At 57.8% G+C, this 55,397-nt stretch carries 54 protein-coding genes and 1 tRNA gene (2 of these 55 cut by a window edge); 34 read left to right on the top strand and 21 right to left on the bottom strand.

What is annotated here, in order from left to right:
• Both ACLD9W_RS01345 and ACLD9W_RS01340 read left to right on the top strand, forming a co-directional pair.
• Positions 1 to 625, top strand: partial view of a TatD family hydrolase gene (locus ACLD9W_RS01345; protein WP_410840341.1) — the 3' portion only. 152 nt of this gene lie to the left of the window's left edge; only the last 625 of its 777 coding nucleotides appear in the window; its start codon lies off the left edge, out of view; it ends in the stop codon at positions 623 to 625.
• A 70-nt stretch (positions 626 to 695) separates the two neighbouring features.
• Complete coding sequence (locus ACLD9W_RS01340; RefSeq protein WP_410840340.1) at positions 696 to 1,496, top strand: hypothetical protein; 801 nt, start codon at positions 696 to 698, stop codon at positions 1,494 to 1,496.
• Positions 1,497 to 1,735: 239 nt separating this feature from the next.
• Here ACLD9W_RS01340 and ACLD9W_RS01335 read toward each other — a convergent pair whose 3' ends face one another.
• From ACLD9W_RS01335 to miaA, 4 genes are all read right to left on the bottom strand, one after another.
• Positions 1,736 to 2,188: a DUF4149 domain-containing protein gene (locus tag ACLD9W_RS01335; protein ID WP_410840339.1), complete on the bottom strand. Its 453-nt coding sequence runs from the start codon at positions 2,186 to 2,188 to the stop codon at positions 1,736 to 1,738.
• A 148-nt stretch (positions 2,189 to 2,336) separates the two neighbouring features.
• Entirely contained in the window at positions 2,337 to 3,743 is a 1,407-nt protein-coding gene (locus ACLD9W_RS01330; RefSeq protein ID WP_410840338.1) for an MFS transporter, read from the bottom strand.
• A gap of 57 nt (positions 3,744 to 3,800) precedes the next feature.
• Entirely contained in the window at positions 3,801 to 4,319 is a 519-nt protein-coding gene (locus ACLD9W_RS01325) for an RDD family protein (protein ID WP_410840337.1), read from the bottom strand.
• A 160-nt stretch (positions 4,320 to 4,479) separates the two neighbouring features.
• On the bottom strand, positions 4,480 to 5,421 hold the full coding sequence (gene miaA, locus ACLD9W_RS01320; RefSeq protein ID WP_410840336.1) for a tRNA (adenosine(37)-N6)-dimethylallyltransferase MiaA: 942 nt from the start codon (positions 5,419 to 5,421) through the stop codon (positions 4,480 to 4,482).
• Between the two features lie 168 nt (positions 5,422 to 5,589).
• On the opposite strand from miaA, the gene ACLD9W_RS01315 reads away from it, so the two are divergent.
• The 5 genes from ACLD9W_RS01315 (at position 5,590) to sbcB (ending at position 15,436) form a co-directional block, all read left to right on the top strand.
• A complete protein-coding gene (locus ACLD9W_RS01315) occupies positions 5,590 to 8,208 on the top strand; it encodes a type I restriction-modification system subunit M (protein ID WP_410840335.1) in 2,619 nt (872 codons plus the stop codon).
• Positions 8,205 to 9,401: a restriction endonuclease subunit S gene (locus ACLD9W_RS01310; RefSeq protein ID WP_410840334.1), complete on the top strand. Its 1,197-nt coding sequence runs from the start codon at positions 8,205 to 8,207 to the stop codon at positions 9,399 to 9,401. The genes ACLD9W_RS01315 and ACLD9W_RS01310 overlap by 4 nt, the downstream gene beginning before the upstream one ends.
• A 277-nt stretch (positions 9,402 to 9,678) precedes the next feature.
• On the top strand, positions 9,679 to 10,830 hold the full coding sequence (locus ACLD9W_RS01305) for a Fic family protein (protein WP_410840333.1): 1,152 nt from the start codon (positions 9,679 to 9,681) through the stop codon (positions 10,828 to 10,830).
• Positions 10,831 to 10,882: 52 nt separating this feature from the next.
• Positions 10,883 to 13,921, top strand: a complete 3,039-nt coding sequence (locus ACLD9W_RS01300) for a type I restriction endonuclease subunit R (RefSeq protein ID WP_410840332.1) — start codon at positions 10,883 to 10,885, stop codon at positions 13,919 to 13,921.
• A gap of 90 nt (positions 13,922 to 14,011) precedes the next feature.
• On the top strand, positions 14,012 to 15,436 hold the full coding sequence (gene sbcB / locus ACLD9W_RS01295; protein ID WP_410840331.1) for an exodeoxyribonuclease I: 1,425 nt from the start codon (positions 14,012 to 14,014) through the stop codon (positions 15,434 to 15,436).
• A 257-nt stretch (positions 15,437 to 15,693) separates the two neighbouring features.
• On the opposite strand, the gene ACLD9W_RS01290 is transcribed toward sbcB, so the two are convergent.
• Together ACLD9W_RS01290 and ACLD9W_RS01285 are read right to left on the bottom strand one after the other, a co-directional pair.
• Complete coding sequence (locus ACLD9W_RS01290; protein WP_410840330.1) at positions 15,694 to 17,037, bottom strand: NCS2 family permease; 1,344 nt, start codon at positions 17,035 to 17,037, stop codon at positions 15,694 to 15,696.
• Between the two features lie 110 nt (positions 17,038 to 17,147).
• The gene (locus ACLD9W_RS01285; RefSeq protein ID WP_410840329.1) at positions 17,148 to 18,134 is read right to left on the bottom strand and encodes an RluA family pseudouridine synthase; all 987 of its coding nucleotides are present in this window, start codon (positions 18,132 to 18,134) and stop codon (positions 17,148 to 17,150) included.
• 461 nt (positions 18,135 to 18,595) lie between these two features.
• Between ACLD9W_RS01285 and ACLD9W_RS01280 the strand changes: the two genes are divergently transcribed.
• From ACLD9W_RS01280 to ACLD9W_RS01250, 7 genes are all read left to right on the top strand, one after another.
• A complete protein-coding gene (locus ACLD9W_RS01280) occupies positions 18,596 to 21,376 on the top strand; it encodes an Rne/Rng family ribonuclease (protein WP_410840328.1) in 2,781 nt (926 codons plus the stop codon).
• A gap of 211 nt (positions 21,377 to 21,587) precedes the next feature.
• The gene (locus ACLD9W_RS01275; protein WP_410840327.1) at positions 21,588 to 22,226 is read left to right on the top strand and encodes a hypothetical protein; all 639 of its coding nucleotides are present in this window, start codon (positions 21,588 to 21,590) and stop codon (positions 22,224 to 22,226) included.
• A gap of 77 nt (positions 22,227 to 22,303) precedes the next feature.
• Entirely contained in the window at positions 22,304 to 22,768 is a 465-nt protein-coding gene (locus ACLD9W_RS01270; protein ID WP_410840326.1) for a hypothetical protein, read from the top strand.
• 55 nt (positions 22,769 to 22,823) lie between these two features.
• Complete coding sequence (locus ACLD9W_RS01265) at positions 22,824 to 24,995, top strand: primosomal protein N' (protein ID WP_410840360.1); 2,172 nt, start codon at positions 22,824 to 22,826, stop codon at positions 24,993 to 24,995.
• 73 nt (positions 24,996 to 25,068) lie between these two features.
• Positions 25,069 to 25,893, top strand: a complete 825-nt coding sequence (locus ACLD9W_RS01260) for a VanW family protein (RefSeq protein ID WP_410840325.1) — start codon at positions 25,069 to 25,071, stop codon at positions 25,891 to 25,893.
• A gap of 218 nt (positions 25,894 to 26,111) precedes the next feature.
• On the top strand, positions 26,112 to 26,843 hold the full coding sequence (locus ACLD9W_RS01255) for a LemA family protein (protein WP_410840324.1): 732 nt from the start codon (positions 26,112 to 26,114) through the stop codon (positions 26,841 to 26,843).
• A gap of 196 nt (positions 26,844 to 27,039) precedes the next feature.
• Positions 27,040 to 27,168 carry a hypothetical protein gene (locus tag ACLD9W_RS01250; RefSeq protein WP_410840323.1) on the top strand — a complete coding sequence of 43 codons (129 nt, stop codon included), beginning with the start codon at positions 27,040 to 27,042 and terminating at the stop codon, positions 27,166 to 27,168.
• 75 nt (positions 27,169 to 27,243) lie between these two features.
• On the opposite strand, the gene hisD is transcribed toward ACLD9W_RS01250, so the two are convergent.
• The 6 genes from hisD to ACLD9W_RS01220 form a co-directional block, all read right to left on the bottom strand.
• Positions 27,244 to 28,536 carry a histidinol dehydrogenase gene (gene hisD, locus ACLD9W_RS01245; protein ID WP_410840322.1) on the bottom strand — a complete coding sequence of 431 codons (1,293 nt, stop codon included), beginning with the start codon at positions 28,534 to 28,536 and terminating at the stop codon, positions 27,244 to 27,246.
• Between the two features lie 198 nt (positions 28,537 to 28,734).
• Entirely contained in the window at positions 28,735 to 29,181 is a 447-nt protein-coding gene (locus ACLD9W_RS01240) for an ExbD/TolR family protein (protein WP_009426005.1), read from the bottom strand.
• Positions 29,182 to 29,184: 3 nt separating this feature from the next.
• Positions 29,185 to 29,850, bottom strand: a complete 666-nt coding sequence (locus ACLD9W_RS01235; RefSeq protein WP_410840321.1) for a MotA/TolQ/ExbB proton channel family protein — start codon at positions 29,848 to 29,850, stop codon at positions 29,185 to 29,187.
• Between the two features lie 89 nt (positions 29,851 to 29,939).
• Positions 29,940 to 30,875: an energy transducer TonB gene (locus tag ACLD9W_RS01230; RefSeq protein WP_410840320.1), complete on the bottom strand. Its 936-nt coding sequence runs from the start codon at positions 30,873 to 30,875 to the stop codon at positions 29,940 to 29,942.
• A gap of 261 nt (positions 30,876 to 31,136) precedes the next feature.
• Positions 31,137 to 31,212, bottom strand: a tRNA-Lys gene (locus tag ACLD9W_RS01225).
• Positions 31,213 to 31,342: 130 nt separating this feature from the next.
• A complete protein-coding gene (locus ACLD9W_RS01220; protein ID WP_410840319.1) occupies positions 31,343 to 32,167 on the bottom strand; it encodes a glycosyltransferase family 2 protein in 825 nt (274 codons plus the stop codon).
• A gap of 226 nt (positions 32,168 to 32,393) precedes the next feature.
• Here ACLD9W_RS01220 and ACLD9W_RS01215 point away from each other — a divergent pair, with 226 nt between their 5' ends.
• Positions 32,394 to 32,696 (top strand): DUF6968 family protein, encoded by a 303-nt coding sequence (locus ACLD9W_RS01215; RefSeq protein WP_410840318.1) that lies wholly within the window; start codon positions 32,394 to 32,396, stop codon positions 32,694 to 32,696.
• Here ACLD9W_RS01215 and ACLD9W_RS01210 read toward each other — a convergent pair.
• Positions 32,677 to 33,255, bottom strand: coding sequence for a tyrosine-protein phosphatase (locus tag ACLD9W_RS01210; RefSeq protein ID WP_410840317.1), 579 nt, complete (start codon positions 33,253 to 33,255; stop codon positions 32,677 to 32,679). The genes ACLD9W_RS01215 and ACLD9W_RS01210 overlap by 20 nt on opposite strands.
• Positions 33,256 to 33,576: 321 nt before the next feature.
• Here ACLD9W_RS01210 and ACLD9W_RS01205 point away from each other — a divergent pair, with 321 nt between their 5' ends.
• The 5 genes from ACLD9W_RS01205 to metG all read left to right on the top strand — a co-directional run bounded on the left by ACLD9W_RS01205 (position 33,577) and on the right by metG (position 38,437).
• Positions 33,577 to 33,918 carry a hypothetical protein gene (locus tag ACLD9W_RS01205; protein WP_410840316.1) on the top strand — a complete coding sequence of 114 codons (342 nt, stop codon included), beginning with the start codon at positions 33,577 to 33,579 and terminating at the stop codon, positions 33,916 to 33,918.
• A 40-nt stretch (positions 33,919 to 33,958) separates the two neighbouring features.
• Entirely contained in the window at positions 33,959 to 34,579 is a 621-nt protein-coding gene (locus tag ACLD9W_RS01200; RefSeq protein WP_410840315.1) for an L-threonylcarbamoyladenylate synthase, read from the top strand.
• Between the two features lie 33 nt (positions 34,580 to 34,612).
• Positions 34,613 to 35,320, top strand: coding sequence for a CPBP family intramembrane glutamic endopeptidase (locus ACLD9W_RS01195; protein ID WP_410840314.1), 708 nt, complete (start codon positions 34,613 to 34,615; stop codon positions 35,318 to 35,320).
• 74 nt (positions 35,321 to 35,394) lie between these two features.
• Entirely contained in the window at positions 35,395 to 36,066 is a 672-nt protein-coding gene (locus ACLD9W_RS01190; protein WP_410840313.1) for a site-2 protease family protein, read from the top strand.
• A 301-nt stretch (positions 36,067 to 36,367) separates the two neighbouring features.
• Positions 36,368 to 38,437 (top strand): methionine--tRNA ligase, encoded by a 2,070-nt coding sequence (gene metG, locus ACLD9W_RS01185; RefSeq protein WP_410840312.1) that lies wholly within the window; start codon positions 36,368 to 36,370, stop codon positions 38,435 to 38,437.
• Between the two features lie 109 nt (positions 38,438 to 38,546).
• Here the strand turns inward: metG and ACLD9W_RS01180 are convergent, their stop codons facing one another.
• Both ACLD9W_RS01180 and hisI read right to left on the bottom strand, forming a co-directional pair.
• Entirely contained in the window at positions 38,547 to 38,867 is a 321-nt protein-coding gene (locus ACLD9W_RS01180; protein ID WP_410840311.1) for a phosphoribosyl-ATP diphosphatase, read from the bottom strand.
• Between the two features lie 102 nt (positions 38,868 to 38,969).
• On the bottom strand, positions 38,970 to 39,425 hold the full coding sequence (gene hisI, locus ACLD9W_RS01175; RefSeq protein WP_410840359.1) for a phosphoribosyl-AMP cyclohydrolase: 456 nt from the start codon (positions 39,423 to 39,425) through the stop codon (positions 38,970 to 38,972).
• A 183-nt stretch (positions 39,426 to 39,608) separates the two neighbouring features.
• Here hisI and waaF point away from each other — a divergent pair, with 183 nt between their 5' ends.
• The 12 genes from waaF (at position 39,609) to ACLD9W_RS01115 (ending at position 48,794) form a co-directional block, all read left to right on the top strand.
• Positions 39,609 to 40,637, top strand: coding sequence for a lipopolysaccharide heptosyltransferase II (gene waaF / locus ACLD9W_RS01170; protein ID WP_410840310.1), 1,029 nt, complete (start codon positions 39,609 to 39,611; stop codon positions 40,635 to 40,637).
• Between the two features lie 439 nt (positions 40,638 to 41,076).
• A complete protein-coding gene (gene hisC, locus ACLD9W_RS01165) occupies positions 41,077 to 42,144 on the top strand; it encodes a histidinol-phosphate transaminase (RefSeq protein WP_410840309.1) in 1,068 nt (355 codons plus the stop codon).
• Positions 42,145 to 42,160: 16 nt separating this feature from the next.
• Entirely contained in the window at positions 42,161 to 43,081 is a 921-nt protein-coding gene (hisB, locus tag ACLD9W_RS01160; RefSeq protein ID WP_410840308.1) for an imidazoleglycerol-phosphate dehydratase HisB, read from the top strand.
• 86 nt (positions 43,082 to 43,167) lie between these two features.
• Entirely contained in the window at positions 43,168 to 43,848 is a 681-nt protein-coding gene (locus ACLD9W_RS01155) for a hypothetical protein (RefSeq protein ID WP_410840307.1), read from the top strand.
• 62 nt (positions 43,849 to 43,910) lie between these two features.
• Positions 43,911 to 44,555 (top strand): imidazole glycerol phosphate synthase subunit HisH, encoded by a 645-nt coding sequence (hisH, locus tag ACLD9W_RS01150; RefSeq protein ID WP_410840306.1) that lies wholly within the window; start codon positions 43,911 to 43,913, stop codon positions 44,553 to 44,555.
• Positions 44,556 to 44,694: 139 nt separating this feature from the next.
• The gene (gene hisA, locus ACLD9W_RS01145) at positions 44,695 to 45,495 is read left to right on the top strand and encodes a 1-(5-phosphoribosyl)-5-[(5-phosphoribosylamino)methylideneamino]imidazole-4-carboxamide isomerase (RefSeq protein ID WP_410840305.1); all 801 of its coding nucleotides are present in this window, start codon (positions 44,695 to 44,697) and stop codon (positions 45,493 to 45,495) included.
• A 2-nt stretch (positions 45,496 to 45,497) separates the two neighbouring features.
• Entirely contained in the window at positions 45,498 to 45,821 is a 324-nt protein-coding gene (locus ACLD9W_RS01140) for a diguanylate cyclase (protein ID WP_410840304.1), read from the top strand.
• A 52-nt stretch (positions 45,822 to 45,873) separates the two neighbouring features.
• Positions 45,874 to 46,641: an imidazole glycerol phosphate synthase subunit HisF gene (gene hisF, locus ACLD9W_RS01135; RefSeq protein WP_410840303.1), complete on the top strand. Its 768-nt coding sequence runs from the start codon at positions 45,874 to 45,876 to the stop codon at positions 46,639 to 46,641.
• Between the two features lie 147 nt (positions 46,642 to 46,788).
• Entirely contained in the window at positions 46,789 to 47,328 is a 540-nt protein-coding gene (locus ACLD9W_RS01130; protein WP_410840302.1) for a CreA family protein, read from the top strand.
• A 211-nt stretch (positions 47,329 to 47,539) separates the two neighbouring features.
• Positions 47,540 to 47,872: a barstar family protein gene (locus tag ACLD9W_RS01125; protein WP_410840301.1), complete on the top strand. Its 333-nt coding sequence runs from the start codon at positions 47,540 to 47,542 to the stop codon at positions 47,870 to 47,872.
• 18 nt (positions 47,873 to 47,890) lie between these two features.
• Positions 47,891 to 48,226: a hypothetical protein gene (locus tag ACLD9W_RS01120; protein WP_410840300.1), complete on the top strand. Its 336-nt coding sequence runs from the start codon at positions 47,891 to 47,893 to the stop codon at positions 48,224 to 48,226.
• A 118-nt stretch (positions 48,227 to 48,344) separates the two neighbouring features.
• A complete protein-coding gene (locus tag ACLD9W_RS01115) occupies positions 48,345 to 48,794 on the top strand; it encodes a DUF4304 domain-containing protein (RefSeq protein WP_410840299.1) in 450 nt (149 codons plus the stop codon).
• Positions 48,795 to 48,915: 121 nt separating this feature from the next.
• Here ACLD9W_RS01115 and ACLD9W_RS01110 read toward each other — a convergent pair whose 3' ends face one another.
• From ACLD9W_RS01110 to gdhA, 6 genes are all read right to left on the bottom strand, one after another.
• Complete coding sequence (locus ACLD9W_RS01110; RefSeq protein WP_410840298.1) at positions 48,916 to 49,509, bottom strand: hypothetical protein; 594 nt, start codon at positions 49,507 to 49,509, stop codon at positions 48,916 to 48,918.
• A 210-nt stretch (positions 49,510 to 49,719) separates the two neighbouring features.
• Positions 49,720 to 50,214, bottom strand: a complete 495-nt coding sequence (locus ACLD9W_RS01105) for a hypothetical protein (RefSeq protein WP_410840297.1) — start codon at positions 50,212 to 50,214, stop codon at positions 49,720 to 49,722.
• 312 nt (positions 50,215 to 50,526) lie between these two features.
• A complete protein-coding gene (locus ACLD9W_RS01100) occupies positions 50,527 to 51,744 on the bottom strand; it encodes an endoribonuclease L-PSP (RefSeq protein WP_410840296.1) in 1,218 nt (405 codons plus the stop codon).
• A 27-nt stretch (positions 51,745 to 51,771) separates the two neighbouring features.
• Entirely contained in the window at positions 51,772 to 52,263 is a 492-nt protein-coding gene (locus ACLD9W_RS01095) for a CoA biosynthesis protein CoaBC (protein ID WP_410840295.1), read from the bottom strand.
• Between the two features lie 275 nt (positions 52,264 to 52,538).
• A complete protein-coding gene (locus ACLD9W_RS01090) occupies positions 52,539 to 52,904 on the bottom strand; it encodes an MliC family protein (protein WP_410840294.1) in 366 nt (121 codons plus the stop codon).
• Between the two features lie 267 nt (positions 52,905 to 53,171).
• Entirely contained in the window at positions 53,172 to 54,515 is a 1,344-nt protein-coding gene (gene gdhA, locus ACLD9W_RS01085; protein ID WP_410840293.1) for an NADP-specific glutamate dehydrogenase, read from the bottom strand.
• A gap of 424 nt (positions 54,516 to 54,939) precedes the next feature.
• Between gdhA and ACLD9W_RS01080 the strand changes: the two genes are divergently transcribed.
• Positions 54,940 to 55,212: an ACT domain-containing protein gene (locus tag ACLD9W_RS01080; protein ID WP_009425922.1), complete on the top strand. Its 273-nt coding sequence runs from the start codon at positions 54,940 to 54,942 to the stop codon at positions 55,210 to 55,212.
• 168 nt (positions 55,213 to 55,380) lie between these two features.
• Positions 55,381 to 55,397, top strand: the beginning of a protein-coding gene (locus tag ACLD9W_RS01075; protein ID WP_410840292.1) for a PFL family protein. Its footprint extends 1,348 nt past the window's final position; the window shows 17 of its 1,365 coding nt (coding positions 1-17); the start codon lies at positions 55,381 to 55,383; its stop codon lies beyond the right edge, outside the window.

Raw genomic sequence — 55,397 nt, 5'->3', positions numbered from 1 at the left:
ACAAGAGCACACCAACATCTACGCCAGCGTCGGCATCCACCCCGACGACCCCGCAGCCGAAGAATTCACATTTGAAGAACTCGTCGGACGCGCCGCCCTGCCCAAAGTCGCCGCCATCGGCGAAACCGGCCTCGACTATCACTGGTGCAAAGGCGATCTCGCCTGGCAGCACCGCCGCTTCATCACCCACATCGAAGCCGCCAAGCAAAGCCGCATGCCCCTCATCATCCACACCCGCGACGCCGCCGACGACACCATGCGCCTGCTGCGCGAACACCAGGCACACGCCGGCGTTATCCACTGCTTCACCGAAGACGTGCGCGTCGCCCGCCTCGCCCTCGATTTGGGCTTCTACATCTCCTTCTCAGGCATCGTTACCTTCAAAAACGCCGCCGCCATCCAAGAAGCCGCCCGCTACGTTCCGCTGGACAGAATGCTGGTGGAAACCGACTCCCCCTTCCTCGCCCCCGTGCCCAAACGCGGCAAACCCAACGAACCGGCCTATGTGCGCCACACCGCCGGATTCGTCGCCGAACTGCGCGGCGACACCCTCGAAAACATCGCCCGAGCCACCACAGAAAACTTCTTCCGCCTGTTCGCCAAAATCCCGCGCGAGGCCGTCTGAACATCCCAAACGGCACAAACGGGAAAACACGCCACCGTGCCGATTCCGTCCCCCCTTACAAAGGAAAACCATGAAACACACCCTCCTCGCCGCCGCCCTGCTCCCTGCCTTCGCCGCCGCTGCTCCCGACACAGACGGCGCAGCCGTCCGCAAGCTTATCGAGCGGCACTACAACCGCCCCTTCCCCGCGCAAAAGTGCCAACTCACCGCCCCGCCCAAAGACAGCTACCAACAGCCCGAAAACTTCGCCTACTGCATGAAGCCCGCCGCCGCGCATACCGTCAACCGCAACGGCAAAACCACCCGCTACGTGCTCTACACAGGCTTCGCCTACGACACCCGCGAAAAACGCAAAGACGAAAGCCACGCCGCATCGGGGCTTGCCGAACTGTTCGTCTTGGAAAAAACAGGCGGCACATGGGTGCTCAAACAACACGGCAGAAGCGAAATCGGCGCATGGGGCGAGCCCCCGCAGGAATGGCGGTTTGTGCAGGTGGGCGGACAAAACTGGGGCTACCAAACCGAAAGCGGCTACACCAACCAGGGCGTCACCGAAACCGCACAGTCTTTTATCTTCACCGACAACAACGGCGTTGCCCACAGCGACATCCCTGCGAGCAACGACAACGGCGGCATGTATGGCGACTGCAACGAATACAAAGGCGCGGAAAAGCGCAGCTGCCAAAACAGCCAAACCAGTCTGGAAGCCGAAATCACCTTCAACCGTGCCGCCGAACACAACGGCGTGTGGGAAATCCAAGCCGTATTGAGCGGCCGCGCAGGCAAAACACGCTACGCCAAGCAAAAATACGCCATGCCCTACAACAGCGGCAAACGCAGCCACCTTATCCCCAAAAACTACCCGATTTAACAACGCCATATAAATAAGAGGCCGTCTGAAAAACGAAAAACGCTTTTCAGACGGCCTTTGCGTACGGCTCCCATACGGCAAACCGCAGAAAACTTGGCAAGCCGCGCCAAATACGCGCCTGCGGCTGCTCCCGAACAACAATGTTTGAGGCCGTCTGAAAAGCCGCAAAGCGGTTTCAGACGGCCTCAAACATACAAAGGCCACTCCCGCCTGCGGGAAACGGCCTTTCGACAAAAGCCTTACTTCTTGTCAAAGCTCAGATAACGCAGCAGCAGCCCCGCACCGATCAGCGTGCAGACCAAGTAAATGACGCTGGAAACGCCGTGCCACATACCGAACGAGCCGCCCGCCAGCGACAGCAGCCAATGCGACGCACCGGTTTTATGGGCGGCGATCACGGGGGCGAACAGGAACTGGTTGGCCGCCAGCAGCGCCAGCAGCAGGATGATGAATTTCGGCGCGATGCTGCGGCCGCCGTGGCCGAAGCCGCGTTCGCGCCGCGTGCCGACGGCAAACCAGGCCAAAAGCCATGCGGCTATGCCGAACCAGTTGTTCACGGCAAACAGCGTGCCCGCGATATTGCCGGCGGCCTGACGCCCGATCTGCTCGAACAATATCGGGCCGACGACATAGCCTGCCATAATCTGCATGCCCAGCCAAACGCCGGTTAAAAGTGCGGTGAGACGGTTCATCCGTTTATCCTTTCTGTGTGAAACGGCGCGCATACTAGCACAAGAAGCCGCCTGCGTTTCGCGCCTCGCCGTGCAGCCAGCCTCTATCGGCAGACGCGCCGCGCGGGGATTCGGGGCAGGCTTGGGCAGCCCGTTTTTAACTGCGCTTTCAGACGGCCTTTTCCGCGCCGTGCACCAGATTGCCGCCGTCGTTCGGGTGCAGGAAGGCGAACACCCAGCCCGCGCAGAAGGTCACCGCGCCGATGGACACGAAAGTCAGGCGGAAGGCGCGGTGCATATCGGCGCTGCGCCCGCTACCCGTGCCGTAGAAATTGAGCAGCGTTGCGCCCAGCGCGATGCCGAAGCCGATGGCAAGCTGCTGGTTCACGGCCATCAGGCTGTTGCCGCTGCCCTCCATCTGCGGGCGCAAATCGGCCAGCGTCAGCGTGTTCATCGCCGAATATTGCAGCGAATTGCACATACCCAGGCAAAACAGCGCGGGCACGAGCAGCCACAACGGCGTGGCGGCGGTCACCAACGCCATCGCCATAATCAGCAGGCCGATGATGCGCGTGTTCCACACCAGCACGGTGCGGTAGCCGAAACGCCCCACCACGGGCTTGACCAGCGGCTTGGTCAGCAACGCGGCAAGGGCGACAGGGGCAAGCGTCCAGCCTGCGGTGCTGGCGCTGCGGGCAAACACCACCTGCAACAAAAGCGGCATCAGAAACGGCATCGCGCCCATGCCCAGCCTGCTCACCAGATTGCCCAAAATGCCCAAGCGGAAAGTGCGTACCAGGCGCAGGCGCGGCGGATAGAGGGCAGCGTCGCCGTCGTGCCGCGCGTGCCGCCAATAAAGCGCGCCCGCCGCCAGGCCGCCCGAGGCGCACACGGCGGAAAACCGCCGCGCCCCCGGGTGCGTCAGCATTTCCACCGCCAGGCTCAAGCCCACCGCCGCCGCGCCGAAAAGCAGAAAACCGATCAGATCGAAATGCGGTTTGCCGCCGTCGGCCGCGTAAAAATCGGGCATGATTTTCGCGGCCAGCGCAATGCCCGCCAAACCGATGGGCACGTTAATCAGAAACACCCAATGCCAGCTGGCATATTCCACCAGATAGCCGCCCACCAGCGGCCCGACTATCGGCCCCAACAGCGCGGGCATCACGATAAAGTTCAGCCGCTCCAACAACTCGGTCTTGTCATACGCCCGCAGCACAATCAGGCGCGGCACGGGCACCATCATCGCCCCGCCCAAACCCTGCACCACCCGCGCGAACACCAAAAGCGGCAGATTCGGCGCGGCGGCGCACAGCAGCGAACCGAACACAAACAGCGCCATCGACACGGAAAACACTTTTTTCGTGCCGTAGCGGTCGGTCAGATAACCGCTCAGCGGCATAAACAGCGCCAGCGTCAGCGCATAGGAAATCACCGCCGACTGCATATTCAGCGCGCTCTGGTGCAAATCGGCCGCCATCTGCGGCAGCGCCGTGTTCAGCACCGTGGCATCGAGCATCTGCATGAAAATGCACACCGCCAGCAAAAGCGGCAGCCAACGCGATTGCGGTTGCGCCATGATGTTTCCTTTCCAAATCTGCGTTTGAGGCCGTCTGAAACATTCAGACGGCCTTTTTCAGACGGCCTTCGTATCCGTCAGCCGCGTGCCCGCCAGATAATCGTAGAGAAAGCGGCGCTCGGCGTTGAAAAGGGCAAAGCCCCACGGCAGTATCCACCAGCACAGCGCCGCGCCGAAAGCCGCTTTGGGCGGCACGCCCGCGCCGTGGCGCAGCGCGGCATAAGCCAGCAGCGGCACGAACACCAGAAACACGCACGCCCAGATAAAGCGCAGGCGCAGCAGGGCGAGCGGCGGCGGATGGCCCGCGCCGTCGGCCAAACCGATGCGCCACACGCGCATCGCCAGCGTCTGCCCTTTTTTGTGCCAGTTGGTTTTGAAATACAGCCACCACGCATAAACCAACACCAGCGACACGGCAAGGGCGGAGAGCGGCGGCGAGACGCGGTTGAGAAACAGGGCGATGATGCCCGCAGGCACGAAGGCGGCGCAGGTCACCGCGCCGATAAGCAGGCTTTCATACACCAGCGCGGCAAAACGGCGTTTGAGCGGCGCGGCGGGCAGAGGGGTTGGGGACATGGTTTTTTCTCCGTCAAATAAAGCGGGAGGCCGTTCCCGCCTACGCGGGAATGACGTTTCTGAAAAGCGTTTTGAGGCTTTCAGACGGCCTCGGAGGTTTGTTTGCACGGCAGGTTTTCAGAAACGTCATTCCCGCGCAAGCGGGAACGGCCTCAAATGCTCAACAGCCAAAATGCCGCGCCAGCGCCTCATAGGCCGTCTGAAAAACACCGGCCGCGCCGTAGGGGTCGGCGGCGGTGTCGGCGGGAATTTTGCGCAGCCAGGTGAGCTGGCGCTTGGCAAGCTGGCGCGTCGCCGCCGTGCCGCGTTCGGCAAATTCCGCATAGCCGCACGCGCCTGCCAGATAGTCCCAGGCCTGGCGGTAGCCGACGCAGCGCATGGAATTGTGTCCGCCCGTCAGCGCGGGATATTCGCCTTGCAGGCGGCGCACTTCGTCGACAAAACCCGCGTCCAGCATCGCTTGGAAACGCGCGGCGATGGCATCGTGCAGGCGGGCGCGCTCGTGCGGTATCAGGGCGAAGGTGTGCAAATCCAGCGGCAGGCGGTAGGCCGTCTGAACGGCCAGATGTTCGCCCAGCGGCCTGCCCGTCAGCATCAGCACTTCCAACGCGCGCTCGATGCGCTGGCTGTCGGTCGGCTGCAAACGGGCGGCGGTGGCGGGGTCGGCCGCCTGCAAACGGCGGTAGAGCGCGGCAAGACCGTGCGCCGCCTTCTCCGCCTGCAACTGCGCGCGCACCGCCGGATCGGCGGCGGGCAGATCGTTCAGCCCGCCCGTCAGCGCGTGGAAATACATCATCGTGCCGCCGACAATCAGCGGCAGCCGCCCGCGCGCGGCAATCTCGCGGCACAGACGCAGGCAGTCCGCCGCAAACTCCGCCGCGCTGTACGTTTGCAGCGGCGTGACAATGTCGATCAGATGGTGCGGCACGGCGGCCAGCTCGGCGGCAGACGGCTTGGCCGTGCCGATGTCCATGCCTTTATAGACCAGCGCGGAATCGAGGCTGACGATTTCAACGGGAAAACGCTCTGCCAGCCGCAGCGCAAGGCCGGTTTTGCCGGAAGCGGTGGGCCCGAGCAGGGCGAAGGCTTTGGGAAAATCCATATTGTTTCAGACGGCCTAAAAAGGCCGCGATTATAGCAGCCCGCCCGCACCCGCTTAACGCGCGGCAACCTGTCTTTACGCAAAACAGTATAATCGCGGCCTTTCAGGCCGTCTGAAAACACCGCGCAATACCGCGCCCCCTCCATTCCATCCGATCGGGTTTTCCACATGAACAAACAGCAACTCGCCGCCAAAATCTGGCAATCCGCCAACAAAATGCGCTCCAAAATCGAAGCCAACGAATACAAAGACTACATTCTTGGATTTATTTTCTACAAATTCCTGTGCGACAAACTGGAAAAATTTGTTATCGCCCAAGGCTTGGAACAAGCCGATTTTGCCGCCGAGCTGACTGAAAACGGCGAACTGGTCGGTTTTATCCAAGAAAACCTCGGCTACTTCATCAGCTACGATCACCTGTTTTCCACTTGGTTGGCACAAGGCAGCGATTTCAACATTGCCCAAGTGCGCGATGCGATGAGCGCGTTCAGCCGCCACATTGCCAAAAATTACAAAGCCGTGTTTGACGGCATTTTCAAAACGCTCGAATCGGGCCTAAGCAAACTGGGCGACACCGCCGCCAGCCAAACCAGCGCGGTGAAGGACCTGTTTCACCTGATTAAAGACATCCCGATGGACGGCAAACAGGGCTACGACGTACTCGGCTTTATCTACGAATACTTAATCAGTATGTTCGCCGCCAACGCCGGCAAAAAAGCAGGCGAGTTTTACACGCCGCACGAAGTGTCGCTGTTAATGTCCGAAATCATCGCCGACCATCTGAAAGACCGCGACGAAATCAGCATATACGACCCCACCAGCGGCTCAGGCTCGCTTCTAATCAACATCGGGCACAGCGTCGCCAAACACCTTAAAAGCCCCGACGACATCAAATACTACGCCCAAGAGCTGAAAGAAAACACCTACAACCTCACCCGTATGAACCTCATCATGCGCGGCATCTCCCACGACAAAATCTTCGTGCGCAACGCCGACACCCTCGAAGACGACTGGCCGCTCGAAGGCACCCCGCTCTATCTCGATGCCGTCGTTTCCAATCCCCCCTATTCCCAGCCGTGGAATCCCACCGACAAAGAAAGCGACCCGCGTTACAAACGCTTCGGGCTAGCGCCGCAAACCAAAGCCGATTTTGCCTTTTTGCTGCACGATTTATACCACCTCAAACCCAGCGGCATCATGACCATCGTTCTGCCGCACGGCGTGCTCTTTCGCGGCGGCGAAGAAGAAAAAATCCGCAAAAACCTAATCGAATACAACCATATCGACGCCATCATCGGACTGCCTGCCAACATCTTTTTCGGCACAGGCATTCCCACCATCATCATCGTCTTGCGCCAAGAGCGCGAGCGCGACGACGTTTTGATGATCGACGCCTCCAAACACTTCATCAAACAAGGCAAAAACAACCACCTGCGCGCCTCCGACATCAAGCGCATAGTCGATTGCGTAACAGCGCGCCGCGAAATCCCTAAATTCTCACGCGTCGTGCCCAAAAGCGAAATCCAAGCCAACGGCTACAACCTCAACATTCCGCGCTATGTTGATTCCGCCGACGCCCCCGAACAATGGGATATTTACGCCAGCATACACGGCGGCATACCCAGAGCCGAGCTGGCGCAGTTTTCCCCCTATTGGCAGGCGTTTGCAGGCTTGCAAGAAAGCCTGTTCACGGATAACGGCACGCCCTACGTCTCCCCCGTTTCAGGCAGCCTGAAAACCGAAATCCAAGCACACCCGAGCGTTGCCGCCTATCTCGCGCAATACGCCCAAACCTTTGCCGATCTGCCCCAAATTTTGGAAAACACGCTGATCGCCCCCATGGCAACGCTCAATATTTCCCAAACCCAGCAAACCCTTGCCGAAACCATCCGCCAAAAACTCGCCGCCACTCCGCTAATCGACTTTTACACTGCCTACCAAAAACTCGACGACCTCTGGCGCGCCGACAACGCAGGCATCGCCGCCGATTTGGAAATGATCCAAACCGAAGGCGCAAGCGCCATCAAACAAATCGACCCCGTAATGGTGCTCAAAAAAGACCCCAAAACCAAAAAAGAAGCCGAAATCCAAGACGGCTGGCAAGGGCGCATCTTGCCCTTTGAACTCGTACAGCGCGAAATGCTTGCAGACGACCTAGGCAGCCTGAAAACCCTAGAAAACCGCCTTGCCGAAATCGCCAGCGAGCAGCAAAGCCTGATTGAATCGCTTACCGAAGAAGACCAAGACAGCGACGCCGTCAACGAAGACGGCAGCGGCTTTATCAGCGCCGAAATCCCCAAAGCCCTGCAAGCCGCCCTTGTTTCAGACGGCATCACGCCCGCCAAAAAGGCAGATTTTGACGCACAGCTGAAAAAACACAGCTTTGAAGCCGACAGCCTCGCCGCCAAACTCAAACAAGCCTATTTGCTGCAAAGCGAAGAAAAAGCCCTCAAAGCCAAACACAAAACCGCTGCTGCCGCACTCACGCAAGCGACCATCGCCGCCATCCAAAACCTAAGCGACAGCGAAGCGCTCGATTTGCTGCGCAAAAAATGGTTTGCCCCGCTGATTGCCGCCATGCACGAACTGCCGCAGCAGGCGCTCGCCGACTTCTGCCAACAGCTCGCCGCCCTGTGCACCAAATACGCCGACACCTACGCCGGTTTGCACCAACAAAGCCGGCAAAGCGCGGCAGAGCTCGCCCAAATGATGAACGGCTTGACGGGCGATGAATACGATTTGGCAGGCATTGCAGGCTGGCAGGCGATTTTAGGAGGCGGGCAATGAACCGAAACAAATCACCGCGCCTAAGGTTTGCAGGGTTTACGGGGGAGTGGGAAGAGAAGACGCTGGGGGAAAATGCCAGCTTTACAAAAGGAAGCGGTTATTCAAAATCAGATTTAACCAACGAAGGATTTCCGATTATTTTGTATGGTCGTCTTTATACGCAATACGAAAATATCATTAACAACGTGGATACGTTTGTCTCTTATGATAAGAACGCTTTAAAAAGTTTTGGAAATGAAGTGATTGTTCCAGCGTCAGGCGAAACGGCGGAAGATATTGCCCGTGCGTCTGCGGTAATTCAAAAGGGCGTAATTTTAGGTGGAGATTTAAATGTAATTACGCCTAATAGCGACATTGCACCGCCGTTTTTAGCCTTGGCTTTAACAAATGGAAAAAACAACAAAGAATTAGCCAAAAAGGCACAGGGCAAATCAGTTGTTCATTTGCGAAATGATGATTTAAAAGCCTGTGAAATTTATTTTCCCACCAAACCCGAACAAACCGCCCTCGGCGATTTTTTCAGACGGCTGGACGAAACCCTCGCCCAAGCCCGCGCCCGCCTTGCCAAAACCCGGCAGCTCAAACGCGCCATGCTCGCCAAACTCTTCCCCGCACACGGCGAAACCGCCCCCAAACTGCGCTTTCAAGGCTTTTCGGGGGATTGGGAAAGGAAGATGTTGGGGGAAATGGTTGAAATCGTAATGGGACAATCGCCGTCTTCAACCTCTTACACAGAAAATCCAAAAGATTTTATTTTGGTGCAGGGCAATGCCGATATGAAAGACGGCAAAGTCTTTCCTCGAGTTTGGACAACTGAATTAACCAAACAAGGAAAAGCAGGCGATATTGTGATGAGTGTTCGTGCGCCAGTCGGTGATGTTGGCAAAACTGATTATGATATTGTGCTTGGACGTGGCGTTTGTGCAATTAAAGGCAATGAATTCATTTACCAAGCGTTATGGAAAATGAAATCAGACGGCTATTGGAATAGCGTTAGTTCGGGCTCAACTTTTGAATCAGTCAATTCTGACGATATAAAAAATGCGGAGCTTTTCATTCCACCAACCCCCGAAGAACAAACCGCCATCGGCAACTTCTTCCAAAAGCTCGACCAAACCCTCGCCCTGCAAAACGCAGCGCTGGAAAAACTCACCCGCCTGAAAAAAGCCCTGCTCGCCGCGATGCTGGCATAAGGCCGTCTGAACCCCATCGGCATCTGTCGGGCATCAATGCCCGACACACAACGATGCCGTCTGAAAAAGAGCGGTGCGTTTTGAAAGGTTGTTCAGGCCGTCTGAACACTTAGGCAAACGCACCAAAAGCCCGAATTCAAGATCGTCCACACAGTGTTTTCAAGATAATTTTTCTGTAAAATTCAAGTTAATTGCCACATAAAAAATAATCAAGATATTGAATTTATTGATATTTTTATAATTTTTTCAAATTTCACCAGAAAAGGATTTCAAAATAATGGAACCAACGTTTAAAGATTTTCCGCTGGCATTGCTCAACCCATCTTTTGATTCCGATTTGATTGATGTGCTCACCGAATTGGAAAAATTAAGAACGCTGCAATTAAGCGGCGATGTGCATCCATATATTTTTCTACAGCTGAAAACCATTTTCCATATGCTCGAAAGTATCGGCTCGGCTCGGATTGAGGGCAACCACACGACGATTGCCGATTATGTGGAAAACCGGTTGGAAAACCCTCATTCGCGCTCGGAGCAACTGGATGAAATCCGTAATATCGAGCAGGCAATGCACTATATTGATGAAGCAATCGGTGCGGGTGCTGAAATCAGCGAGCATTTTATTCGGGAATTGCACAGCCTGACGGTGGCAGGTTTGAATAAGGAGGGCGATAAAACTCCCGGGCGGTATCGCCTGCATTCAGTGGCGATTGCGCAATCGAGCCATTTGCCGCCCGATGCGGTTCACGTGCCTGCCTATATGCAGGAATTGGTGGCTTTTATTAATCAAAAAGACAAACCTAAATATGACTTGATGAAAATTGCGCTGGCACATCACCGTTTTGGTTGGATTCACCCTTTTGGCAACGGCAACGGGCGGACGGTGCGCCTGCTCACTTATGCGCTTTTGGTGAAATACGGTTTTAATGTGCAGGCCGGCGGGCGTGTACTCAATCCGACGGCGGTGTTTTGTAATGACAGGCAGCGTTATTATGAAATGCTTTCGCGGGCGGATACTGGCACAGACGAGGGGCTTGAGGCTTGGTGTACTTATGTGCTGTCGGGGATTTCAACCGAATTGCAAAAGGTGGACAAGCTGACGAGCCAGCAGTTTTTGTGTGAAAAGATTTTATTTCCTGCGATTTCGTTCTCTTTGCAAAGGGGAAATTTGACAGACGATGAAGCCAAAATTTTGCGGCTGGCGTGTGAAAAAAGCGAATTTAAAGCAGGCGATTTGCAAGCGCTTTTTCCGAAAATGACCGGCAATCAGCGCACGTATCAAATTAAGAAATTGCTCGCACATAAATTTATCCAGCCTGTGGAAGAAAACTCACGGGTTTATATGCCAAATTTTTCGCAATCTTATTTGATTCGCGGTGTGATTGAAGCGTTAAGAAATAATGAATTTATCGGCGGTTTGGACGACTAAATAAAGAGCGGTGCATTTCAGGCCATCTGAAAATCAAATAAGAGGATAAACGATGTTTAACAAAGAATCAGATTTTGAAAAGGCGTTGGTGGCGCTGCTTGCAACCAAAGGCTGGGAGGCGCAAACGCTCAATTACCCCGACGAGGCGGCGCTGGTCAAAAACTGGCAGGCGCATCTGGATAAGACTAACGCGCATATCGACCGCTTGGACGTGCCGCTGATTGAATCGGAAATGGCGCAGATTCTGGAGCAGGTCAATGAGTTGAAAACGCCTTATAAAATCAATGAGTTTATCAACGGCAAAACGGTGTCGATCAAGCGCGAAAACCCTGCAAGCCGCCATTTCGGTAAGGAAATCTCGCTGGAGATTTTCGACCGCGAGGAGATTTCGGCAGGCAAAAGCCGCTATCAGATTGCGGTACAGCCGCGTTTTCGCGCGCGCAGCGATTTGTTTCCCCGGCAGCGCGGCGATTTGATGCTCTTGATTAACGGCATGCCGCTGTTTCATATCGAGCTCAAACGCTCTGGCGTGCCGATTAGCCAAGCGACCAATCAGATTGAGCGTTATCACGAGGCGGGGGCGTTTACGGGGATTTTCGCTCTGGTGCAGATTTTTGTGGCGATGACACCTGACGAATGCCGCTATTTTGCCAATTCAGACGGCAAATTAAACTCGGCGTTTTATTTCCATTGGGCGGATTTTAATAACGAGCCGATGGAGCGGTGGAATGAAATCGCCACGCATTTTTTATCGATTCCGATGGCGCATCAGTTTATCGGCGATTACACCATTGCCGATGCCAAAGATGGGCAGCTCAAAGTGTTGCGCAGCTATCAGTATTACGCGGTAAACAAAATCGCCGACACGGTGGCGCGGGCGGATTGGCGCTCGGGGCAGCAGCGCGGCGGCTATATCTGGCACACCACGGGCTCGGGCAAAACCATGTCGAGCTTCAAGGCGGCGCAGATGATTGCGCGGCACAAGGATGCGGACAAGGTGGTTTTCCTGCTCGACCGCATTGAGCTGGGCAAGCAGTCGCTGGAGGAATACCGCAATTTTGCCGACGATGAAAAAGACGTGCAGGCGACAGAAAACACGGGCGTGTTGCTCGGCAAGTTAAAAAGCGATTCCGACCGCAGCCGCCTAATCGTTACTTCCATGCAGAAAATGAGCAATATCAAGCACGAAGAAGGGGTAAACGAGGCAGATATTGCGCTCATTGCCGCCAAGCGGCTGGTGTTTATTGTGGATGAAGCGCACCGCACCACCTTTGGCGATATGCTTTTAACGATTAAAAAAACCTTTCCCCATGCGCTGTTTTTCGGCTTCACAGGCACGCCCATCGAAGTGGAAAACGCCAAAAAAGGCGCAACCACCGCTACCATTTTCGGCAACGGGCTGCATCGCTATTCGATTGCTGACGGCATCCGCGATAAAAACGTGCTGGGTTTCCACCCCTTCCATATCGGCACCTTTAAAGACAGCGATTTGCGCCGCGTTGTGGCTTTGCAGGCAGCCAAAGCCAAAGATGAGCAAGAGGCGTTTGCCGATGAAAAGAAAAAACGCATTTTTAACCAATGGATGAACGAAGCGAGCATGCTGGAAGTGGAAACGCAGATTCCCAAAGAGCAGTATCACACCGAAGCCCACACCCATGCCGTTGCCGACGACATTCTGCAAAACTGGACGCGCCTGAGCCAAAACGGCAAATACCACGCTGTTTTTGCCACCGCCTCCATCCCCGAAGCTGTGGCGTATTACCGCCTGTTCAAGCAAAAAAACGCGCCCATAAACATCACTGCGCTGTTTGACCCCAATATCGACAACAACGGGCAAGGCAGCCTGAAAGAAGACGGGATTGCCGAGATTCTGGCGGATTACAACGCGCAATTCGGCACAAGTTTCGGCTATGCCGATTATCCCAAATTTAAAGCCGATCTCTCTGACCGCTTGTCGCACATTAGGGCGTATAAAAACATCAAGCCCGAGGAGCAACTCAATTTGCTGATTGTTGTCGATCAAATGCTCACAGGCTTTGACAGCAAATGGCTGAACACGCTGTATCTGGACAAAATGCTCGATTATGCCAATCTGATTCAGGCGTTTTCGCGCACCAACCGCCTGTGCGACCCCACTGACAAGCCTTTCGGCATCATCCGCTATTACCGCAAGCCGCATACCATGCAGCACAATATCGACAAGGCGGTAAAACTCTATTCGGGCGACCGCCCGATGGGGCTGTTTGTGGACAATCTGGATAAATTCATCGCCAAAATGAACGGCCATTTTGCCGAAATCAGCGAAATTTTCCGCAATGCCGGTTATCCCGATTTTTCCCGAAACCCCAACGACGAAACCGCCTGCGCCAAGTTTGTGCAGCAGTTTAACCGCCTCAACGACGCGCTCGCATCGGCGAAGCTGCTGGGTTTTGTGTGGGAAAAATCCAGCTATGAAGTGGTGCAGGAAGACGACAGCGTGATTTGTGCCACGCTGAATTTCGACCGCGAAACCTACGACAAACTCTTGGCGCGTTATAAAGATTTGTTTAAAGAAAGCAGCGGCTCGGGCGGCAGCGGCGGCGAAGTGCCCTTTGATTTGCGCTCGCATATCAACGAAATCGAAACCGACAAAATCGACCAAGATTATATGAACACGCGTTTTGAAAAATGGCTCAAAATCATCGGCACGCCCGAAGAAGCCGCCGCCTTTGACGAACTGCACCAATCTTTTGCCACGCTCTCGCAGGAAGACCAGCGCTTTGCCGAACAGTTTCTGCACGATGTGCAGTCGGGCGACATAACGCTCGACCCCGCGCTGAGCCTGAGCGATTACATCACCGAATACAAAACGCGCAACGCCAACGCCAAAGTGCAGAAAATCATTGACGATTTGGGGCTGAACGGCAGCCTGCTGCGCGAAATGCTGGCCAGAAAATACAGCCGCGACAATTTGGATTTGGCAAAATTAAACGCGCTGAAAGATTCGGTGGACAAAGGAAAAGCGCAGGCGTTTTTTAATGAAACGCGCGGGATTTATTTGAATAAGGCGGTAGACGGGTTTTTACGCAGCTTTATCACCGACGGGGCATAGCCCGTATTATTTCCTGTAACAAAGGCCGTCTGAAACCCGGTTTCAGGTTTCAGACGGCCTCAAGCCCAACCACACAACCCACGCAAAACCATGTCCCAACCCGATTTCACTTTTTTCATCTACGACTACGAAAGTTTCGGCATCAACCCCGCAAACGACCGGCCGACGCAGTTTGCCGGTATCCGCACCGATGCGGATTTCAATATCGTCGGCGAGCCGGTGATGCTCTACTGCCGCCAAAGCAGCGATTATCTGCCCTCGCCCGAAGCGGTATTGCTTACCGGCATCACGCCGCAGGAGTGCAATGAAAAAGGTGTGTCCGAGCCGGAATTTGCCGCGCGAATTTGGGCGGAGTTTGCCCGCCCCAACACCTGCATCATGGGTTTCAACAATATCCGCTACGACGATGAAATGACGCGCTACCTGTTTTACCGCAACTTCATCGACCCCTACGAATACAGCTACAAAAACGGCAACTCGCGCTGGGATTTGCTCGATGTCGCCCGCGCCTGCTACGCGCTGCGCCCCGAAGGCATCGGGTGGCCGCGCGATTCAGACGGCCTGCCCGTGTTCAAACTGGAACAACTCACCGCCGCCAACGGCATCGCCCACGAACACGCCCACGATGCGATGTCCGACGTGTACGCCACCATCGAAACCGCCAAACTCATCAAACAAAAACAGCCGCGCCTGTTTCAATATTTCTTTGAACACCGCAGCAAAGCAGCGCTTGGCAAAATGGTTGACACGCAAAACTTCACGCCGCTGGTGCACGTATCGGGTATGTTTGGCAACCGGCGCGGCAACACCGCCCTCATCGCCCCACTTGCCCACCATCCCACTAACGCCAACGCGGTCATCGCCTGCGATTTGTCGGCCGACTTGGGCGATTTGCTGACCCTCGACGCCGACACCCTGCGCGAGCGGCTGTACAGCAAAAAAGAAGCCCTGTTGGAACAAGGCATTCTGCCCGTTCCGCTCAAGCTGGTGCACCTCAACAAATGCCCGATACTCGCGCCGCTCAAAACCTTGCGCGATGAAGATGCCGAGCGTTTGGGCATCAGCCGCGCCGGGTGCCTTGATAATCTCCAAGCGCTGCAAAGGCTGTCTGAAATCCGCAATAAAGTACAAAAAATCTACAGCGAAACGCGCGAATTTGCGCCAAGCGACAACGTGGAAACCGAGCTTTACAGCGGCTTTTTCAGCCCCGCCGACAAAAACGGCATGGCCGCCCTGCGCAGCCTGCCACCGGAAAAACTCGCCGAGCATGGTTTGACATTCCAAGATGCGCGCATCGAAAAGCTGCTGTTTCACTACCGTGCCCGCCATTTTTATCCCACCCTCAGCCGCGCCGAACAAATCCGCTGGCAGAAATACCGCCGCAAAAAACTGGAAGCCGCCCTGCCCGCTTTCGGCCAAAGCCTGCAAAGCCTGGCAGAGCAACACGCCGGCAATCCCGACAAACTCGCGCTGTTGCAGGCATTGTACGAATACGCCGAAAAGCTCACGGGATAGTGGCTTAGCCGCGCAAAAAGGCCGTCTGAAACCTGATTTGGGGTTTCAGACAGCCTTTATCTTGCTGCGGGATGCGGCAGAGCGGATTGCCGAATCCGACATTCTTCCGGCGCTGCTGCCTGTGCAACGCTTGTCGGATACAAGTATCCGACCTGCGGCCAAAGGCCGTCTGAAAGCACGAAACAGTGCTTTCAGACGGCCTTTCCGTCGTTCGGGCGTTTTCAGAAACGTCGTTTCCGTGAAGGCGGGAGCGGCCTTTACACGCCCAAGAACCAGAATTTCGCCGCCCACAAAACGGCGACCAGCCACACCATCGGCGGTACGTCTTTGGCACGGCCGCACAGGAGTTTGATGGCGGCATAGCTGATAAAGCCCATGGCGATGCCGTCGGCGATGGAGTAGGTGAAGGGCATGAAGACGATGGTGACGAAGGCGGGGGCGGCTTCGGTCATGTCTTCCCAGTCGATTTCCAGCACCGAGCGCAGCATGTGGATGCCGATATAAAGCAGGGCGGGGGCGGTGGCGAAGGCGGGGACGGTTTGCGCCAGCGGCGAGAACCACAGGCAGGCGAGCATCAGGACGCCGACGGTGACGGCGGTGAGGCCGGTGCGCCCGCCTGCCGCCACGCCCGCCGCGCTTTCGACATAGGGGGTGACGGACGACGTACCCATCGCCGCACCGGCAACAATGGCGGTTGAGTCGGCCAAGAGGGCGCGTTTGAGGCGCGGCAGTTTGCCGTCTACCAAAAGGCCGGCGCGGTGCGTCGTGCCGACCAGCGTGCCGGTGCTGTCGAACAGGTCGACCAGAAAGAATACAAAGATAACGGCGACCATGCTGCCGTGGAACAGGCCGTTGAAGTCCATTTGCAGCAGGGTGGGTTGGATGCTGGGGATGGCGGAAACAATGCCTTTGAATTCGGCCTGCCCGAGGGCGATGCCGAGCAGGGTGACGGCGAGAATGCCGAGAATAATCGCGCCGCGCACGCGGAAATAGTCGAGCAAAATGATAAGAAAAAAGCCGAGCATGGCCAGCAGCACCGGCCAGTTGGGGCTTTTGCCGCCGTTTTCGCCGAGGATGTAGATGTCGCTCATTTTGACCAGAGTGGCGTCGCTGGAAACGATAACACCGGCGTTTTTCAGGGCGATAAGGGCGAGGAACAGGCCGATACCGGCGGCAATGGCCATTTTCAGGCTCATCGGCAGGGCGTTGACCAGCATTTCGCGCAGTTTGAAAAAGCTGAACAATAAGAAGATGATGCCCGACACGAACACGGCGGCCAGTGCCACCTGCCAGGGCACGCCCATGCCTTTGACGACGGCGTAGGTGAAGTAGGCGTTCAAGCCCATGCCGGGGGCGAGGGCGATGGGGTAGTTGGCCGCCAAACCCATGACGAAGCAGCCGATGGCGGCGGAAATGCAGGTGGCGACGAACACCGCGCCGAAATCCATGCCCGCCTGCGACAGGGTGAGCGGGTTGACGATAACGATGTAGCACATGGTCAGGAAGGTGGTGATGCCCGCCATGATTTCCGTGCGCACGTCGGTGCGGTGTGCGGAAAGCCCGAACAGGCGTTCGAGCAGGCTGTTTGCCGGTTTGTCCATAGTTTTAAGAAAATTTAAGTTGGGTAAAAAGGGGCGGCATTATAAACGAATTGTGTACAAAGATAGGCCGTCTGAAAGGTTTTCAGACGGCCTCTTTACAATCTTGTCGGCTATTTCCGACAACCGTGTTCCAACATCGTCACAAACTGCGCCAAATCCTGCGGCAGCGGCGCTTTGAGCATGAGTTTTTCGCCCGTAAGCGGGTGGTCGATGTGCAGCTCGCTGGCGTGGAGAAACATCCGTTTCAAGCCGAGTTTCTGCAAACGGCGGTTGGCCTGATAGTCGCCGTAGCGCTCGTCGCCGGCAATCGGGCAGCCCTGCGACTGCATATGGACGCGGATTTGGTGGGTGCGGCCGGTTTTGAGCGTGGCCTCGACCAGCGTCAGGCGCGACAGGCCGACTTGGTGCAAGAGGCCGTCTGAAAAGCGGTTGAGAACGTGAAAAACGGTGTGCGCGCTTTGGCCTTCTTCGCTGACGCGCACCATTTTTTCGCCCTGCGCGCCGGTGTATTTCAAGAGCGGCAGTTTCACATGGAAGCGCCCGCCCGCCGCGCTGCCGACGCCGAGGGCGAGATAGGTTTTTTGCGGATAGTTACTGCGGATGGCTTCGTGCAGCTTGACCAGTGCGCTGCGTTTTTTGGCAATCATCAGCAGGCCGCTGGTGTCTTTGTCGAGGCGGTGGACGAGTTCCAGATAACGCGCCTCGGGTCGGGCGCGGCGCAACTGTTCGATCACGCCGAAGCTCACGCCGCTGCCGCCGTGTACCGCCACGCCCGCCGGTTTGTCGATGACGAGCAGCGCGTCATCTTCGTAAACAACGTCAAACTCGCGCGCGGGTGCGTCCTGCGTTTTTTCAGACGGCCTTGTCTTTTCGGCCGTGCGTACCGGCGGGATGCGCACGCTGTCGCCCGCTTCGATGCGGCAGTCGGGTTTGCAGCGTTTTTTGTTGATGCGTACTTCGCCCGCGCGGATGATGCGGTGGATATGGCTTTTGGGTACGCCTTTGAGAATTTTGAACAGAAAGTTGTCGAGACGCTGTCCCGCGTCCTCTTCCGCCACCGCCAGCAGGGCGGGCGAAGTTTTGCTTATTGGCTGCATTTTCTCTATAATCCGCCGCGTTTTGCCGCGATAGGCAAAACATATTGAAAAGAGCAATTTTATATTAAAAACGTACCCCGCAAAGCATTTCCTTCCCGCCCCGCAGCCGCGCGGCGGAAGCCAGCGGCCAAGTTCGAATGACTGCCGGACCGTTTGCGCATAAGACGAAGGCTGACGCCGCGCCGCGCCAACAGGCAACGATAATAAGAAGATGTCGGCTGACACCCCAAAATTAATTTTCTGTCCCAACGGCGCAAGCCGGACGGACGGCGGCGGCTGCAACCCGCCGCCCGCGTTCTTTATTTCCCCTTCTTAAAAAACATCCGGCAAAAAGCCGCACATGGCCGCCCGCAACGGACGGCATGCAGCACTGCGGCAGCACATTCGAAAACTGGTTGCGCGCCCCGCGCGGGTCAGAAACAGGGCAGGCCGTCTGAAAAACGCCTGCCCGAAAGGCAATCATGAAAAGAATGTTATTCAACGCCACGCAGGCCGAAGAGCTGCGCGTGGCCATCGTCGACGGGCAGACCCTGCTTGATCTCGACATCGAAACCCTGGGCAAAGAGCAGCGCAAAGGCAATATCTACAAGGGCGTCATCACCCGCATCGAGCCCTCGCTCGAAGCGTGCTTTGTCGATTACGGCACCGACCGCCACGGTTTCCTCCCCTTCAAAGAAGTTTCCCGCGCCTATTTCCAAGACTACGAAGGCGGCAAAGCCCGCATCCAAGACGTGCTCAAAGAAGGCATGCAGGTCATCGTGCAGGTGGAAAAAGACGAACGCGGCAACAAAGGCGCGGCGCTCACCACCTTTATCAGTCTGGCCGGACGCTACCTCGTCCTGATGCCCAACAACCCGCGCGGCGGCGGCGTCTCCCGCCGCATCGAAGGCGAAGAGCGGCAGGAACTCAAAGACGCGATGGCCGAACTCAACGTACCGCGCGGCATGAGCCTCATCGCCCGCACCGCCGGCATCGGCCGCAGCGTCGAAGAACTGCAATGGGACTTCGACTACCTGCTCAAACTGTGGCACGCCATCGAAGAAGCGGGCAACGCCCACCAAGAGCCCTACCTGCTCTTTATGGAAAGCTCGCTGCTCATCCGCGCCATCCGCGACTACTTCCGCCCCGACATCGGCGAAATCCTGGTCGACAATGCCGAAGTGTACGCCGAAATCTCCGAATTCATGTCCTACGTCATGCCGGCCAACACAGGCCGTCTGAAACTCTATCAGGACCACACCCCCCTCTTCTCCCGCTTCCAAATCGAGCACCAAATCGAAAGCGCGTTTTCACGCAGCGTCAGCCTGCCCTCCGGCGGCGCGATCGTCATCGACCACACCGAAGCCCTCGTTTCCATCGACGTCAACTCCGCCCGCGCCACCCGCGGCGCCGACATCGAAGACACCGCCTTCAAAACCAATATGGAAGCCGCCGAAGAAGTCGCCCGCCAAATGCGCCTGCGCGACTTGGGCGGTTTGGTCGTCATCGACTTCATCGACATGGAAAACCCCAAGCACCAGCGCGATGTTGAAAACGTCCTGCGCGACGCCCTGAAAAAAGACCGCGCCCGCGTGCAAATGGGCAAACTGTCCCGCTTCGGCCTCTTGGAATTGAGCCGCCAACGCCTGAAACCCGCTTTGGGCGAAAGCAGCCACGTCGCTTGTCCGCGCTGCGCCGGTACCGGCGTCATCCGCGGCATCGAATCGACCGCCCTGCACGTTTTGCGCATCATTCAAGAAGAGGCGATGAAAGACAATACCGGCGAAGTGCACGCCCAAGTACCCGTCGATGTCGCTACCTTCCTGTTGAACGAAAAACGCGCCGAGCTGTTTGCGATGGAAGAGCGTTTGGACGTCAACGTCGTCCTGATTCCGAATATCCATCTGGAAAACCCGCACTACGAAATCAGCCGCATCCGCACCGACGACATCGAAGAAGACGGCGAACCGAGCTACAAACAGGTTTCCGTACCCGAAGCCGACGAAAACGCCAAACCCTTCGGCGGCGAGCGCGTCAAAGCCGCCCGCCCCGAGCCCGCCGTCAAAGGCGTGAAACACACCCAGCCCGCCCCCGTTGCCGCCGAAGAGCCAAGCAGCTGGTGGGACAAATTCAAAAGCTGGTTCAAAGGACTCTTCGGCGACACCCCCGCTGCCGAGCCGCAGCCGCAGGAGCGCAAACGCACTTCCGGCAGCCGCCGCCCGCAAAACCGCCGCCGCAGCGGCAACCGCAGCCAAACGGCACGCAGCGCGCAGGCCAAAGCACAGGACGAAGGCGAAACCGACGGCGAAACAGGCGACAGCCGCAGCGACAAAGCCGACAAAAACGGCCGCAGCGGCAAACGCGGCAGCGGCGCAAACAGCCGCAACGCCGACAACCGCCGCAATGAAGGCGCCCCCGCCGAAGCCGAAAGCGGAACCCCGCGCGGCGAAAATGCCGCCGCAGGCGAAAAACGCGACAGCCGCAAACGCGGCAGACGCAGCGGCGAAGCCGAATCCGCAGCGGCAAGCGCAAGCGCCGCACCGATGCAGGCGCAGGACGAAAGGCCGTCTGAAAACGCCGCCGCACCGCAGGACAACGCAACGGCCGCCGTACAAAACGACGACGCGCCCGCACACAGCGACAACCGCCGCAACTGTAACAACGGCCGCAACCAGGAGCGCGGCAGCCGCAACCGCAACGGCCAAAACGGCAGCCGCCGCAACGAGAAAAAACGCAACATCCCCTCCGCCGCCAAAATCGAGCAGTATCTGATGATCGACGAAGCCGCAGGCCGCGTACTCGACGCCGTAGCGCACGTGTTCGGCGAAACCCGCCCCGCCGCCCCCCTGCCGCAGGACGACAGCAGCGACAAACCGCTGGTCATCACCATCCCCGCGCCGCAGGACGACGCACCGGCCGCCGCATCCGCCCTTACCGACGAAGCCGCCATCATCGGCAGCAGCGAAAAAGTCGCCGAAGCCGTCGCCCTCATCGTCGGCGAAAGCCACGCTGCGGATGAAACCGTCGGCAACCCCGCACCGCAAAACGGTACAAGCGCAGCAGCGCCCGCCGCCGCATCGGAACCCCCCGCCGCGCCGCAAGGCATGGTGCTGGTGCAGACCGACGCCGCCGCGCTGGCCGCAGCCGCCGACGCCCAAACACCGGCCGTACCGCAGGGCAAACGCCGCGCCGACCTGCCCCGCCCCGCCGCAGCCGCCCCGGCCGCAACCGAACTGACACAGGTCGAAACCCGCGCCGAATAAACGCGGCGCAACCCGGACAGCGGCAGCCGTTTTCAGACGGCCTGCCGCTGTTTTGCCGAAAACCCGCCGCGCAGGCAAAAGCAGAACCCGCTTTCCGCCGTGCAGCCCCGCCCGTTTTCACCCCGTTGAAACTTTGCTTTCAGAACCGCCATTGCCGCAGCGGCAGACAGGCCGTCTGAAACCCACCTTCCAACCACCGCAAGGAGCAATCATGAGCCTCACCTACGACACCGACGGTTTCCCCACCTATTACAGCAAAGCCCCCGTCCTCATCCTGCGCGACCCTCTGGCCGCCTTCCTCGGCGCGTCGGAAAGCGGCCTAATTACCTACCGCTACCTCGACGCGGTGAAACTGGCCGGGCACTCCTGCCCCACCGTCGCCGGCGCCTACCTGATGGTTTGCTGCGGCCTCAAAGCCCTCTACGGCGGCGACATTCCCGAGCGCGGCGGCATCGAAGTGCAGATGCAGGGCGCGCGCGACGAAGGCACGACGGGCGTGATTGCCGCCGTGGCCACCCTGCTCACCGGCGCGGCCTCCGAACAAGGCTTCGGCGGCATCGGCATGCACCGCCGCTTCTCCCGCCGTAACCTGCTCGCCTTCGACGGCAATATCGACGGCGTCCTCTCCCTGCGCCGCCGCGACAACGGATCGGCCGTAGAAGTCTTCTACCACGCCGGCCTCGTCCCCTTCGCCCCCGAAATGGCCGACATCATGCCCAAAGCCGTTTCCGGCAGCGCCACCGCCGACGAGCTGCGCCAATTCCAAGAAATGTGGCAGGGGCGCACCAAAGCCATACTGGTCGACAACGCCGACAATCCCAAACTGATCGAAGTGCGTCCGCTGCCCTGATCTGCCGCCGCACAAAGGCCGTCTGAAAGCAAAAAAAAAACGCTTTCAGACGGCCTCCCGCCACCCAGTCAAACAATATGCAAAACATCCGCTTCACCAAAGAAGACGGCATCGCTTCTTCCGTCGAACCCGTTTTCCTGCCGCCGCTGGACGCCGCCGCCGAGGTGTGGGTTTACAGCGAAAGCAGCCGTTATGCCGATTTCTCGCCACGCCAGCGGCGGATTTTCGCCGACTTTCTCGCCCTGCCCGACCAACGGGTTGTGCTGGGAAAGGAGACGGCCGCGCTCTACCGCGAACAAATCCGCGCGAGCCGCATTGTTCCCCGCGCGTCCGACCGCCCCGAACCCGCATACACCGCCTGCATCGTCCCCGCCCACGGCAGTTGCGCCGACGACTATCTCTATATCATCGGCGAAACCAACTGGCGCATTGCCGACAGCGACTGCTGTTTTGAAACGGAATACCTCTTTGTCAACAACCGTCTGGCCGCCGTCGGCGAAATGAGCGGCGATTACGCCCTTTTCCCGATTGCAGCGGAATAAAGGCCGTCTGAAAAACTATTTTCAGACGGCCTCAACCCCCAACCCACCCGCCCCCATGATTTACCACCGCATTGCCCTTAATGTGCCCCTTTCAGACGGCCTTTTGACCTATTCCCATCCCGAAACCCTGCCGCTTGGCACGCGCGTGGCCGTGCCGTTTCGCGGGCGCGTGATGGTGGGGATTGTGTGGGAAGCCGGTATTGCGCCCGATTTTGACCCGGCCAAGATTTTGCCCGTTCAGACGGCCTTTACCGCCGAAATGCCGCTGCCCGAAGACTGGCGCGGCCTGATTGCGTTTGCCTCGCGCTATTACCACTATCCGCTCGGCCAAACCGCTTCGCTCGCGCTGCCGCAGGGTTTGAAAGAGCCGAAGGACGTGGAGATGCCGCAGCCGCCGCTGTTTTACGCTTTAAACGAAGCAGGCAGGGCGCAAGAGCCGCCGAAGGCGCGTTTTCACAAAAAAGCCGCGCTGTGGCAGGCGTTGGCCGATTCAGACGGCCTTGCGATGGCGCAGCTCAAACGCATCAACGCGCAGGCGGCCAAGCTGGTGGACGAATGGTTGGCGCAGGGCTGGATAGACGCGCATACGGCGGGCAAACCCGTGTTGATGCCCTCTGAAAAAACGCTTAACCCCGACCAGCTCGCCGCCGCGCAGGCGGTTCAGACGGCCTTCGGGCGGTTTGCGCCCTTTTTGCTTTACGGCATCACCGGCAGCGGCAAAACCGAAGTGTATTTCGATGTGATGGAAAAAGTGTTGGCAGCAGGGCGGCAGGTGTTGTTTCTGCTGCCCGAAATCAACCTCACGCCGCAGCTTTTGGCGCGTGTGCAGGCGCGGTTTGCCGACGTGCCCACCGCCGTGTTACACAGCCAGACCGCCGCCGGACGGCGCACGCAGGATTACCTTCGCGCGATGGCAAACCAGGCCAAGCTGGTGATCGGCACGCGGCTGGCGGTGTTTACGCCGCTGGCCGATGTCGGGCTGATTGTGGTGGACGAAGAACACGATAGCTCGTTCAAACAAGACAACGAATTGCGCTACCACGCCCGCGATTTGGCCGTGTGGCGGGCGAAGCAGAGCGGTTGCCCGATTATGCTCGGCAGCGCGACGCCGAGTTTGGAGAGCTGGCACAAAGCGCAAAGCGGCGCGTATCAATTATTGGAACTCGCCCGCCGCGCCAACCCTGCCGCGCGGCCGCCGCAGGTGGAAATCCTCAACGTAGGTCGTCTGAAACTCGACAACGGCTTCTCGCCGCAAGCTTTAAACCTGTTGAAACAGAATTTTGCCGCCGGCGGCATGTCGCTGGTGTACCTTAACCGGCGCGGCTATTCGCCCGCGCTGTTTTGCGGCGACTGCGGCCACACATTCGGCTGCCCCAACTGCTCGGCCAAAATGGTATTGCACCAACGCGCCCGCCAACTACGCTGCCACCATTGCGACCACCGCACCGCCATCCCGTTCAAATGCCCCGACTGCGGCAACCAAGACCTGACCGCCGTCGGACAGGGCACGCAGCGCGTCGAAGAAACCCTGCGCGCCTTTCTGCCGCAGGCATCCGTCGTGCGCGTGGACAGGGACAGCACCGCCCACAAAAACGACTGGGACGAACTCTACCGCCGCATCGGCGAAGGTGGTATCGACATCCTCGTCGGCACACAAATGCTCGCCAAAGGCCACGACTTTGCGCGGCTCAACCTCGTGATCGTACTCAACGCCGACGGCAGCCTTTACAGCGCCGACTTCCGCGCCCCCGAGCGCCTGTTTGCCGAACTCATGCAGGTATCCGGCCGCGCCGGCCGCGCCGACACCCCCGGCCGCGTCCTCATCCAAACCCAAATCCCCGACCATGCCGTATTTGCCGCCGTCAAAGCGCAGGACTACCGCCTGTTTGCCGATGCCGAACTGGCCGAGCGGCAGCAATTTTCCATGCCGCCATTCGGCTTTCAGACGGCCATCCGCGCCGACGCGCCCGACATCGCCGCCGCCATGAATTTTCTCAACCAAATCCGCGACCGCCTCGCCCCCACGCTGCCCGAGAGCGTTACCCAATTTGGCGCCGCCCCCATGCTGATGGTGCGCCTGGCCGAACGCGAACGCGCCCAGCTTTTCCTCGAATCCGCCTCGCGCAAAGACCTGCACCACGCCGTATCGCTGTGGATACAGGCTTTGCAGCAGGAGCGCGATCACAAAATCAGATGGTCGGCCGATGTCGACCCGCAGGAAATGTGAGGCCGTCTGAAAAGGCAAAATCCGCCAAGCAATCGCCCACCAAATGCCGCCGCAACAAACAAAGGAGCAGGCCATGCCGAACGAGCCCGAAATCGCCCAACCCCTTTACCGCAGCCCGCTGCGCCTGTGGCTCGGGCGCGAGTATTTTATTTTCAAGCGTTATTGCCGGTGGCTTTTCGGCGGCACAAACTGGGCGCGGCCGCAAAAACAGCCCGAAACGCCGTATCTGGTGTTCCGCCACCACTCGCCCGTACTGCGCCCGCTGCAGGGCGTCGATATGCGCCTGCAGGAAAACAAACGCACCAATCTGGCACTGGCACTGCGGCATATCGACGGCACGGTAATTGCGCCGGGGCAGACCTTTTCGGTGTGGCGTCTGGTCGGCCGGCCGACGCGGCGCAAGGGCTATCTGCCTGGGCTGGTGCTGGCCAACGGGCAAATCACCAGCGGCACCGGCGGCGGCTTGTGCCAGCTCGGCAATCTGCTGTTTTGGCTGTTCGCCCACAGCGCGCTGGAAATTACCGAGCGTTACCGCCACAGCTACGACGTCTTCCCCGGCGTCGCCCGCAGCGTGCCCTTCGGCGCCGGCGCCACATTGGCCTACAACTACATCGACCTGCAAGTGCGCAACCTAACGCCGCACCATTTCCGCATCCGCCTGTGGCTGGACGACAGCGACCTGAACGGCGAACTGCTGTGCAGCGCCGAACCGGTCGAGCGCTACCGCGTCGAAGAGCGCGACCACCGCATCGTCCGGCAGCCGTGGGGCGGCTACACCCGCCACAACCGCATCGTGCGCGTGGGCGAAAAAAGCGGCGAAGAAACCCTGCTGGCGGTCAACCATGCGGTGATGATGTACGCGCCGCTGCTCGACAACAAAGGAAAACCGACGCCATAAACGGCTTTCAGACGGCCTTTGGCCGCTTGTCGTGTCTGCCGCCTTTTGGCACAATCGCGCCGTTTTATAGTGAGCCAACACAAAAATATACGGCATTGCTGCGCCTTGCTGTATTACTCATACTGTCTGCGGCTTGCTGCCTTGTATCTTTTTGTGTTGACTCACTATACAGTTCGCCATCTCACCCCCGTCATCCAAACACCCGAGGAAAATCCGCCATGTTCATCACCATTATCCTGATTGTCGTCGTTTTCATCGTCATCTGGCTGGTCAAAACCTACAACCGCCTGCAGACCAGCATGCAGGACATCCGCGAAATGTTCTCCAACCTCCAAGCTGGTTTGAAAAAACGCCAGCAGCTCAGCGGCCAGATTATCGAAATCGCCTCCGGCTACATGGCGCACGAGCAGCTCACCCAGCTCAAAGTCGCCCAAAGCAGCGCCGGCGAAATGCGCGTGCTGGCGCAGGCCTTCCCCCAACTCAAAGCCGACGCCACCTACCAGAAACTGATGAACCAGCTCGAAAGCCTGGAAAACGACATCCTCGCCCGCCGCGAAAAATACAACTACCGCGTCAAAGCCTACAACAGCTACCGCAACGCCTTCCCCGTCATCCTCGTGGCGCAGAAACTCTCTTTCGACACCGTCCACTACTTCGACACCGACGACGAAAAATTCGATTTGCAGGCGCAGAGCTTCTCGCGCGACGACACCCAGGCATTGCAGCAGTTTATCGGCGAGAGCACCAAAGCCGTCGGCGGCATGGCCTCGCAGGCGGTGAAACAGATTAACCAGGGTGTGTCGCAGCTAAAAGACAAAATCGACGGCAAAACCGGCCAAGAGCAGGAAACGCCTGCCGCCGATGCCGCTGCCGAACCTGCAACCGCAGAAAACCAAGACGGCGAAGCCCTCGAAACCCACGCGCAAAATGACGCACCGGCAAACAAATAAGTCCCGTTCCAACGCATTGCCAAGGCCGTCTGAAAGCACACCACCTGCTTTCAGACGGCCTTTTTCCCGCACGGCAAATCTGTTGCGCCGTTGGCCTCAAAGCGCTTTTCGGCTTGGAGAAAATAACAGACGGCAGTATCATTGCACCCGTTGTTTATCGGCAAACCATTAGGGTAAACGGGGGCAGCGGATTCAGATGAAGACATCGAAAAACGAACCGAAACGCAACGGCAGCCGCGACAATCCGGCAGGCAGCAGGCAGCGGCAGAACCGTCCGTCGCAACAAGACGAAAAACGCATCAACGCTCCCGATGCGGAAGATTGAAACATATGGAAAAGGCCGTCTGAAAACCCGAATCGGGTTTTCAGACGGCCTTTTTGCTTTGCCACGCTACAAACGTCAGTCGCTCAGGCGCATTTCGGCGGCGCGGGCGTGGGCGGTGAGGCGCTCGCCGTGGGCGAGCAGGCTGGCGGTTTTGCCCAGCGTTTGCGCGCCCTGTTCGGAGACGCGGATAAGGCTGGAGCGTTTTTGGAAGTCGTAGGTGCCCAGCGGCGAGGAAAAACGGGCGGTGCGACTGGTGGGCAGGACGTGGTTGGGGCCGGCGCAGTAGTCGCCGAGGCTTTCGCTGGTGTAGCGTCCCATAAAGATTGCACCCGCGTGGCGAATTTTTTCCGCCCAGCGTTCGGGGTTTTCGACGGAGAGTTCGAGGTGTTCGGGGGCGATGTGGTTGGCGATTTCGCAGGCTTCGTCCAAGTCGCGCGCCAGTATCATCGCGCCCCTGCCATCCAGCGAGGCTTCGATGATGGCGCGGCGGGGCATGTCGTTTATCAGGCGGTTCATGGCCGTCTGAACGTCGTCGAGGTAGGTCTGCGAGGTGGCAATCAGTATGGCTTGGGCGATTTCGTCGTGTTCGGCCTGGCTGAACAGATCCATGGCCACCCAGTCGGCGGGGGTGCTGCCGTCGGCGATGACGAGGATTTCGGAGGGGCCGGCCACCATGTCGATGCCGACGACGCCGAAGACGCGGCGTTTGGCGGCGGCGACGTAGGCGTTGCCCGGGCCGGTGATTTTGTCGACTTGGGGGATGCTTTGTGTGCCGTAGGCGAGGGCGGCGACGGCCTGCGCGCCGCCGACGGTGTAGGCGCGGGTGACGCCGGCAACGTAGGCGGCGGCCAGCACGATGTCGTTGCGCTCGCCCTTGGGGGTGGGGACGACCATGATGATTTCGGGCACGCCGGCAACGTGGGCGGGCATGGCGTTCATGATGACGGAGCTGGGGTAGGCGGCTTTGCCGCCGGGAACGTAGATGCCGACACGGTCGAGGGGGGTGATCTGCTGGCCGAGCAGGGTGCCGTCTTCGTCGGTGTAGCTCCACGATTCGAGTTTTTGGCGGCGGTGGTAGCTTTCGACGCGCGCGGCGGCGGTTTGCAGGGCGGTGCGGATGTTTTCGGGCAGGCGCTCGAAGGCGGCTTTGAGTTCGCTCTGGCTCAGGGTGAGGTCGGCGATGCTGTGCGCGCTGGTGCCGTCGAAGCGGTTGGTGTATTCGATCAGGGCTGCGTCGCCACGGCGGCGGACGTCGTCGCAGATGTCGGCAACGATGCGTTCGGTTTCGGGGTTTTGCGCGGTTTCGAAGGCGAGCAGTTTGTCCAGTTCGCTGCGGAAGTTTGGCGAGGCGGTGGTGAGTTTTTTCATGATGCGTTCCGTGGGATGTGATGGCGGCTTTCAGACGGCCTTTTGTCTGCATGAAAGAGGCCGTCTGAAAGCCGTGTTTATATCATCTGCCGCATGGTGCGGGCAACGAGCGGGGCTGGCAGCAAGGAAAAGGCCGTCTGAAAATGCCTGCCCTGTCGGGGCGGAGTTTTCAGACGGCCTTGCTGTTTTCGCGGCGGTTTACTGCGGCGGGGCAACACTTTTGATTTCGGTGTTGAAGCCGATTTTTTTGATTTTGGCTTCTTTGGCCATGTCGATAGCTTGGATCACCGTGCCGTAATCGACGTCTTTCGAGGCGTCTACCGCCAGCACGACGTCGGGATTGCGCGCCACGGCTTCGGCAAAGGCGGAAGCCAGGTTTTCCTTGGCTGTGGGCGTGCTGCTGCGGTCGATGAAATATTGGCCGCTGTCGTCCACCGACAGCCACATCGGTTCTTTCGGCTTCTGTTCTTCTTCCGACTGCGCGTCCACGGAAGCGGTCGGCAGCTGGATTTGGATGGAATGGGTGAGCACGGGCATGGTGATCATAAACACGATCAGCAGCACCAGCATCACGTCGACCAGCGGGGTGACGTTGATGTCGCTTACCGGTGCGTCGTCGTCGCCGTCGTTCATCGAAAAGGACATAGCTTACTCCTTGTCTTTTTTGTTCAGGATTTGCGCGTGCAGGTCGTGGCCGAAGGCGTTGAGGTCTTGCAGCAGGGTTTTGTTGCCGCGCACGAGGAAGTTGTAGGCCAATACGGCGGGGATGGCGGCGAAGAGGCCGACGGCGGTGGCGATCAGCGCCTCGCCGATGGGGCCGGCCACGGCGGCGATACTGACCTGGCCGCTTTGACCGATGTTGAGCAGGGCTTTGTGAATGCCCCACACGGTACCGAACAGGCCGATAAACGGCGCGCTCGAACCGATGGAGGCAAGGGCGGTGAGGCCACCGTCGAAACGGCGCATGATCTGGCTGATGCTGTATTGGATCTGGCGCAGCAGGTACGGGCCGAAGGGTACGCCGGATGCGAGGTTGGCATCTTTGTTGCGGTAGAAGGTTTCGTCGGTTTTTACCGCGTCAAGCAGCATGTCGCTCATCGGCGATTCGTGTTCGCGGGCGATTTTCACAGCCTCGTCCAGCGATTTGGCATTCCAAATCAGCTCTTTGACTTGGGCATTGCCTGCTTTGGCGCGGCGCAGTTTGATGGTGCGGACAATCATCACCGTCCAAGTGGCCAAACTCATGATGATCAGGATGATGAAGGCGGTGATCAGAACGAAATCGCCCTGTTTGAAAACGTGTAGTAAATCCATATTGTGCTGCTCTCTTTTGCTGTTGATTTGAAATTGGTCGGCGGAGGCCGTCTGAACGCGCGTGCCGTTTTCAGACGGCCTCCGAAGGGTTAGTCGTTAAGCTCGAAAACGATTTTCGCGCCTTTGAAGCGTACCCATTTGCCGTGGGTTTGGTAATGCCCGGACATTGCGCCGCGTTTGGCCGCAGCGTCTAAGCGGGCATAGCCGCTGCCTTTGGTGATTTTCACCTCGGTGGCGCGTCCGCTCGGATCGACGAGCACCTCCATCACAATCGTGCCGGTTTCGCCGTTTTCGACTGAAAGGGGCGGATAAGACGGTGTGGCCAGTCTGCCTCCGGCTTTGACGATGGCATTGCCTGCGCTGCCACCGGCACCGTCACCACCACCGCTTCCGCCACCGCTGCCGGGGCCTCTGCCCGAGCCGGTGCCGGGGCCGTCTCCCATGCCGTCGCCGCCGCCTCTGCCGCCGCCCGTTCCCGTGCTGCCGGGTTTGCCGTGGGCTTTCGGATCGGTGCCCTGCCCCTCGCCGCTGCCGGTACCGCCGGGAGCGGTGAATTCCGGTTTTTTTGCCGGAACAGGCGCGGGAGGTGCGGGCGGAGCCGGTTTCGGCTCGGGCTTGGGTTCGGGTTTCGGTTGCGGCTTGGGCTCGATTTTTTCTTCCGGTTTTTCCTCTTTCGGAATACGGATATCGGCTTTACGGTCGTGTGTAATCACCGGTTTGAGCTTAGGCTTTTTCGGTTCTTTCACTACCGGCTTTGGCTTCTCGACCGGCGGCTTGGGCTTGGGTTTCTCCGGTTCGAGCTGAGGCTCTGCCTGCTGCGGCTGCTCCGGCGCCGGAGCAGCCTCCGGCTCTCCCCCGCCTCCGCCGCCCGGCGGACCAAAAGCGGCCAAATCGACAAACTCCATATCCTCCACATCGGGAAGTTGGGGCTTGCTGTTGAGCAGAAGCAGCAGCGCAAACAGCGCCGCGTGCATCAGCACAACGAATCCGAAAACGGAAAAGGTTAATAGGCGGTCATTTTTCATAGGGACGGCATACTAATAAAAACAATTTCCGTCTGCAAGGTATTTTTTGCAGTTTTTTGTTTTTTCTTTACATATTCCAAACGGTATTATTTTAAGGATGCTTGGCGTTTGATATTGATATATTTGGAAATTCGTTCCATATCGATACAGATATTGCGTAACAGCCGTTATTGCATTTCATCCGGCTTTTTCGAGAAGATTTTTAAGAATCGCAAAATGAAAAAAGCCAAACCGGATTGCGGTTTGGCTTTTTTGGGATTTTGGTGGGTCGTGAGCGATTCGAACGCTCGACCAACGGATTAAAAGTCCGCTGCTCTACCGACTGAGCTAACGACCCGTCGAACAATCGAAGCCGCGCATCATATCGGCGGTTTCCGTTTGCGTCAAGCGTTTTCTGCCGTGCCGTTTTCAGACGGCCTCCGTGTTGTTTTTCAGACGGCCGCAAAAGTTCGGTTGGACGGCGGTTTTTAATTTTCTCCACCGTAGTCGGCTTGCAGGGCGGTGATGCCGGTTTGGCCGAAAGACAGGGTCGTTTTCAAGCCTTCTACGGCGGCGCAGATTCTTTGGGTGACGGCTTCCGCTTCGGCTTGGTGTTGCGCGGTCATGCCGTCGGGAATTTTGCCGAAGAGGGCGGCGTCGAGCAGTTTTTCGGCGTGGATGCCGGGGCGGTGGTTGTGGATGACGGCGGGGTCGTTGTCTCCGAACAGCGTGCCGACGACGGCGGCGCGGGTGAGGGCGATGCCGAGGGCGGCGTCTTCGCCGCCGAAGCGGCGGAACAGGGCGTCTTGCGGGAAGCCGCCGCAGGCCAGCAGGACGCTGCGACGGAAGACCATATTGCCGCCGACGGTCATTTCCAGCCGCTGCCAGGCTTCGGCGAAGGCGGGATGGGTTGTGTAATGTTCGGGAAAACCGGCGGGACGCAGTTTGAGGCGGACGAGGGCGAGGTAGGGTATGGTTTCGAGGGCGAGATATGCGGGGGCGAGGGCTTCGGTTTCGTAGGCGTCGTCGGCGTCGAGAAAGGCGGCAAAATCGGCATTGCTCTGCAATACGCCCCAGTTGCGGGCTTGGGCGGCGCCACCGTTTTGCGGCAGGTGCGCGCAGCGGATTTGCGGGTATTGCGCGGCCAGTTGGGACATGACTTCGGCGGTGTCGTCTTGCGAGGCGTCGTCGACCAGCCAGACGGTATGCACGCAGCTTTGCACCAACGCGCTTTCGGCGGCGGCGCGCAGGGTGGCGGCGGCGTTGTAGCAGGGGATGATGACGTCGAGGGTGGGTTTGTGGTCGGTTTGCATGATGGAGGCCGTCTGAAAAAATAATGGAAGTGTACTGGTTTGAGGCCGTCCCCGCCTTTACCCCTTCGGGACATAAACGCGGCGATGATGTTTCTGAAGGGCGGTTTGCGCTTTCAGACGGCCTTAATGGTATCCTGCCTCTGCCTTAATGTTAAAAGGAAGGTGCCGACTGCTGCGGAACGGTTTGGCGGCGGCATCGGCAAACAGGTAAACGAAAGGGGGTTTTATGTCTGACAAACTGACGCGTGCCGAGGCGGCGGTTTACCGTCTGCTGACGCTTGCCGACCGGCCCGATGAAACAGTGGAAGTTCTGTTTGGCAAACCGTTTGCAGCCGAAACGGGCGAATGGGTATGCCCTTGCCGTATCGTCGGGGCGGGCAGGGACATGTGTTTTCGGGTTTTCGGCGCGGACGGCGTGCAGGCTTTGCAGTTGTCGTTTGCTGTTATCGACGGCGCGATGGCGGGCAAAGGTTTGCGGTTGCTGTGGGACGGCGAAGCCTTCGGCGGTTTTACTGCGGCTGCGTTTTGAGCTTGGCCAGCTCGGCCTTCACTTGGCGGACTTTGTCTTCGGTGAACAGTTTGCCGAGGTTGCGCCAGATGCTGTGGTAGCCGTAGGGTCCCTGCTGCATTTCGCGTTTGGCTTCTTCTATCGGCCAATTTTGGTAGACGATGCGGTACATGGCGGAGATAAGGCCGGTGCGGTCGGCGCCGTGGTAGCAGTGGATGAGAACCGCGCCGTGCGTCTGGCGCTGCTCAATCAGGTAGAGGGTTTCGGCGATTTGGCGCGGGGTGACGCGCCAGGCGAGCAGGGGTTTGTTGAGCAGGGCAAGGCCGTGTCCGGCGAGGGCGGTGTCGTTGTCGTTGCGGTCGAAATAGCGCAGGTTGACGACGCTTTTGATGCCCAGTTCGGCAAGCTGGGGCGCGTCGGCACGGGTGAGCTGCTCGCTGCGGTAGAGTTTGTCGTCGATGCGGTAGAGGTTGGCATCCGCTTTGACGGGGGCGGCCCATTGGTAGGATTCGGCCGGGGCGGCGGCGTGAACGGCGGCGGGGATAAGGGCGCAGAGAACAAGTGCGGTCAGGCGGGACATAGGTTTTCCTTTTGTCGGCGGGGCGGCTGGGAGCTGTTGATAATCAGCTTGCGAGACGATTTTTTGAGTAAAAAATGGCCGAATGCAAGGAAAAAAGCGCAGCAAGGTTGGACACCTGCGGGCATTTTTGACGCGGCAGGCGGGTATTTTTTACCAAAAACACCGCCGCAAGGCTGATTATCAACAGCTCCTAGGGTATCATTCACGGCTTTTTTCGGCCAACAGGTTTTTCAGACGGCCTCTGTGTTTGGAAATTTTAAGAGGCGCAATTACCTCTTTACGCAAGAAGTCTTGTTATTAATTATCTAAAAAGGCAATGCCGTGCAGCCATTCGATCTAAAAGACATTCCGGATAGTGTGTTCCTTGAGGATATTGAAGAGCTCACAAGGGAATTTCCCGTTGAATTTCCTCAATTGTTTGAAAAAATAATATCTTATTTGGATATAGATGCAAAATATGTCTATATCACTGATTTTATTGAAGATGAAAGCAAAAGCAATCATTTTTACGGTTATTTTTTTGATGCCCTCAATAAAAAGCTTCATCAATACGCATTTGAGGAAAATAGGGCGTATTTTCAGGAAGCAAATATTGAATCTTTAACAATGAAAGATACATTCAGTATTAAGGTATTAAATCTTCTGGGTAAACAGCAAGCATAAGTTGGATGCCAAGCCCAACATCTTTTAAGGAGTATTCATCATGGCTCAGTTTTTTGCCATCCATCCCGACAATCCGCAAGAGCGCCTGATACGGCAGGCGGCGGAAATCGTGCGCAAGGGCGGCGTGATCGCCTATCCCACCGATTCCTGCTACGCGCTCGGCTGCCGTTTGGGCGACAAGGAGGCGATGGAGCGGATTCTGCGTATCCGCAAAATTGATTTGAAACACCATCTGACGCTGGTGTGCGCCGATTTGGCCGAGCTGGGCATTTACGCCAAGGTGGACAACGCACAATTCCGCCAGCTCAAAGCGGCCACGCCCGGCAGCTACACCTTTATTTTGCAGGCCACCAAGGAAGTGCCCAACCGCACGCTGCACCCGAAACGCAAAACCATCGGCCTGCGCGTGCCCGACAACGTCATCGCCCTTGCGCTTTTGCGCGAGTTGGGCGAGCCGCTGCTTTCGTGCACGTTGATGCTGCCCGAAGACGACGAGCCGCTCACCGACCCCTACGAAATCCGCGACCGCCTGGAGCATTCCGTCGATTTGGTGATTGACGGCGGCTGGTGCGGCACCGAGCCGACCACGGTGGTGGACATGACCGATGGTACGGTTTTGGTGCGCGAAGGCCGGGGCGACAAGGCCGTGTTCGGCCTGTGAGGCCGTCTGAAAAGGCCGTCTGAAAGGGTTTGCATGAACAAAATCACGGACATTCTGAAATTCACCGGCTGCCTGCTATTGCTGTTTGTCGTGCCCACGCTGGTTTACACACTGGTTGACATCAACCGCCGCACAGGGCAGATCGGCAACACCGCCGCGCTTTACCAAACCGCCGTGTTCGCCGCCGTCGCCGCGCCGGTGCTGATTCTGTTTTACCGAGCCTACCGCACAACCTGCCCTATCGGCGGCTACTTTGCCGAACCCGCAGGCATCCCCCTGAAACGCAAGCTCTGCTGGGGCGCGTTTTACCTCGCGCTGATGCTGCTGGCAGGCGAATACGGCCTGCACGTGCTGAACTTTTTCTTCGGCACACCCATAAAAGACACGGAAAACCAGCAGGCAATTATCGAATGGACGCGCCATCTGCCTGTGGCCGTAGTGCTGGCCGACGTGGTGCTGTTTGCGCCCTTGGCAGAAGAATGGCTATTTCGCGGCACGCTGTTCGGCCTCTTCGGCCGCAGCCTCGAACTGCCCGCAGGCCGCGCCCTCGCGTTTTTATCGTCCTCTCTGCTCTTCGGCTTTATGCACTCGGGAACGGACATCCCCGCCCTCGTCCTATACGGCACGCTCGGCGCGGTGCTCTCCGCCGCCTATCTGCACCTGCGCGACATCCGCTACCCCATCGCCGTCCACATGACCAACAACGCCGTCGCCATCGCCTCCGTCTATCTCTCTTCCTAAGCGACATTCAGGCCGTCTGAAAACGCAAAAGCGGCCTTTCAGACGGCCTCCCACACCAAGAAAGACTACAAACCATGAATTTCGATCCCGCCACCTTCCTCTTAATGATCGCGCCCGCCCTGCTGGCCATCACCCTGCACGAAGCCGCCCACGCCTACGCCGCCCGCTACTGGGGCGACAACACAGCAGAAAAACTCGGCCGCCTCACCCTCAACCCGCTGGCGCATATCGACCTGTTCGGCACCATCATCGTCCCCGCCATCCTGATTGTCAGCGGCTCGCCCTTCTTTTTTGGCTGGGCAAAACCCGTGCCCGTCATTGGCCGCAACCTGCGCGACGCCCGCCTCGGCTGGCGCACCATCTCCATCGCCGGCCCGCTGGCCAACCTGCTGATGGCCTTCGCCTGGGCGGTGTTGATGGGGCTGCTGCCCGTCGTTCCCGCTTCCTTCGGCGAAGCGCTGGCGGGCATGGCAAGCTTCGGCATCTCCTTCAACGCCTTTTTGTTCGTACTCAACATGTTGCCCGTGCCGCCGCTCGACGGCGGCCGCTTCCTCGACAGCTTCCTGCCTGTCAAATGGTCGGCGCAGTTCCAAAAAATCGAACCTTACGGCACATGGATCGTCTTTATCGCCCTGGTCGCCGGCCTGCTCGGCCCGCTGCTCGCCTATTTGGCCGAGCCGCTGATAAACGCCGCCCTTTTCCTCTCCCTGCTTCTCGGCAGCCTGCTGACGGGCATTTTTATGTAGAAACCGGCACAGAGGCCGTCTGAAAACACAGTTTCCCGCTTTCAGACGGCCTAGGGCGTGTTGACATTCAGCTTGCGAAGCGGTTTTTTGAGGAAAAATTCGCGAATGCAAGGAAAAAAGCACAGCAAGATTGGACATCTTGCGAGCATTTTTGACGTGGCAGGCGTGGATTTTTACCAAAAATACCGCCGCAAGGCTGATTGTCAACACGCCCCAGGGGCTGTTGGCAATTGGTATTGCCAACAGCCCCTAATCGTTTATGGCATAATGCCGCGTTTTTAACACAGCTTAACCTCCCGCCATGACACGCAAAATCCTCGTTACCTCCGCGCTGCCCTATGCCAACGGCAGCATCCATCTCGGCCACATGGTCGAGCACATCCAAACCGACATCTGGGTGCGTTTCCAAAAGCTGCGCGGCCACGACTGCCGCTACTGCTGCGCCGACGACACCCACGGCACGCCAGTAATGCTGGCGGCGCAAAAACTGGGCGTGCAGCCCGAAGACATGATTGCCCGCGTGCGCGAAGAGCATCTGGCCGACTTTAGCGGTTTTTTAATCGGCTACGACAATTACTACTCCACCCATTCTACTGAAAACAAAGAATTTTCCGAAAAAATCTATCTCGCCTTGAAAGCAAACGGCAAAATCGAAAGCCGCACCATCGAGCAGCTTTTCGACCCCGAAAAACAAATGTTCCTGCCCGACCGCTTTGTCAAAGGCGAATGCCCCAAATGCCACGCCGCCGACCAATACGGCGACAACTGCGAAGTGTGCGGCACCACTTATTCCCCCACCGAACTCATCAAACCCTACTCCGCCGTATCCGGCGCCACGCCGGTATTGAAAGAGTCCGAACACTTTTTCTTCAAACTCGGCGAGTGCGCCGATTATTTGAAACAATGGACATCGGGTGCTACCCGCCTGGTCGACGGCCGCGTGCAGCCGCATTTGCAGCCTGAAGCCTTAAACAAAATGAACGAGTGGCTGGGCAAAGACGGCGAAACCACCCTTTCCGACTGGGACATCTCGCGCGACGCGCCCTATTTCGGCTTTGAAATCCCCGGCGCACCGGGCAAATACTTCTATGTGTGGCTCGATGCGCCCGTAGGCTACATGGCCTCGTTTAAAAACCTGTGCAGCCGCATCGGCATCGAGTTTGACGACTATTTCCGCGCCGATTCCGACACCGAGATGTACCACTTTATCGGCAAAGATATTTTGTATTTCCACGCCCTGTTTTGGCCGGCGATGCTGCATTTCTCCGGCCACCGCGCCCCCACCGGCGTATTCGCCCACGGCTTTTTAACCGTGGACGGCCAAAAAATGTCCAAATCGCGCGGCACGTTTATCACCGCCAAATCCTATTTGGAACAAAAACTGAATCCCGAATGGATGCGCTACTACATCGCCGCCAAGCTCAACAGCAAAATCGAAGACATCGACTTAAACCTGCAGGACTTCATCTCGCGCGTCAACAGCGATTTGGTCGGCAAATACGTCAACATCGCCGCCCGCGCATCCGGTTTCATCGCCAAACGCTTTGAAGGCCGTCTGAAAGACGTATCGGGCAGCGCACTGCTGGCCAAACTCGCCGCCGAGAGCGAATCCGTTGCCGAAGCCTATGAAAGCCGCGAATACGCAAAAGCCCTGCGCGACATCATGGCGCTGGCCGACGCGGTAAACGAATACACCGACGCCAACAAACCGTGGGAACTCGCCAAGCAGGCAGGCCAAGAAGCGCGCCTGCACCAAGTATGCAGCGAGCTGATTAACGCCTTTGCCGTATTGAGCGTGTATCTCGCGCCCGTGTTGCCGCGCGTTGCCGAACAGGCCGCCGCGTTTTTGAATCTCCCCGCGCTTTCGTGGGACATGGCCGCGCAAACCCTGCCCGCAGGCCACGCCATCAACAAATACGAACATTTAATGCAACGAGTGGAGCAAACCCAAGTGGACAACTTAATCGAAGCCAACAAACAAAGCATTCAGGCTGCCGCCGCGCCCGAGCAAACCGAGAGCAAATACGAAAAAGTCGCCGAACAGGCATCGTTTGACGACTTTATGAAAATCGACATGCGCGTGGCCAAAGTCATCAACTGCGAAGCTGTCGAAGGCAGCACCAAGCTTTTGAAATTCGACCTGGATTTCGGCTTTGAAAAACGCGTTATCTTCTCCGGCATCGCCGCCAGCTACCCGAATCCCAGCGAACTCAACGGCCGCATGGTCATCGCCGTCGCCAACTTCGCCCCGCGCAAAATGGCCAAATTCGGCGTATCCGAAGGCATGATTCTCTCCGCCGCCACCGCCGACGGAAAATTGAAGCTCTTGGACGTGGACGCGGGCGCACAACCGGGGGACAAAGTGGGTTAAGCCACCGCTTTTCATACCAAAGGCCGTCTGAAACCTTAAACAGGGTTTCAGACGGCCTTTGCTTTGCCAAACAGATTCGGGCTTTACCGAAAATGAGCTTTCAGACGGCCTATTGCTGCCGCGCCGCCTTTTCCGCCAGTCCCGACAAACCCTGCCGTCGCGCCAACTCGTTTACCACGTCTTCCGCCCGCAGGCCGTGCGCCGAAAGCAGTACCATGCAGTGAAACCACAAATCGGCCGTTTCGTAAACCAAATGCGCCTTGTCGCCGTCTTTCGCCGCCATCAGCACCTCGCCCGCCTCTTCGATCACCTTTTTCAAAATCTTGTCGCCGCCCTTGTGAAAAAGCTGCGCAACATAAGAGCTTTCCGGGTCTGCGCCCTTGCGCGAGTCGATAACGTTTTGGAGTTCTTCGAGAATACCGCTGTTCATTGTTTCTGCTCCTGTTTGGAAAACTGGTTTGAGGCCGTCTGAAAGCGCAGCTTCAACGAAGTTAAAACCATATTTCAGTTTTCAGACGGCCTTTTGTCTGATTTAGCGACGGTCTGCGCCGCCGTAGATTTCCGCTTCGTCTTTGATAACCGCATCCGCCGTCTGCCAGACGCCGTCGCGCCATACTTTGTAAAAGCAGCTCTCCCGCCCCGTGTGGCAGGCGATGCCGCCGTTTTGCTCGATTTTCATCACCACAGCATCGCCGTCGCAATCGAGCCGCAGCTCGTGCACCTTCTGCGTGTGGCCGGAAGATTCGCCCTTCATCCACTGCTTTTGCCGCGAACGGCTGTAATAATGCGCGTAGCCCGTGGCCGCGGTCTGCGCCAGCGCCTCGGCGTTCATCCACGCCACCATCAGCACCCGTCCGCTCTGCCAGTCCTGCGCCACCGCGCACACCAGCCCGTCCGCACCGAATTTCACGCCCTGCAATACCGCTTCGTCCATCCCTTCCTCCTTTTCTTTTATCAAACCCAAACCGCCCGAACGTTTCAGAAACATCATTCCCGCATAGGCGGGAACGGCCTTTCGGGTCAACCGACCGGCACATCCGAGCCCGCGCATTATGCCAACAATGGCCGCGGGCAAAAAGGCCGTCTGAAAACGAAACTTCAGCCCCAAGCGTTTTCAGACGGCCTCCAATCCATATTAAAATAAAGCCAAACCACAAACCGCCCGCAAACCATGTCCAAAAAAATCCTCATCATCTCCCCCAGCTGGATCGGCGACTGCGTCATGACCCAGCCGCTCTACCGCCGTCTGCACGAGCTTCATCCCGGCTGCACCATCGACGTGTTCGCGCCCAAATGGTCGATGGCCGTATTCGAGCGTATGCCCGAAATAAACGAAATCATCGAAAACCCCTTCGGCCACGGCGCGTTGCAGCTCAAAAAACGCTGGCGGCTCGGCCGCGAACTCGGGCAGCGCGGCTACGACCAAGTCATCGTCTTGCCCGGTTCGCTCAAATCCGCCATTATCGCGCTGGCCACCGGCATCAAACAGCGCACGGGCTATGTGGGCGAATCACGTTATCTTCTCCTAAACGACATCCGCAAACTCGACAAAACCGCCCTGCCGCTGATGGTCGACCGCTACACCGCCCTCGCCCACCCTACCCAAGCCGACTTCAACGGCCATTCCGACAACCCGCGTTTTGCCATCGACCCCGCAAGCCGCCAAGCCGCCCTCGCCGCGCACGGCCTTAACACGGGCAAACCCGTTATCGCCTTCTGCCCCGGTGCGGAATACGGCCCGGCCAAACGCTGGCCGGCGCGCCACTTTGCCGAACTCGGCCGCCGCTATCTTGTCCAAGGCTGGCAGGTATGGCTGTTCGGCTCGCAAAAAGACTTCCCCATCGCCGAAGAAATCAACGCCCTTTCAGACGGCCTCTGCATCAATCTCTGCGGCAAAACCAGCCTCTCCGAAGCCATCGACCTGCTCTCCTGTGCCGACACCGTCGTTTGCAACGACAGCGGCCTGATGCACCTGGCCGCCGCGCTCGACAGAAAACTCGTCGCCGCCTACGGCTCGTCCAGCCCCGACCACACGCCGCCCCTAAGCCCGAAAGCCAAAATCGTCAGCCTGAACCTCGACTGCTCGCCCTGTTTCAAACGCGAATGCCCGCTGGGGCACACCGACTGCCTGAACAAACTCACGCCCGACATGGTGCAAAACGCAGCGGAAGAATTGGCGGAAGAAAACAAGGCCGTCTGAACGGACTTCTTGAAAACAATATAGGCCATGCAGCAAAAGGCCGTCTGAAAGCATATCTTCCGTCCGAACACTTAGGAAACCGCTTGTTAACTTCGTTGGAACTTCACTTTCAGACGGCCTTTTTATACCCATATGCCATATTTTTAAAATATGCCGCGGTAAAAACCATACACAGTGGCAAAATATCCCACAAAACAAAAGAAGTATTTCTTTTACTCTTTTTCATTCCCCGTTCCGAAAACGGCATCTTTTCCGAAAAAATCATCACTTCCACATCCGATTTCTGCCGTAAACAATCAAAAACAAACCCCATCATGCATTTTGCCGGGACGCCGTGCTTAAAAACGGTATAATGCGGCAAAAATTCCAACAGTTTCCGCCCAAACCGATATGCAAAACAGAGCGGAACACATAACAAACCAGTGCAACGGAGCAAATAATGCCCTTTATTAACCATCTGGTTCGCGACGAAATCCGCGCCATGTCGGCCTATGCCGTCGCCGCCGTACCCGAAAACTGCGTCAAGCTCGACGCCATGGAGCTGCCCTGCCGTTTTCCCGACGACATGATGCGGGAGCTGGCGCAAGAGCTGGCGCAGGCGCAGATCAACCGCTATCCCGCACCCGACGCCTGCGGCGTGCCCAAGCTGCTGCGCGACACCTTCGCCATTCCCGATGCGGCGCAGATTGCCTTGGGCAACGGCTCGGACGAACTGATCCAGCTCCTGCCGCTGCTTTTGGCCAAACCGGGCGCGAAAATGCTGGCACTCGAACCAAGTTTTGTCATGTACCGTCACAACGCGGCGCTGGCGGGCATGGAATACGTCGGCGTGCCGCTGAACGACGATTTCACGCTCAACCTGCCTGCCGTACTGGCCGCGCTGGAAACCCACCGCCCCGCCCTGGTTTTTCTCGCCTATCCGAACAACCCGACGGGCGTGCGTTTTGCGCGGGAAGAAGTGCAGGCGGTTATCGACGCCGCGCCGGGCGTGGTGGTGGTTGACGAAGCATACGGCGCGTTCAGCGGCGACAGTTTCCTGCCGCAGGCAGGCAGCGAGGAAAAGCTGGTAGTGCTGCGCACGCTGAGCAAAATCGGTTTTGCCGGGCTGCGGCTGGGTTATGCCTGCGGCCATCCGTCGCTGATGGGCGAGCTGGCGAAAATCGTGCCGCCCTACAATATGAACCGCCTAAGCCTGACCGCCGCCGCTTTCGCCCTGCGCCGCTACGGCTGGGTGGCTCAGCAGATAGCATCTTTAAAAGAAGAACGTGCGCGCCTGAGCGAAGCGCTCGCCCGCCTGCCGCAGGTGCGCGTTTTCCCCAGCGAAGCCAACTTCGTCACCGCGCGCGTGCCCGATGCGACGGCGGTATACGAAGCGCTGAAAGCGCACAATATTTTGATTAAAAAGCTGCACGGCTCGCATCCGCTGCTCGAACAGTGCCTGAGGTTCACCGTCGGCTCGCCCGAGCAGAACCGTCAGGTTTCCAACGTTTTGCAAACACTTTTTTGATTTGAAAGGTCAAACCATGGATAAAAAAAACATCCGCACCGAAAACTTCCTGCGCCTCGTCGAAGAAGCGGGCAGCGTGTCCAAACTCGCCCGCGCCGCAGGCTATGCCAAACCCGCCTCGCTGCACCAGCTGCGCGCCCGTCTGTCCAAAGAAGGCGAAAACGGACGCGGCATCTCCCACGTGCTCGCCGCCAAGCTGGAAAAAAGCATGGGCAAACCCAAAGGCTGGATGGACAGACGCCATCCCGAGAAGAAAGCGAAAGATACGGCTGCGCAAGAAACCGTTCAGACAGCTTCGACCGAACAGACTGTACAGGCCGCACCCTTTGCCGCCCGCGAAGGCGACCGCGTCGTCACCGTCACCCGCAACACCAACGAAACCCAAATCACCCTTACCCTGAACCTCGACGGCACCGGCAAAGGCCACTTCGATACAGGCGTGCCCTTCCTCGAACACATGCTCGATCAAATCGCCCGCCACGGCATGATCGATCTCGACATCACCTGCAAAGGTGACACCCACATTGACGACCACCACACCGTCGAAGACATCGGCATCACCCTCGGCCAGGCGCTGAAACAGGCGCTGGGCGACAAAACCGGCATCCGCCGCTACGGCCACGCCTACGTCCCGCTCGACGAAGCATTGAGCCGCGTCGTCCTCGACCTTTCCGGCCGACCCGGCCTCGTGTACAACGTCGATTTCGTCCGCGCCCTCATCGGCCGCTTCGATGTCGACCTGTTTGAAGAATTCTTCCACGGCCTCGTCAACCACAGCATGATGACCCTGCACATCGACAACCTCAGCGGCAACAACGCCCACCACCAGGCCGAAACCCTGTTCAAAGCCTTCGGCCGCGCCCTGCGCATGGCAGTGGAGTTTGACGAACGCATGGCCGGGAAAATGCCTTCCACAAAAGGTACGCTCACCGATTAGGCTTATTTAAAACACCGTCCAACCGCCTGACCCGTCCTCCGGAGCAGGCGGTTTACCCATAGCGTAAACAAAATATGGAGAGTTCCATGAATGGAATACCTTTAAGCCTGAAAGATTTTTTTGCCTACTTTATCCCAGGCTCTTTAATGAGTATTCATACATTATTAATATTAGCTCTTTCAAATGAAAAATTACAACATAGCTTATCCAATATTAAGTTATTAGAAAATAATGGTATTGTTCTATTATTTTTTATATTTAGCTATGCAATTGGATATATTATTCCTACTCCATTAAATATATTTGGAATTAGCTTAAATATATTAGAAAACGAAATTAACAATTTCAAAAATAAAAATAAAAACAATGAAATATTATTAAATATAAAAGATGATTTCCATGAATATTCAAAAAATAGCAATTTTGATAATCAAAAATTCTGGATAATATATAGAAGAATTATCTTAAGCAATAACTCTCAAATGGTAAGTTATTTAGAAAGAATACAAAGCATCAGATTATTAACCCAAAAATTGTTTTTTTCTTTCGGATACATATCTGCATTTTTTATTATTTTATTGATTTATCTATTTTATAACCACCTAATAACTAATCAACTAAAAAATTATAACTTTTATTTATATATATATCTATACTCTATTTTCACCTTCTTTTTATCATTTTTAAGTTATTATAAACATAAAAAAACCTGCAATTGGTTTATTAGATCAGTTCTATCTACTTATACAGAAATAAAAGAAAGATAAGTATCTATACTAATTTATACAATATATAAATATATTTTTTAAGATAAAAAAGGACACCAGCCATGAAAATAGCCGTCGTCGATTACGGCATGGGCAACCTCCATTCCGTTGCCGGTTCCGTGCGCGAAGCCGCCCGCATCAGCGGCGCAAACGCGCACATCCTGCTCACCGGCCGGGCCGAAGAAGTGGCCGCTGCCGACAAAATCATCTTCCCCGGCCAGGGCGCGATGCCCGATTGCATGGCCGCCCTGCAACAGAGCGGCTTGGGCGAAGCCCTGTCCGACGCCCTGAAAAACAAACCCTTTTTCGGCATCTGCGTCGGCGCGCAGCTGCTGTTCGAGCGCAGCGAAGAAGGCGATACACCCGGCCTGGGCTGGTTTGCCGGCACCGTCGAGCGCTTTTCAGACGGCCTCACAGACGCGGCGGGAAGCCGTCTGAAAATACCGCACATGGGCTGGAACACCGTGCACCAAACACAGCCGCACCCCCTGTTCGTAGGCATCCCGCAGGATACGCATTTCTATTTCGTCCACAGCTACCGCTTCGCCCCCGCCGATCCGTCGGTCGTCCTCGCCACCAGCAGCTACCCCGACCCCTTCCCCTGCATCGTCGGCCGCGACAACGTGTTCGCCACCCAATTCCACACCGAAAAAAGCCACAACGCCGGCCTCACCCTGCTGAGTAATTTTTTACACTGGAATGGATAATTTGTGTAAAATGCGCTTTACATGCAGCCGCCATACCCCGCGTTTTGCGGACAAAGGCCGTCTGAAAGCGCAATCCCAACGAAATTAAAAAGCGTTGTGCCGCACTTTGCCACCCGTAAAGGAAAAACAAGGAAAAACCATGCTGCTCATTCCTGCCATCGATTTGAAAGACGGAAGCTGCGTGCGCCTGCGCCGCGGCCTGATGGAAGAAGCCACCGTATTTTCCGACGACCCCGCGCACACCGCGCGGCACTGGCTGCAACAGGGCGCGCGCAGGCTGCACCTTGTCGATTTGAACGGCGCATTCGCAGGCGAACCGAAAAACTTCCCCGCCATCAAAGAAATCCTGGCGGCAGTGGCCGCGCACATCCCCGTCCAGCTCGGCGGCGGCATCCGCGATCTGGCCACCATCGAAAAATACCTCGCCCTCGGCCTGAACGACGTTATCATCGGCACGGCGGCGGCGAAAAACCCCGGTTTCGTGCGCGAAGCCTGCAAAGAATTCCCCGGCCGCATCATCGTCGGCCTCGACGCCAAAGACGGCAATGTCGCCGTCGACGGCTGGGCAACCCTCACCGGCCTCGATGCCGCCGAACTGGGCAGACGCTTTGCCGACGACGGCATCAATTCCGTCATCTACACCGACATCGGCCGCGACGGCATGATGAGCGGCATCAACATCGAAGCCACCGTCCGCCTGGCCGAAGCCATAGGTATCCCCGTCACCGCCTCGGGCGGGCTCACCGGCTTGGACGACATCCGCGCCCTGTGCGCTGTAGAAAGCAGAGGCGTCACCGCCGCCGTCACCGGCCGCGCCATCTACGAAGGCAGCATCGATTTCGCCCAAGCGCAAAAGCTGGCGGACGAGCTGTCACCAACCGTTTTACACACCGCGCCCGCAACAGGCGCACACCGACAACACAAACATAAAAGGGATTAAAAATGTTAGAAGCATTCGTTTTGGGATTTTGGATGATCTGGTCGTCCGACCGTGACATTTACGCACTCTCGGAAAGCCTCGGTTTCATGGTCATCGCCGTCATCATCCGCGGCTTCATGTCCATGACCCTGCCGACGATGGACGGCATATGGGTGGCGGAAATCGGCGTGCAGTGGATATACGTCGCGCTGGTGCTCACCGCCGTCAACCGCCTCTCCAACAGTTTTGCCGCCACCCTTGCCATATCCGTTGTCGGCTCGCTCGGCTTTTACTGGCTCTCTAAGCCCGAACACATGAAAAGCATACTTTCCCCCTTCGTTTCCTAACCCGCAGGCCGCCCCGCAACGGGCGGCCTGTTTTTTCGCAAGAAAGCACAGCATGGCACTGAGCAAACGCATCATCCCCTGTCTCGACGTCAAAGACGGCCGCGTCGTCAAAGGCGTCAACTTCGTCGGCCTGCGCGATGCGGGTAACCCCGTCGACATCGCCAAACGCTACAACGACGAAGGCGCCGACGAAATCGCCTTCCTCGACATCACCGCCTCATCCGACAACCGCAACACCCTCCTCCACGTTATCGAAGCCGTGGCCGAACAAGTCTTCATCCCCCTCACCGTCGGCGGCGGCGTGCGCAGCGTCACCGACATCCGCCGCCTGCTCAACGCCGGCGCCGACAAAGTCAGCATCAACACCGCCGCCGTCACCAACCCCGGCCTGATTGACGAAGCCGCAGGCTTTTTCGGCTCGCAGGCCATCGTCGTCGCCCTCGATGCCAAAGCCGTCAACCCCGACAACAGCCGCTGGGAAATCTTCACCCACGGCGGCCGCACCCCCGCCGGCCTCGACGCCGTTGAATGGGCGCGCGAAATGCAGCGGCGCGGCGCGGGCGAAATCCTGCTCACCAGCATGGACAGAGACGGCACCAAACAAGGCTTCAACCTGCCGCTCACCCGCGCCGTCAGCGAAGCCGTCGGCATCCCCGTTATCGCCTCAGGCGGCGTCGGCAGCATCACCCACCTTATCGAAGGCATCACCGAAGGCAAAGCCGACGCCGTCCTGGCCGCCAGCATCTTCCACTTCGGCGAAGCCACCGTCCGCGAAGCCAAAGAAGCCATGCGCGCGGCCGGCATCGAAGTGCGCCTGTAAAACCCGTTCCCATGCCAAGCGTTTTCAGACGGCCTCGACGGATGAGGCCGTCTGAAAACGCTTTTTCCTTGTTCAGACGGCCTCCCGTTTGGAACGGCACGCACCCTGTGGCAGAATGGCCGTCCGCAAAACACCCAAGGAAAAAACATGAGCCTCAAAACCGCCGCCTGCCTGGCCGCCGCCCTCCTTCTCGCCGCCTGCGATTCCGATGCCGACAAAATCGGCGACGCCAGCACCGTCTTCCGCATCCTCGGCAAAAACGACCGCATAGAAATCGAAGCCTTCGACGACGAAGACGTCAAAGGCATCACCTGCTACCTCTCCTACGCCAAAAAAGGCGGCCTCAAAGAAGCCGTCAACCTCGAAGAAGACGCCAGCGACGCCTCCGTCTCCTGCGTGCAAACCGCCCCCGCCGTCGAATTTGCCGAACAAGCCGTGCTCAAACCCAAACAAATCTTCCGCCGCAGCGCCAGCTTCGCCTTCAAAAGCACGCAAATCATGCGCTACTACGACCCCAAACGCAAAGCCTTCGCCTACATGGTATACAGCGACAAAATCATCCAAGGCTCGCCGAAAAACTCCCTCAGCGCCCTCTCCTGCCACGGCGCGGCCGCCGCTCCGCAGCCCGCCCCCGCAGGCCGCGAAACCGTCGGCGGCTGCATCATCCAACCCGCCCCGCAGCGCTGACCCTCCCGCTGCAAAAGGCCGTCTGAAAACCAAGCTCCAACCAAGTTAAAGCACCGTTTCAGACGGCCTCAAAACAAAGAAAATCCGCAAATCCGATTCACTGCAAACTGCGGCACACAGCGTTTCAGACGGCCTTCAAACAGCCGTCTAGGCCGGGCATCGATGTCCGACCTACCGAACCCCGTTTCAGGCTGCCCAAAAAAGAAAAAACATGTCCCGTTTCACCCAATCCGCCCTCACCGCCCCAGACACCCTCACCGTCAACATCAGCCTGCGCCACCTGCGCAGCGCAGCCGCCTTTGCCGAGCGCATCGCCCAAGTCCTGTCCTTCCCCCAGCCCTGTCCCAATGCCGACGCGCTGGACGACCTGATGCGCGCTTTGGCATGGCAGCCTGAAAGCCGTATCCGCATCCGCTTTGAACACCTGTGCGAACTACACAACCAAACCCCCGCCCTCGCCCGCCAAATCGCCGACCACCTAGCCACATGGCGCGAATACTGGCAGCAGCCGCGCTGCGGCAAAACCGTCTTCATCCATTTTTAACTTTAAGGCAGCCTGAAAATGCCCATCCGCAAATTCACCCGCAACAGCGCCGATAGCGAGCACTACGACTACTGCGCCCGCCACCGCTACCCCGTTATCATCCTCGCCAATCTCGATGCCGAACACTGCGCCCTGTTCTACGACATCACCGAGCGCGATTGCGACATCGCCACCGTCTCTGCCGCCGTGCGCCGAATCGCCGAATCCTACGCCGAACTCTACGACCTGCCCGCCCACATCCGCGAGCGCTTCGCCGACCAGACCTATTATTTCAACGTCCCCGTGCGCCGCGAACACGCCGAATACGCCGCCGACGCGCTGTTTGACTACCTGCTGCGGCAGTTTGGACATTAAAGCCGTAGAGTATGCAGCGTTGCTGTGCACGCCGTTCGGGCAGCTCAAAACGCCGTTTTTCCCTTTTCAGACGGCCTCAAAGGCAGCCTGAAACGAACTTCTCCACCAAGGACATCCCATGACCGACGCCAAAACCTTCTTAAAACAACTGCGGGCAATATTGAAACAACACGGTTTCCAACGTCTCAACGCCAACAACTATTTCTACCGCGCCGAATTTTTGCTGTGCCTGTTCACCATCCAAAAAAGCATGTACGGCGGGCAATATTATTTTGACGTGTATTACCGTCTGGCGGACGATGATCCCAAAGAGCAAAACTACCGCGCGCTGTGCTTCGATCGGCGGGAACGCCTGTTTACGGCGGAACACGAAACAATACGCAGCATAGATTTTGACGACGCCGAACTGGTCAGCCAATTCGCCCCGCAGTTTCTCGCCCGCCTGCCCGCCATCGCCGACGACTTGGCGGCGTGGACGGACACAACGGCATTCCTGCAACACTTCGGCGACAACTTTTCGGCAGAGCAGCAGGCAGCGATTGCCGCGCACACCTTCCGCCCCGAATGAACTTTCCCCGACCGCGCACGCCGTTCAGGCAGCCTGAAACGCCCGATTTCATTCTTTCAGACGACACCAAAGGCAGCCTGAAAACAGAAAACGGCTTTTCAGGCTGCCTTTTTCGCGCCGCCTACTGTTCCGTGCCGACGGCAACAATGCGGTCGTAGCCTTTTTTGCCGTTCAACGCCTTGGCGGAGCGGTGCAAAAGCTGTTCGGCTTCGGGCTTGTGTTCGTCGTCCACATCGGCGTAATAGGCGAACAGCAGCAAGCCGTTTTCGGCGCGGTTGCCAAACACGCCCTCGCGGTCGCATTGCTGCATGGCGGCAATCACGGCGTTTTCAAAATCGGCGCGGGCGGTGTCGTAAGCGGTGTCGTCGCCCGTTTCTTCGCCGATGCAAGCTGCCTGTTCGCTCAATTCATAGCCCAAGCAGTACAGCAGGCTTTGCCCGTCCAGCCAGTTATCGCCGTCGGGATTGGACGGCTGCACGGGCACGTCGTATTCCGCCGCTTCACCAGACCACAGCGCGTCCTGCAAAGTCCCGTCTTGCCGGTCGATGTCTTCTTGCGAAATGCCGTCGGGCGCGGCGGCGTAGAAATCGGCGACAAAGCGAAAGTAAAACGCCGCCGGCTTCCCGCCCTTGGCTTCGGCTTGGGCGCGGATATGGGGGAAGGCAAAGCGGATGATGTCCGCCGCAGCGGCTTGGAGTTTGGGGAGATTGGACATGGGATGTCCTTTTGGCTGTTCCGTAGCGGGTTCTAACAATATCGGAATGATAGCGCAGGGCACACCGCGCCGTAAAAAGCATGAAACGTGTACTGCACGGGAAATGCGTCACAGGCAGACAAGGAAAAGGCCGTCTGAAAAACCGCACGAAGGCTTTATTTCGTTGCAGGTTTGCTTTCAGACGGCCTTTTGCCTTCTTTTCCTTATGATTCAGACGGCCGCAAGCGCCCTTGTGCCTAATGTGCTGCCTGCCGCTGTTGCGGCGGAAGCGGCCGACGGCGGCACCAAATCCAGATAGGTTTCGGCGCATTTGAAGCCGAAGCCGACGTAGGCGCGGTTGAGGGCTTCGTACTTGACGTCGGCTTCGGTGCGGCCGCCGCGGCTGAGGGCGGTGTTGAGGTGGCCGAGGTGGGCGGCGGCGTGACCGATTTCGGCGAGGGCGAGGATGTAGGCGGTTTGGCCTTCGTCGAGGTCGCCGACTTCTTCGACCAGGTGGGACATAACGCGGAACCAGCGTTTGGTGCCCAGGTCGATGTCCAATTCGCCGGTGCCGAATTTGCGGTAGTCGCGCAAGGCGTTTTCGACTTGGAAGCGGGTGCGCGGGTGGATGGCGGGTTTGAGGCTTTCGGCGTGGTCGATCACGCGGTTGTAGTAGTCGTAGAGTTCGTCGAGGGTGTAATCGGGGATGTCGTAAAGGCGGGTCATGTTTCGGGTTCCTTTTTTGGTAATGGGGCGAGGGCAGCCTGAAAACGTCGGCGGCGTTTCGCGGGACAGGCGGCTGCCGTTTTCTCTCGCCCCTGCGCTTGCGCGGGGGAGGGGTGGGTAGGGGGTGGCATTTCGCAGAAATGCGGTGGCAGATATGGCTGCAATGCCAAGCGCCCCCACCCCGGCCCTCCCCCGCAAGCGGGAGAGGGTGCAAACGGCTGCCGGTGTTTTGCCTGTGGCAGATGCTGTTTTAAGCCGTCAGGCAGCCTGAAAGCCTTTTCAGGCTGCCTTTGGCTTTTTCAGGCTGTCTTTTCAGACGGCCTTGCGGATATGGGCGACGGCTTCGAGTTCGACCAGCAGATCGTCGCGGCAGACGTCGCCGATGGTGTAAACCACGGGCACGCCGGGGAGTTGGCGTTCGCACACGGCGCGCACGGTTTCGTGGTCGGCGGCATGTTTGACGTAGGCGCGCACGGCGGCCAGCTCGCCGAGTGTGGCGCCGTAGCCGGGGAAGCCGGAGGCGGCGAAGTTGTCGGCGCTGATCAGGGTGGCGATGTTGAGCAGGGTTTCTTCGGTCTGCTTGGCGGTGTTGCCGATGTGTTGGGTTTCGGAGGCGGTGATGGAGGCGGTGCCGGAAACATAAACGTCGGCGGTGTCGTCGTAGATAACGGCCATGGCGCGGGCGAATTTGGGGCTTTCGGGGCTGTAATGGCGGGCGTAGTCGAAAGCGGGGGTTTGGCGCGGGTTTTCCAGCGGCAGGGTGTACACGTCGCGGCGCTCGGTCAACAGGGCGGTGGTGCCCAGGGCGATGTCTTCGCCGCCCATGCCGATGCCGGTGGAGGCGGGGTAAACGTCGAAGGCGGGTTGGGTTTTCAGGCTGCTTTCAAGGAAGCGGGTGTCGCCGAAGACGTCGGTGCGGGCGCGGTTGAGTTCTTTATAGCGCTGCTCATGGTCGGCGGCGCGGCTGTCGGGGGCGACGATGCTGCCCATGTAAAACCAGGTGCGGAACACTTGGTCGAGGCGGGCACCGCCTTGTTTGAGCAGGGCAAGGTTTTCTTCGAGCACGGCGCGGGTGTCGGCATAAGAATTTTCGCGCGGGGCGCGGCCGTTTTGGAAGGCGTCGGCGTGGGTGTGGACGAAGGTGATGCCGTTGTGGGACACGGTAGTCAGCTGCGGGCTGATGCGGCGCACTTGGGCATCGGCCACGGAAACGGCGGCGATCTCGGCGGTGAGCAGGCTGCCGTCGGCGGGGGCTTGGGCAACGTAGGCGGTCAGCGGCAGACTGTCGCCAAAGTTTTGTGCAAACAGCGCGGCCACTTCGTCTAGGCGTTCGGCGTCGCGCAGAAAGACGGTTTGGCGCACGATTTTGCGGCCGCTGCCTTTGAATTGGCGGCGGATTTGTTCGGCGATGTCTGCGGCCTGCGCGGCGTAAGTTTCGCCCCGTTGCGGCACGATTGCGGCGTAGGAATAAGGGGTGAAGCGCTCGGTTTCGTCGGCTTCAAAGTAGGTTTCCAGCGGTAAGGCGCTCATGATTTTCTCCTTGTGCGGCGGCAGTTTTCAGGCTGCCACGGCTTCGTCGTTAAAAGCAAAATTCGGTTTCAGGCTGCTGTCGGCCAGCGCCAGAAATTCATCGACGCCTTTGAAGGCAAAATTAACGTAGGCGGTTTGCAGCTTCACATATTCGGCATCGGCGCGGGTGCGGCCGCCGCGGCTGAGCGCCATGTTCACATGCCCCATATGCGAGGCGGCGTGCGCCACTTCGGCGGCGGCGAGAATGTAGGCAGACTGCGCGGGCGTCATGTCGCCCACTTCTTCGGCGAGCTTGGTGAGTTTTTTAAACCACAGCTTCGCGCCTTCGTCGGTGCCCAATTCGCCGGCAACGAAACGGCGCAGATGGCTGATGGCCTGGCGCACCGTCGGCAGCGCGCGTTTGTGGGCAAAGGCGCTGTGCGCTTCGATAATGTCGATGCCTTGCGACAGGCGGCGGTAGAGTTCCGCAAGCGGCGTGCTGTCGGATACGGTGAAGAGGATGTTTTTGCGGTGGGGCATGGCATTTCTTCCTTTCGGTATTAAGCAGGCGGGCATCATAGTTTCCCGTCGGCAGAGCAGCTAAGAATTTTTTGGAATATTCTTTTTCTTTTAAAAGGCATAAGTAATCAGCAAAAAGGAATAAGGCCGTCTGAAAGCGCCGCTTAACGAAGTTAAAGGGTGCTTTCAGACGGCCTTTTCCTGACGCAATGAAAAAGCCCGGTTTTCTGCAAAACCGGGCTTTTGTTTGTTTTCAGACGGCCTTTTTGTCTGTCAGGCCGTCTGAAAATGTGCCGTTACGAGCGGCAGGTGGTGTTGACTTTGTTGCCGTAGGGATCGGTGAATTCGAAGTAGGCTTCGCCGCCTTTCTGATGCCATTCCGCGCCTTTGCCGAACAGACCTTCGGTGGCGGTGTAGCGTTCGCCTGAGGCGGCGACGGCGGAATTAAGGACGGCCTGTTTGTCGTCGAGGCGCAATTCGATTTGGCTGTTGCTCAGGCTGCGTACCTGTACGGAAAGGCCGTTTTCGCAGGTAAACCGTGTACCCTCGCCGCCGTTTTGGCTTTGTTCGGCGGGAGCCGGTTCGGGCGTGCCGCTGTCGGGGGAAGCGCAGGCGGCCAAAGTCAAAACGGCGGCGAGGGCGGCGAGGGTGATTGTTTTCATGTATGAACTCCTGTGGGTTGTTTTGTGGGAATGCAGCCGAAACTGCCGCATCATGTTAACTGCCTGTTTTGCGGACAATCAAGCCTGCTTAACCCGAATTTACCCGCGCAACAGGCCGTCTGAAAATCCGCAAACCCTTGTCCAGCAATGTTTTCAGACGGCCTCAACTGTCAAAAACCGCACGTCGGAACATTTCCCGGCGTGCGGTTCTTTACATTTTTTCCGCCCTTGCACGGAGGTCAAACCCGCTGTTCGGGCGGTCTCGAATCAGACAATGCCCTGCGCCAGCATGGCGTCGGCCACTTTTTTGAAACCGGCGATGTTGGCGCCGTTGACATAGTTGGTATAGCCGTTTTCTGTACCGTTGGCCACGCAGTTTTCATGGATGTTTGCCATGATGTCGAACAGGCGGCCGTCCACTTTTTCGCGCGGCCAGGAGAGGCGGATGTGGTTTTGGCTCATTTCCAAGCCCGAGGTGGCGACGCCGCCCGCGTTGGAGGCTTTGCCCGGCGCGTAGAGGATTTTCGCTTTCAGGAAGGCTTCGACGGCTTCAAGCGTAGAGGGCATATTCGCGCCTTCGGCCACGCACTGCACGCCGTTGACCAGCAGGGTGGCGGCGTCTTTGCCGTCCAATTCGTTTTGGGTGGCGCACGGCAGGGCGATGTCGCATTTCACGCCCCAGGGTTTCTGCCCTTCAAAATACTGCAAGCCCTGCTCCTGCGCGTAGGTTTTCACGCGTTCGCGGCGCACTTCTTTCAATTCGATCAGCGCGGCCAGCTGCGCTTCGGTCATGCCGCTGTCGGGGAAGAGGGCGAAGCCGTTGGAATCGGATACGGTGAGCACTTTCGCGCCGAGCTGGATGGCTTTTTCGCAGGCGTATTGCGCCACGTTGCCGCTGCCGGAAATCACGACGCGCTTGCCTTCAAAGCCGTCGCCTTTGGTTTGCAGCATGGATTGGGCGAAATAGACCGTGCCGTAGCCGGTGGCTTCGGGGCGGATCAGGCTGCCGCCCCAAGTAAGCCCCTTGCCGGTGAGCACCGAAGTAAATTCGTTGCGCAGTTTTTTGTACTGGCCGAACAGGAAACCGATTTCGCGGCCGCCCACGCCGATGTCGCCTGCGGGCACGTCGGTGTCCGCGCCGATGTGGCGGTAGAGTTCGCTCATAAAGGCCTGGCAGAAGCGCATCACTTCGCCGTCGGATTTGCCTTTGGGGTCGAAATCCGAGCCGCCTTTGCCGCCGCCCATCGGCAGCGTGGTGAGCGCGTTTTTAAATACTTGTTCAAACGCGAGAAATTTCAACACGCCCAAATCGACGGTGGGATGGAAACGCAGGCCGCCTTTATAGGGGCCGATGGCGGAATTCATCTGCACGCGGTAGCCGCGGTTGACCTGCACCTGCCCTTGGTCGTCCACCCACGATACGCGGAACATCACCACGCGTTCGGGTTCGACGATGCGCTCCAAAAGGCCGTGGCGGGTGTATTGCGGGTTTTTCGCCAAAAAAGGCTGCAAACTCATAAACACTTCTTCCACCGCCTGATGGAAGGGCGCCTGGTTCGGGTCGCGCTGTTTGATTTGTTGGAACAGGGTGTCGAGATTGGTTTGGCTCATGATGTTTCCTTTGCAGAACGGTTAAGAGATTAAGGGAAAGACTTGCGGCGCAGTCTAGCAATAATTGTCTACAATCTTCAACCGTTTTTTACGCACAACTTAGGCGCAAACCAAGCGTTAAAATTGAAAATTTGTCTACAATCTATCTGTTGGCTTGCGTTTTGCCATCGTCAGCGCAATAAAAAGGCGGAAAACTCCGTTTTCAAGACAGATTCATGCCATCAATCGGGCAATGTAAAAAATGTCCGCCCTGCCCTGCCGCGGCTTCCGTTTTCCGCCCAACCGCGCTTTCAGACGGCCTTGACACCGATTTGCCTTTTCCTCAGGCAGGCGATAGAGTTCGCCCCTTGCCCGAAGGCGCGGCACAATCCCGCCGCCCGTTCAGACGGCCTCATCCGCCCATCCCTAATATAAGGAAACCCAAATGTCCCATTCCGTTCTCACCGTAATCGGCAAAGACCGCATCGGCATCGTGTACGACGTTGCCAAACTTCTGGCCGAACACCAAATCAACATCCTCAACATCAGCCAGCAGCTGATGGACGACTACTTCACCATGATTATCCTGATGGACACCGAAAAATGCCCGCAAAGCCGCGCCGAAATGCTCGACGTATTCGCCGAAGCAGGGCAACGCCTGTCGCTGGACATTCGGATGCAAAACGAAGAGCTGTTTGCCGCCATGCACCGGATTTAGCAGACAAAAGGCCGTCTGAATACGCACTCAGACGGCCTACAAATAAGGTCGGGCATTTATGCCCGACAAACACCGACAGACTTCAAAAACATCGGGCATTCATGCCCGACCTACTGAAAGCAGTTTTCAGACGGCCTCCGGTTCAACCCCATTCAACAGAAAGTCTCCATGCAAACCCAACTCCA

The sequence above is a fragment of the Neisseria sp. WLZKY-1 genome (assembly GCF_046546535.1).
GTDB lineage: Bacteria > Pseudomonadota > Gammaproteobacteria > Burkholderiales > Neisseriaceae > Neisseria.
Note: the sequence above shows the minus strand (reverse complement) of the source record. Positions and strands in the feature narration are given on the sequence as shown.

What these genes read in the sequence shown, in the direction of transcription:
- ACLD9W_RS01340 (WP_410840340.1), top strand. Translation starts at nt 696, where the DNA reads ATGAAACACACCCTCCTCGCCGCCGCCCTGCTCCCTGCCTTCGCCGCC.
- ACLD9W_RS01210 (WP_410840317.1), bottom strand. Translation starts at nt 33,255, where the DNA reads ATGTCCCGCCTGACCGCACTTGTTCTCTGCGCCCTTATCCCCGCCGCC.
- ACLD9W_RS01080 (WP_009425922.1), top strand. Translation starts at nt 54,940, where the DNA reads ATGTCCCATTCCGTTCTCACCGTAATCGGCAAAGACCGCATCGGCATC.
- ACLD9W_RS01120 (WP_410840300.1), top strand. Translation starts at nt 47,891, where the DNA reads ATGCCCATCCGCAAATTCACCCGCAACAGCGCCGATAGCGAGCACTAC.
- hisA (WP_410840305.1), top strand. Translation starts at nt 44,695, where the DNA reads ATGCTGCTCATTCCTGCCATCGATTTGAAAGACGGAAGCTGCGTGCGC.
- miaA (WP_410840336.1), bottom strand. Translation starts at nt 5,421, where the DNA reads ATGGATTTTCCCAAAGCCTTCGCCCTGCTCGGGCCCACCGCTTCCGGC.
- ACLD9W_RS01115 (WP_410840299.1), top strand. Translation starts at nt 48,345, where the DNA reads ATGACCGACGCCAAAACCTTCTTAAAACAACTGCGGGCAATATTGAAA.
- ACLD9W_RS01110 (WP_410840298.1), bottom strand. Translation starts at nt 49,509, where the DNA reads ATGTCCAATCTCCCCAAACTCCAAGCCGCTGCGGCGGACATCATCCGC.
- ACLD9W_RS01200 (WP_410840315.1), top strand. Translation starts at nt 33,959, where the DNA reads ATGGCTCAGTTTTTTGCCATCCATCCCGACAATCCGCAAGAGCGCCTG.
- ACLD9W_RS01235 (WP_410840321.1), bottom strand. Translation starts at nt 29,850, where the DNA reads ATGGATTTACTACACGTTTTCAAACAGGGCGATTTCGTTCTGATCACC.
- ACLD9W_RS01140 (WP_410840304.1), top strand. Translation starts at nt 45,498, where the DNA reads ATGTTAGAAGCATTCGTTTTGGGATTTTGGATGATCTGGTCGTCCGAC.
- ACLD9W_RS01305 (WP_410840333.1), top strand. Translation starts at nt 9,679, where the DNA reads ATGGAACCAACGTTTAAAGATTTTCCGCTGGCATTGCTCAACCCATCT.
- ACLD9W_RS01125 (WP_410840301.1), top strand. Translation starts at nt 47,540, where the DNA reads ATGTCCCGTTTCACCCAATCCGCCCTCACCGCCCCAGACACCCTCACC.
- ACLD9W_RS01195 (WP_410840314.1), top strand. Translation starts at nt 34,613, where the DNA reads ATGAACAAAATCACGGACATTCTGAAATTCACCGGCTGCCTGCTATTG.
- ACLD9W_RS01095 (WP_410840295.1), bottom strand. Translation starts at nt 52,263, where the DNA reads ATGCCCCACCGCAAAAACATCCTCTTCACCGTATCCGACAGCACGCCG.
- waaF (WP_410840310.1), top strand. Translation starts at nt 39,609, where the DNA reads ATGTCCAAAAAAATCCTCATCATCTCCCCCAGCTGGATCGGCGACTGC.
- ACLD9W_RS01090 (WP_410840294.1), bottom strand. Translation starts at nt 52,904, where the DNA reads ATGAAAACAATCACCCTCGCCGCCCTCGCCGCCGTTTTGACTTTGGCC.
- ACLD9W_RS01260 (WP_410840325.1), top strand. Translation starts at nt 25,069, where the DNA reads ATGCCGAACGAGCCCGAAATCGCCCAACCCCTTTACCGCAGCCCGCTG.
- ACLD9W_RS01310 (WP_410840334.1), top strand. Translation starts at nt 8,205, where the DNA reads ATGAACCGAAACAAATCACCGCGCCTAAGGTTTGCAGGGTTTACGGGG.
- ACLD9W_RS01105 (WP_410840297.1), bottom strand. Translation starts at nt 50,214, where the DNA reads ATGACCCGCCTTTACGACATCCCCGATTACACCCTCGACGAACTCTAC.
- ACLD9W_RS01220 (WP_410840319.1), bottom strand. Translation starts at nt 32,167, where the DNA reads ATGCAAACCGACCACAAACCCACCCTCGACGTCATCATCCCCTGCTAC.
- ACLD9W_RS01270 (WP_410840326.1), top strand. Translation starts at nt 22,304, where the DNA reads ATGCAAAACATCCGCTTCACCAAAGAAGACGGCATCGCTTCTTCCGTC.
- ACLD9W_RS01230 (WP_410840320.1), bottom strand. Translation starts at nt 30,875, where the DNA reads ATGAAAAATGACCGCCTATTAACCTTTTCCGTTTTCGGATTCGTTGTG.
- ACLD9W_RS01255 (WP_410840324.1), top strand. Translation starts at nt 26,112, where the DNA reads ATGTTCATCACCATTATCCTGATTGTCGTCGTTTTCATCGTCATCTGG.
- ACLD9W_RS01300 (WP_410840332.1), top strand. Translation starts at nt 10,883, where the DNA reads ATGTTTAACAAAGAATCAGATTTTGAAAAGGCGTTGGTGGCGCTGCTT.
- ACLD9W_RS01130 (WP_410840302.1), top strand. Translation starts at nt 46,789, where the DNA reads ATGAGCCTCAAAACCGCCGCCTGCCTGGCCGCCGCCCTCCTTCTCGCC.
- hisB (WP_410840308.1), top strand. Translation starts at nt 42,161, where the DNA reads ATGGATAAAAAAAACATCCGCACCGAAAACTTCCTGCGCCTCGTCGAA.
- ACLD9W_RS01285 (WP_410840329.1), bottom strand. Translation starts at nt 18,134, where the DNA reads ATGCAGCCAATAAGCAAAACTTCGCCCGCCCTGCTGGCGGTGGCGGAA.
- hisD (WP_410840322.1), bottom strand. Translation starts at nt 28,536, where the DNA reads ATGAAAAAACTCACCACCGCCTCGCCAAACTTCCGCAGCGAACTGGAC.
- ACLD9W_RS01180 (WP_410840311.1), bottom strand. Translation starts at nt 38,867, where the DNA reads ATGAACAGCGGTATTCTCGAAGAACTCCAAAACGTTATCGACTCGCGC.
- ACLD9W_RS01240 (WP_009426005.1), bottom strand. Translation starts at nt 29,181, where the DNA reads ATGTCCTTTTCGATGAACGACGGCGACGACGACGCACCGGTAAGCGAC.
- ACLD9W_RS01330 (WP_410840338.1), bottom strand. Translation starts at nt 3,743, where the DNA reads ATGGCGCAACCGCAATCGCGTTGGCTGCCGCTTTTGCTGGCGGTGTGC.
- ACLD9W_RS01190 (WP_410840313.1), top strand. Translation starts at nt 35,395, where the DNA reads ATGAATTTCGATCCCGCCACCTTCCTCTTAATGATCGCGCCCGCCCTG.
- ACLD9W_RS01100 (WP_410840296.1), bottom strand. Translation starts at nt 51,744, where the DNA reads ATGAGCGCCTTACCGCTGGAAACCTACTTTGAAGCCGACGAAACCGAG.
- gdhA (WP_410840293.1), bottom strand. Translation starts at nt 54,515, where the DNA reads ATGAGCCAAACCAATCTCGACACCCTGTTCCAACAAATCAAACAGCGC.
- ACLD9W_RS01275 (WP_410840327.1), top strand. Translation starts at nt 21,588, where the DNA reads ATGAGCCTCACCTACGACACCGACGGTTTCCCCACCTATTACAGCAAA.
- metG (WP_410840312.1), top strand. Translation starts at nt 36,368, where the DNA reads ATGACACGCAAAATCCTCGTTACCTCCGCGCTGCCCTATGCCAACGGC.
- hisF (WP_410840303.1), top strand. Translation starts at nt 45,874, where the DNA reads ATGGCACTGAGCAAACGCATCATCCCCTGTCTCGACGTCAAAGACGGC.
- ACLD9W_RS01335 (WP_410840339.1), bottom strand. Translation starts at nt 2,188, where the DNA reads ATGAACCGTCTCACCGCACTTTTAACCGGCGTTTGGCTGGGCATGCAG.
- ACLD9W_RS01280 (WP_410840328.1), top strand. Translation starts at nt 18,596, where the DNA reads ATGAAAAGAATGTTATTCAACGCCACGCAGGCCGAAGAGCTGCGCGTG.
- ACLD9W_RS01290 (WP_410840330.1), bottom strand. Translation starts at nt 17,037, where the DNA reads ATGGACAAACCGGCAAACAGCCTGCTCGAACGCCTGTTCGGGCTTTCC.
- hisI (WP_410840359.1), bottom strand. Translation starts at nt 39,425, where the DNA reads ATGTTTCTGAAACGTTCGGGCGGTTTGGGTTTGATAAAAGAAAAGGAG.
- ACLD9W_RS01250 (WP_410840323.1), top strand. Translation starts at nt 27,040, where the DNA reads ATGAAGACATCGAAAAACGAACCGAAACGCAACGGCAGCCGCGACAAT.
- ACLD9W_RS01325 (WP_410840337.1), bottom strand. Translation starts at nt 4,319, where the DNA reads ATGTCCCCAACCCCTCTGCCCGCCGCGCCGCTCAAACGCCGTTTTGCC.
- ACLD9W_RS01155 (WP_410840307.1), top strand. Translation starts at nt 43,168, where the DNA reads ATGAATGGAATACCTTTAAGCCTGAAAGATTTTTTTGCCTACTTTATC.
- ACLD9W_RS01265 (WP_410840360.1), top strand. Translation starts at nt 22,824, where the DNA reads ATGATTTACCACCGCATTGCCCTTAATGTGCCCCTTTCAGACGGCCTT.
- sbcB (WP_410840331.1), top strand. Translation starts at nt 14,012, where the DNA reads ATGTCCCAACCCGATTTCACTTTTTTCATCTACGACTACGAAAGTTTC.
- hisC (WP_410840309.1), top strand. Translation starts at nt 41,077, where the DNA reads ATGCCCTTTATTAACCATCTGGTTCGCGACGAAATCCGCGCCATGTCG.
- ACLD9W_RS01315 (WP_410840335.1), top strand. Translation starts at nt 5,590, where the DNA reads ATGAACAAACAGCAACTCGCCGCCAAAATCTGGCAATCCGCCAACAAA.
- hisH (WP_410840306.1), top strand. Translation starts at nt 43,911, where the DNA reads ATGAAAATAGCCGTCGTCGATTACGGCATGGGCAACCTCCATTCCGTT.
- ACLD9W_RS01215 (WP_410840318.1), top strand. Translation starts at nt 32,394, where the DNA reads ATGTCTGACAAACTGACGCGTGCCGAGGCGGCGGTTTACCGTCTGCTG.